Origin of the sequence: Psychroserpens sp. (assembly GCF_047633235.1) — a bacterium.
Classification (GTDB): Bacteria; Bacteroidota; Bacteroidia; order Flavobacteriales; family Flavobacteriaceae; genus Psychroserpens.
The window spans coordinates 1-57671 of the sequence record NZ_JBLIET010000022.1 but is presented as its reverse complement, the minus strand read 5'-3'; the positions used below and the strand labels follow the sequence as shown (position 1 = coordinate 57671).

Genomic DNA, 57671 nt, shown 5'->3' with positions numbered 1-57671 from the left:
ACCAAATTTAATGCGTAAGGAGTTTGCATATGAGCGTTGGGGAGATTGGGATGTGGACTTATTTGAGAAGATTGAAGCATCATTACTCAGTAAAACTAGAGATTTTCATCATAAAATGATTGGTTATGATAAGTCTCCAAGTGCAGTTTCAAAAGCTAAGGACAATATAAAGAATGCTCATTTAGATGAATTTATCACTATAAAGCACGAGGATTTCTTTAAAACACAAAAAGCAGGTGAGAATAAATTACATATGGTTTTTAATCCACCTTATGGTGAGCGTTTAGATATCAATATGGAGGAGTTTTATAAAAATATTGGCGATACCTTAAAACAAGGATACCCAGGAACAGACTCTTGGTTTATTACTTCAAACCTCGAAGCTTTAAAACATGTTGGTTTGAGACCTTCTCGAAAAATTCATTTGGTGAATGCAAAATTAGAAGCGCGACTTTTGAAATATGTGATGTATGAAGGGAGTAAGAAGGGAAAGTACATGAATACTGATGAAGATTAAATACTGATAAAGTGTTTGTTCTGTTTTGTGGTATTCCTTCTTATTAGTGTCTCTGGTTTTGGACAAGAATTAAAATGTAAAACGTTTAAAACGGCGACTTGTATTATTCCGGGGGACTCTATAGTACCTTAGTCTACTTTGAAAAGAAGTAAAACCTCCCAAACAGAACGTATCTCTGCTAACGAATTCACTAATTATGTATTGACTTTGAGTACATCAACACCAGAGCACACTCTATCTGAAGTTGAAAAACTAATTAAAAAAGAAGGTGGTTTGAGAATTAGAATGCTAAGAACGGCTGTGGATACCCTGTTTTTTAGAGCTATGGCTAAAATAAATGGAATAGATCATTCTAGAGATGGTTATCAAATATTATTTATTCCTCTAAAAAGGTAATTGATTTAAGAACTTCTAAGCCTTCCTCTAAAGTGATATCATAGCAGTATAGTGCTATATCATAAACTTTCTTTATATCATCACGATGAATAACGGCATTGATTATTGTTTCCTTGTATTCTTTATCATAGCAAACAGAGTAAAAGCTTTCGTGATTATTTAAAAATGAAGTACCTACTTTTTTTAATTCTAGTCTCATATCTGAGCAACCTTGACTAGAAGAAAATTTTATGTCATTTAGGTATTTCTCTAACTGATCTTGGTAGTTAATTATTTCCATATTGATACCTACTGTATCATTGCCGGCATCATAATCTGTTTCATTTTCATCACCTTCGCTATCTACCTTAGTCTTTGTAATAAAAGTAAGTTTTCCATCTTTCCACACATTGGTATGTTGTGCATTTAATGTCATTTGAAAAGCAATAAGTAAAACTAGGGTAAAGATTGATTTCATGTCTTTTGTGTATGTAAAGTAGTGTTATTCTTTATCTCTTCTTTTAACAACAACTTTCTTGTCTTTCTTAAAAATAGGAACTAAATAAGAGATGGTATAACCAAAACCTAATCCAAAACGACCGCTATCATAAGTTCTATTGAAGCCAGGAACATACAAGTTTTCAAAACCAACAGGTTGATCTTGTGTTACCATTGCTTTAATTTGAATATTTAGACCTGCATATAGATTTGTAAATAATTCTGCCTTAAGACCTATAATTAATTCTGCCCAAATTGCAGATAGTCCACTAAACTCTTGTGGTGTTTGCTCCGTAAACTGATTAGGCCAATATTGGTCTGGATTATAAACTGTAAATTGATTTTGAGTTTGACTAAAGGTACTCACGCCAACTCTAATACCAGTGTAAACCATGTTTTGCATGTCTAACCAATTTGTATACGTGTTGTAGTCAATACCTGCTTTAAAGTAGCTTCCGTTTGCAGTGACGTCTAAAAAATCTGTCGCTATTCTGCGTTCTTCTGTACCTAACTCACCAGCAATGTATAGTTTCTTGGTCAATCTGTAATCACCATTAATTTCAAAACCAGTATACTCCTTATCGATAAAAGAACGGGCTATTTTACCAATGTCACCACCTAATCGGAGTCCGTATTTTTGTTTGTAAACTAACGTGTCTGCTGGTTTTTCAGTATCACCTATTTGTGCGTGAGATGCTAATGAAAATAGCATCACTATTATCAAATTAATGATAAATAATAATCTGTGCTGCGTTTTCATTTTCTACGGTTTGATTAATTATGTCAAAACTTGTTATCCAAGGGTCGGCATCTAATGCTCTAGTTATTCCGTCAGGATCATCTAAATTAAAGATGCTTTTATAGCCACAAGCTCTGGAGACGTAAATAAATTCTGGTGTGTATTTTATAGTTATAATGTCTATGTTATGATCATTTGTCTCATCCGAGTTATCAGCAAAATCAGCATTTTTTATTAATTGAAATCGTGTAGTAGTTCCTTCCCCATCAATACCATCTTCTTGAAAACGTAAAGGTAAGTTAATAGAGTCTGTAGTCGTTCTGGTGACTATTGGAGTTTCGGAGTTTGGAACGTTCATATCGTTAAGTCCGTCAACCTCCAATTGTCTAACTTGTTTAAGATTCTCAGGGATATTAACATCATAAAATCTAATGATTAAATGAGGCGTTGTAGGCGTAGCCTCAGCACAAATATCATCGCGCTCGCAACTCCATGTTATGATGGCAATGAGCGCAATACAACTACATAAACTTATGATTCGTTTCACAATTACTATTTTAATTATCTTTTTTCTAGGAGTACAACATTCTCGACATGATGCGTTTGTGGGAACATATCAACAGCCTGAGTTTTTGTGATTTTATAAACATCTTTCATCAAAGCTAAATCCCTTGCTTGCGTTGCACTATTACAACTTACATAAACTATTTTTTCTGGCGCAATATTTAATATTTGATTAACAACATCCTTGTGCATCCCATCGCGAGGAGGATCTGTAATAATAACATCTGGTTGTCCGTTTTGTTTAATAAAGGCATCATTAAACACATTTTTCATGTCTCCAACAAAAAAGTTAACGTTTTCAATACCATTTAATTGCGCATTTTCTTTAGCTGCAATAATGGCATCTGGCACAGCTTCAACACCCACAACATATTTAGCTTGTTTGGCAACAAATTGAGCTATGGTTCCTGTACCTGTGTATAAATCATAAACGAGTTCATCACCTTTTAAATTGGCAAAATCTCTTGTGATTTTATACAATTCATAAGCTTGATGAGAATTGGTTTGGTAAAATGATTTAGCATTGATTTTAAATCGTAAGCCTTCCATTTCCTCAAAAATGTGATCTTCACCATTATAAAGAATGACATCTTGATCGTAAATCGTATCGTTCGCTTTTCCGTTTATGACATATTGTAAGGATGTGATCTGCGGAAATTTATCTGCTAGAAAATTGAGCAGTAATTCACGTTTTGGCTTATCTTCTTTAAAAAATTGAATCATTACCATCAAATCACCAGTGGTAGATGTACGAAGCATCATCGTGCGCAATAGACCGGTTTGGTTTCTCGTATTGAAAAATTCTAAATCATTTTCTACTGCAAAATCTTTTACAGCGTTTCTAATGGCATTAGATGGATCTGCTTGTAACCAACATTTATTGATGTCTAGAATCTTGTCCCACATTCCGGGAATATGAAAACCTAAAGCATTTCTATCTCCTAAGTCCTCTTCAGATTGTATTTCGTCTACAGTTAACCAACGACTATCGCTAAATGAGAACTCCATTTTGTTACGATAGAAATACTGTTCTGCAGCAGCAAGAATAGGCGTAACCTCAGGTAATTCTAAATGGCCAAGACGTACTAAATTATTAGTCACTTCTTTTTGCTTGTATTCTAGCTGATATTTGTAATCCATATCCTGCCACTTACAACCACCACAAACACCAAAGTGTTCACATTTAGGTGTTGTTCTTTTATCAGACAGTTTATGGAATTTTATAGCTTTACCTTCAAAATAAGATGTGCGCTTTTTAAAAGTTTGGACGTCCACAACATCTCCAGGAACTGCATTTGGTAAAAAAATAACCCGGCCATCTGGCGCTTTACCAATCGTTTTTCCTTTTGCACCTGCATCTATCACTTCGATATTCTCGAAAATCTGTCGTTTGTTTTTACTTCTTGCCATGGTACAAAAATAATAATCGAAACACATAAAATATAGGTAAATAGAATTATCTTGAAAAAACTTCAAAAATAAATGAACCTTTCAGTTATTTCTGCGTCTTTAATATGTAACCTAGTCAAAATATAATGCAAAAAGAAGATGATATTCTAGTTTTAGAGTTTCAGTTAGGAAACAAAAAAGCACTAGCTAGTTTAGTTAAAAAGTGGCATCTTATATTCTGTAAAAAAGCATATTGGTTGGTTAAGGATGCCGATGTAGCTAAAGATATTGCTCAAGAATCATGGCAGGTTATTATAGATAAGATTGAAACGCTTAACGATGTGAGTCGTTTTGGTAGTTGGGCACTGCGAATAGTATATTCAAAGTCGTTAGATCATCTGAGAATACGAAGTAAAGAGCGCTTAAGAGTTTCTAATACAGTTGAACAGCAAATAGGTATCGTAGAGACTTATAAAGAAAACAACACGTTAAAAGAGGTGCTCTTAAAAGCAGTAAAACAATTGCCAGGCCAACAACAAGTCGTTGTGAGACTTTTTTATACTCAATCGTATTCATTAAAAGAAATTAGTGAGACACTTAGTATTTCTGTAGGTACTACAAAATCAAGGCTTTATAACGCGAGAGAAAAACTGAAATTAATATTAAAATACCATAATTATGAAACCTAAAATGGAAGACATAGATAAATTAATCAAAGACACCTTAACAGAGGAGGAAACGAAATTTTACGATTCATTAGAAGGGCAAAACATATTTGGGATGGTTCGTGGTTTGTATCGAGGTAAAAATTGGTGGTTTACCTTAATTATGCACATCATGAATATTATTGCTTTTGGACTGGCTATTTATTGTTTGGTAAAAACGTTTGATGAGGAGAATGCAAACAATCTGTTGTTATGGATTGCTGGTTTCTTCTTTTGCTTCATTGTAATGAGTATGTTGAAACTATATTCTTGGATGGCAATGGATAGAAATGCTATTTTGAGAGAAATGAAACGTTTAGAGCTACAAATTTCGTCGTTGTCAGGGAAAATTTCAGAATAAGATTTTATTTCGTTGCATAAAATTCTTAATTTGCCAGTCCTAGGGATGATTTCTCTCCCACGCTGCTTTTTCATGACTTTGAAAGAATAAAGGTACAGAAGGAATGGTTATTTTAAATACCCAGTAGTTTGGGTATTAACTTTAAATTATTTTTAAAATGGCTGTTTTAGACCAATTAACTTCGCAACAAGCGATAGATTTAGAAAACAAGTATGGTGCACACAATTACCATCCTTTACCAGTAGTATTGAGTAGAGGAGAAGGTGTGTATGTTTGGGATGTAGAAGGCAAGAAATATTATGATTTTCTGTCTGCTTATTCTGCAGTAAACCAAGGGCATTGTCATCCTAAAATTGTTGATGCTATGACTGCGCAGGCAAAAACGCTTAGTTTGACATCAAGAGCGTTCTATAATGACATGCTAGGGAAATATGAGAAATACGCATCTGAGTATTTTAATTTCGATAAGTTATTACCAATGAATACAGGTGCAGAAGCAGTTGAAACTGCTTTGAAGATTTGTAGAAAATGGGCTTATGAGGTCAAAGGTATTGCAGAGAATGAAGCACAAATAGTGGTATGTGAGAATAATTTCCATGGAAGAACTACAACCATCATCTCTTTTAGTAATGATGATGTTGCTAGAAAAAACTTTGGCCCTTATACGAAAGGATTTATAAAAATAGAATACGATAATCTAAAGGCATTAGAAGATGTTTTAGAAAGTAATACCAATATCGCTGGATTCTTGGTAGAACCAATTCAAGGAGAAGCAGGAGTGTATGTTCCGTCGGAAGGTTACTTAGCAAAAGCAAAAGCGTTGTGCGTAAAGCATAATGTGCTGTTTATAGCAGATGAAGTACAAACAGGAATCGCAAGAACAGGTCGTTTATTAGCAACCTGCGGAAATTGCAGCTGTATAGATAAAAATTGCTCTGGTACTCCAGAAGTAAAAGCAGATATTTTAATTTTAGGTAAAGCTTTATCTGGAGGCGCTTATCCAGTATCTGCTGTTTTAGCAAATGATCCAATTATGAATGTTATTGGGCCAGGAAATCACGGCAGTACTTTTGGTGGTAATCCCATAGCCGCTGCAGTAGCAATGGCTGCACTTGAAGTGGTTAGAGATGAGGATTTAGCAGAAAATGCATTTCAATTGGGAGTACTTTTCCGAAGTGAACTGAATACTTATATCGAAACGAGTCCTATTGTAAAACTCGTGAGAGGAAAAGGTTTGTTAAACGCTATTGTTATTAATGATGATGAAGACAGTGATACCGCATGGAATATTTGCATGGCTCTTAAAGAAAACGGGCTTTTAGCAAAGCCAACTCACGGTAATATCATTCGTTTTGCGCCACCTTTGGTGATGACTAAAGCGCAATTATTAGATTGTGTGTCTATTATTGTTAAGACGTTAAAGCAGTTTGAAGCTTAAAATTTTTAAAGAAAGTACATTGTATAAAAAAACCTCAATATTTCTATTGAGGTTTTTTGTTATTATAAAATATCAGGATACTATTGCCCCATCATCTCTTTCATTTTTTCTTGCATTAACTCTTGGTCTTGCATAGCTTCCCATCCAAAAGTCGTAACCGCCCAAATGGTTGCTAGTAGATAAAGTACACTTAACACTAAGCCAATGATTGCCAGTATTTTTCCGATTTTGACATTTTGAAATCCTGTATACATGTCAGGGTTAGCTGCATAAATCGCTGTAGCTTTTTGTGCGAGTACGATAGTAATTATTCCTAGTACAATCCCTATTACGCCATAGCAGCAACAGGTGACTATTGATAAGATTCCTAATACTAAAATTAAGGTTGAATTTTTTAATTGTTCTTGGGTTTGATTGTGTTCCATGTTATGGTGTTTAGTTGATAAAGGTTTTATAAATAAAATTGCCAAGTATGAGTGAGGCATTTATAAGTGCCAAAATAATAATTATTTTGTAACCATACTTGAAATTTCTGAAGTAATTTAAAAAGATAACACCAACTAAGGCTATTAAGCTATAAATAGCAGGATACATTTGAAACGCAGCAATAAAGTCACCATTTAAGAGTAATGCTATTGACCTTTGCATACCACAGCCCATGCAATCTAACCCAAAGAGTTGTTTATTTAAGCAAGGCAACATATAGTCTTCTGGAGACATCATATTTAATCAGATAAGGTGCTGTAAAAGTAGCAAAAAAAATCATTTGTGATTAGTTTTTGATCACAACCTTCTTAGAAATAGATTGATTACTAGCCACTGTTATATTAGCAACATAAACACCTTCACTTAGTGATTGTGTAGAAAAACTGTAATCATTTTGAGCCCCTAGATTTTTAGCATTGATTACTATTTTTCCTGATATATCAAAAAGAGTCACAGATTTAATATCTAAACCGTTTGGATTTAAAACAGTTAATTCTGAGTTTTTAGTATTCTGGAAGACCATAAAATCTTCATCTGTAATGTCTGCAACATCTAAATTTTCAGCATTTTGGAAGGTGATTTCGAAGCGGTCTGTGTAGTTTCCTGCATCTAAGTTGATGCTATAGTTTTGTTGTCTTAGATCAACATAGATGTCGTTTTCAAGATCATGGATATAGATGGGTTGAGAGGTGTCAAAATTTTGGATATCAAAGATTCCAAATGTTATTGGTTGTTGATGTTTAACTTTTACAACTAAAGGAATTGTTAATTCTATATCAAAACTATGAGCTTGAATGACATAATCTTCGTTTTCTAAAGTCCAATGTATATCTGTTTCAAAAACACTAGGACTTTTTCCTTCCATGCCGTAATCAAATCCATCGGTCGCATTGTCATGAAAATTTGCTAATATTTCTCTAGAGTATAAATCATTAAAGCTTGCTGCAAATCTAAATCGTTTATAATCTGATGATACCAAAAAATGCCCATTCTCATCATATTGACTTGGAACCGAGTTATTGTCATTTGTATTGTCATCACTAGTTCTAAAAAACTCACTATCTGAAGAGGACTCTTTATAAAAGTCACGGTGTGAATTTTTTACATATATGGAACTATTTGCAGCTCCCTCTACCATAAATCCTTGTCCAATTGGGATGTAACGTTTTGCAACTTTTATTCCATTTGTTGGAGTACCAGGAGGTGAATTTACAGTACCATCAGCAAAATAGAATAAATAAGGTGCTGGAACAAAAGATTCAGTAACATTATCTGAACCATCAGGTTCTGTGCAGGTATAAGTAGCATAGCCACCGACATAATCTTCAATATAATGAGAGTTAGAATTAGGTGCCTGCTCCCAATAATACAGAGCACCAGTCATTGATGCTACAAAGGGACTTGCTTCATCAATATTTGTATTTTGACTATCCCATAAGAAGTCTGCTGCATCTAAAGCTGATGGGTATGGATTACCAATTAATGTAAATTGGTTAGCAGCTATACTATTAGTTATCGTACCGCTATTAGGTTTTCCTCTAAAGTCATATTGCTGACTACTTGCGCCTGGAGCTAGTGTAGAACCCATACCTTTCATTGTAAATCCAAGTCCAGGAGCTATCGCTGTTGTTTCGTCGAGACCATTCCATTCACCATATTCGTCAGAAACTACAAATTTATATAGCCATCTATTTGAAATTGTTAAAGGGGAAGCTGTACCATTATAGTCTGATGTAAAATTAGCATTATTACTATCTGTCAATCCCATTGATTCGTCTATAAGTCCAACTCTAGCGGACTCATTCCCTGGAGTAGCCGTGTTATTTCCTACAGGAGAGCACCAATAATTGTAAGCCCATTGATTCGTATTGCCAGTTTGTTGCACACTTAATTGACCAACACCAGAATTCGTTGAAGCAGTATTGCCTTGGATTATCTGTGCTTCGTTACGCAAATAAATTTTACTATCTGCTTCGTTAAGATTTATGGCTCCTGTAACAAATAAAGGAGCCACATCAGGTCCTTCAATAAAACCATCACCATCTACGAAAATAAATGAGCTATTCGTTACTGTTAATTGTGCAGAGGCACTGAGACTTGATACAATACAAATTAAAAAGAGTATGTGTTTAATCATGTTGTTCCAATATTAATACGTTAGTGGTTAAGGATGACAAAATGTAGCTTCGGGGAAACTATATTTATTCTAAGAAATAAAGATAGGTAATTATCTGATTTTTAAAACATCAACAGGTTGTAAGGTGATTATTCTCGATGAAAATCATATTGATTTTAAAAACACATTGACTTTTGAAATAGTTTATCAATTTTCGAAAAACAAATATTTTAATTTTGACTTTCAATTAGCGTGTTAAGCTTTGCTTCTAAAAGCAATAGTTTAGCTTCTAGAGCTTGAGTTTTTGAATTTTGAATATTTATTATTGCTTGTTGCTCTTGAATACCTTTAGTTAAGATTGGAATAATTCTAGTATAATCAACAGCAACGAAACTTTCATTATTGTTTTCTACCTTTTGATTCGCTTTAAATTCAACAGACGCTTTCGTATTAAAGTTTTTTATTCTAGTGATTTCTGGTAGAATTTCTCTGACTTCTTGAGCTATAAAACCATATTCCATTTCTTCATTTAGCCCCATGGTTGGATATTTCTCTAAATCAAAGAAATATGTAACAGGATTTAATTCATCAATAATCGTTAAGGCATTATTAATTTGAGAGATATCTTTTTTTGTTCTTTGATCAGACATAGTACCAAAGAAGCCAGTATATCCTAAATCATTATAAAATTGGCCTCCCCATCCTGTATCAGGCCCACCACTGTTATAGCGAGAACCTAGAACTCCAGTTCCTTGATATTCATTACTTGTACCAAAAACTCCAACCGAGGCAGTATTTCCACCACCACCATAGATGGCTAACCCCAAAATACCAAAGGGAGTATATGCATTTCCTGAATAAGAAGTTATTCCTTCTAATCCATTATACGGGTTAGTTGCTGAGAGGTTGTAGGCAGATATTGGAACGCCATCTATCCCTGAGTTTGTAGATTGGATTAAAGGAGTCGCTCCAATATTACCTGTGTTGACAACTTCAAATGTATATGCCGGAGTCGTTGTCCCAATACCCACTTGTGCGTTTACTAAGCTGAAATTTACTATTATAAGTATTACAATAAGTCTTTTAAGGTTGATTGTCATATTCTTAGGTTAATTATTAAAATAAAAACTAAGTGGTGAAGATATCTTAGATTATTGAATTTTATAAGTAAATTCGATGTATCGTAATTTAATCATGTTAACATTCATTTATGTCTAAAAAAATCAGTTATTTTTTAATCGCAATTGGTGGACTAGTAGCTATTTATGCTCAAGCAAAAGCTGAGCAAAACCAATTAATCCTAATTTCTGGAATAGTAATTCTAATGCTAGGGGTGTACAATATCTCTAGAAATATTCCTAGTAAGAACGATCAAGACGACGAACCTCAAAATACTATAGAATGACTTTGAAAGTTGGTGACTCAGTTTCCGTTTTAGATGAAGCTATTAACGGTGTTATTTTAAAGATTTCTGGTGAGACGGTTACTATTGAAACAGAGGACGGTTTTGATATGGAATTTTTGTCTTCTGAAGTCATAAAAACCAAGTCCTTGTCTTCACAATTATTTGCAGATATGGATGTCAATACTGTCATTAACGAGAAAGAAACCGCGCATAAGCGCAAATCAGTTAAAGTAAAACCAAAAGATAGAGCGCTTCCTGCTATGGAAGTCGATTTGCATATTCATCAAATCACAACGTCTAATAAACATATGAGTAATTATGATATGTTGAATCTCCAATTAGATACTGCACGACATAAATTGGAGTTTGCTATTCAAAAACGCATTCAAAAAGTGGTATTTATCCATGGTGTAGGCGAAGGCGTTCTAAAATCTGAATTAGATTATCTATTTGGGCGTTATGATAATGTAAAATACTACGCTGCAGACTATCAAAAATATGGTTTAGGTGCGACTGAGGTTTATATTTATCAAAATGTAAATTCTTAATTGAATATAGGCTCACCTGGTCTTGTGCCTGTTGCAGTCAATTCTCCAAAACTAAAAGCTTGTTGAGTTAAATTTGGCAGTTGGATATTTTGTATGTCTATTGTAATTGTAAACTCTTGCTGGATTACATGCTCTTTAAACTCTGTGGCAGGTACGCTAGTATTTACGTTAAAATTTAAATAATCTGCACCAACATTAGGCTCTGAAACATCATTTTGTGGATTGTTATCTTGAGTAACATTTTCTTCATCTCTAGTTAGTACTGTGTCACCATCATCGTCATTATCTAAGTAATTTGGCACGCCATCATTGTCTGTGTCTAACGCGTTAGCAAAACCATCTATAGCTGTGTAATTGACCTCTTCTAAAACGGTGTAAACATTGTCACCATCATCGTCTACATCAAGATAATTAGGTATTCCATCTAAATCGGTATCATCATCGTCTAAATTACCATTTCCATTGAGGTCTTCAAATTCTGCAGGAATTCCGTCATTATCATCTTCAATTAAAACAGTTGTTAAGTCAGCTTGACCTGAAGTACTTTCAGCATCACTTGTTATATTTAAATCGGCAGGAGGAACGTCATTACAAAACACATTGTCGGGTATACTAGAATAGGTTCTATAATTAAAGGAATTTGTACTTGCACTAAACATAAATGTCTCTGTGAATATATTGTTAACATCTACGGCTAACATTTGTTCAAAAGTTCTATTGCTAATTTGAATTGATAACGTTTCTGGAGGACTGTCTTTTTCTTTAAAAAAAACTAAGCTACCGCAAGTTTCTAAGGCAACATCATCAAACTCTAAACTGACCTCAAAAATATCACCATCATCACAAGACAAAGCAATTAACCCAATTAAACAGATATATAGTAATTTACGCATCACAGTATTTTTAAAGCAAAAATAGAAGATTTATGAGTTTAAAGGTTGGGATTAACAAATAATTTTGAAAGGTCCATTTGATAGTTTTTAAAACGTCTATAATGTTGCATCTTTGCAATAAGTTTATACACCCTATGAAAACAGTTTATTTTGATAATGCTGCTACGACATCCATTCGTGATCACGTGATTGATAAAATGAGTGAGGTGATGAAATATAATTTCGGTAATCCTTCATCAACACATAGTTACGGTAGGCAATCTAAATCTTTAATTGAATTATCTAGAAAACGTATTGCGTCGTATTTTAATGTCACTGCTGCAGAAATAGTCTTTACCTCAGGAGGTACAGAAGCAGATAACCTAGTGCTTAGGAGCGCCGTAAGAGATTTAGAAGTCACAGAAATAATTACTTCAAAAATTGAACACCATGCCATTTTGCATGCTATAGATCAACTCAAAAAAGAGTATGCTATCGATGTGACGTATTTAGATTTAGATGATTATGGTGATATTGATTTGTTACAATTAGAAACACTATTACAAAAGGACACAAAACAACTCGTAACGTTGATGCACATTAACAACGAGATTGGTAATATTTTAGACCTTAAAAAGGTTGCCGAATTATGTAAAGCAAATAATGCTCTTTTTCATAGTGATACCGTTCAATCTGTGGGCCACTATAAATTAGACTTACAAGAAATACCTATTGATTATTTAGCAGCTAGTGCACATAAATTTCATGGACCAAAAGGTGTAGGTTTTGCTTTTCTTCGGAAAAATAGCGGATTGAGAGCTTCAATCTTTGGAGGAGAGCAGGAGCGAGGCTTGCGCGCAGGAACTGAGTCTATCCACAATATTGTTGGTATGGACGAAGCATTAGCAATCTCATACAGCAATTTAGATGCCGAAAGAAGCCACGTTAAAACCATCAAGTCTTATTTTATAGAACAATTACAATCTATATTTTCTGATATTAGTTTTAATGGTCAATCTGGAGACCTTGAGAAAAGCACCTATACATTAGTGAATGTTTGCATACCAATTGCTGCTGAGAAAGCAGGTATGCTCCAATTTCAGTTAGATTTAAAAGGGATTGCCTGTTCTAAAGGAAGTGCCTGTCAAAGTGGGAGTTCTCAAAATTCACACGTCCTTACTGAGATTTTGGATGACTCTCATTTAAATAGACCATCGGTACGTTTTTCGTTTAGTAGTTTTAATACTAAAGAAGAGGTTGATTATGTGATTGAGGTTTTAAAGGAGTTTGTGGAAAAGTAATAAGTCTTATAAATCATTTATTTCTTTTGCCATTTCAATGACTGTTTTTCCGCTAGACTCACCTAAAATTGAAATGTAATTACCATTGAGGTTGTTTACAATCACAAAACTGTGACATCCATAATGATACTCAAAAAATAATTTTTCTATAAATTGATTTTTGTCTAGTCGCCAGTTTATGTATTTCGCTCTATGAAATTTAATAGTTTCATCCTTTTTATGAATCCAAAACATATTGTAATTAAAGAATGTTTTTAGTTCTTTTAGATATCTTCTGTGATAGATGTTGTAGGCAATGCCAATAGACTTGTAATTACCATTATTACAGTCATCACGACCAGGGTGATATTGGATAATACTAAATTTTGGTTTAGAGCTGCTATTGGCTTCATTGAGATTAGAAAACATATTTTTCATTTGTAAAGCACTTAGTTTTCCAATAGTCTTTCGCTTTTTTAAAAGTGCAATGAAGCAAGTGTCTTTTTCGAAAGCTAGTGCCATAAAACGGTCGTCAAGACCCTTATATCTTGACGATTTATTCAAATACTCTTCCTTTTTTATTTGATCTCCATTGCCATCGTAATAATATACAGGTTTAGGACTCGTTTGGCCAAAACCATAAAAGCTTACAGATAGAAAGAGACAAACTAATACTATTTTCATCTATAATCGTGCACTCAACCTCACATTAAAAACACGAGGCGTTAGAAAATTAGGAATCGCAAATTGACGTTTACTATACACATCACGAACCCACGTATTTGTAATTGTGTTTTGTGCATCAAACATATTGAAAATCTCTATTCCTAAAGATAATTCTTTGAACTTTTGTTTCCACTTAGAGGTGTAAATTTTGTTCTGATCAACCAGTACATATGAGATTCCTAAATCGGCACGTCTATAATCTCGCAGTCGTGTTTGAAAATTATAAGGGTCTGCATAACTAGGTGAGCCACCAGGAACACCAGTATTATAAACCAAGTTTAAATACATTTTAAGTTCTGGGATGTTAGGCACATAATCTTGAAATAGGATTCCGAATTTTAAACGTTGATCTGTTGGTCTTGCAATAAACCCGCGATCCTCAATGTTTTCTTCGGTTTTTAAATATCCAAAACTAAACCAGCTTTCAGTACCAGGAACAAATTCTCCATTGAGTCTTAAATCCAGTCCATAAGCGTAGGCAGTCGCGTTATTTTTTGCTCGGTATCGAATCCTCACATTTTCTAATGTATACGGATTTACATCTGTTATGTTTTTATAGTATGCTTCGGAAACGAGCTTAAATGGACGATCCCATATTTTGAAACTATAGTCGTTACCAACGACTAAATGAAACGACTTTTGCGCTTTTACGTCTGGTTGTACAGTTCCTGAAGAATCACGTAATTCTCGATAAAAAGGAGGTTGATAATACACACCACCTGCAACTCTAAATAACATATCTTTCTCCCAATCTGGTTTTATAGCAAATTGTGCTCTAGGACTAAAAACCGTTTGCGTCGACGAGGAGACACCATTTTGATTAGGGATAGCACTATTTACAGTCCAGTTATGAATTCTCACACCAGCATTATAAAACACTTCGTTATTGCCAAGCATGGTGCGTTTGCTCCATTGTGCATAGGCCTGTAATCTATCAATTTTCACGGCATTGGTAGCTCTTACATTTTGAAAAGCGACTAATGGACCTTCAAAAGGCTCATAGGGTTGGTTATTTGAAATATCAAAAATAGGAGGTCTAACAGAAAATCCTGCACTATCAATAACTTCCCATTCTACTTGGCGATCTCGTATATCTTCATGCGTGTATTTTACAGACCACTCTAATGTTGTTTCGTCATCAATGGTGTAATCTCCTTTATGCTCTATATTAAAAATTAGCGCATCCAAATCATTACGGGCATGTGTGAGTTGTGAACCGATACCTTCTGAAAATTCTACGTCACCCAAATTCTCATCACCAATATTACTATTTACTTCTCCTAGTCTATAGCGGGCTAAAATGTCAAAATATTCTTCTTCGGTCGTATGGTAAGCAGACGCAATTAATTTAAGCGTCAAGTCATCTGTTGCAAAATAATTCGCTTTAAAGGCACCAAAATTAGTGAGGTATTGATCTTGCTCTTGTCCGTCATAGTTCACCAAAAGAGCAACAGGCTCGTCGAGAGTTCCAAAGTTAGTCTGACGATTCTTGGGTGTAAAGGTGTATTTGTTGAGTGAGATATTTCCGAGGAAATTAAGATGAAACTTATCACTAAACTTATACGTTAAATACGTTTGAACATCTGCAAAAATAGGTCTCACATTAGTTTCGGTTTCCAGAGAATTAATCAGTAAACTATTGTCTCTGTAACGCAATCCTATAATCCCTGAGAATTTAGAATCTTTACTCACTGCTTCGGCAGCAATGCTACCACCAAGTAAACTGGCATCTGCACGAATCCCAAACCCGGTAGGGTTGCGATATGTGATATCTAAAACAGAAGAGAGTTTGTCTCCATATTTGGCTTGAAACCCACCAGCTGAGAAATCTACATTTTGTACTAAATCTGTATTTACAAAACTCAAACCTTCTTGCTGTCCAGAACGGATTAAAAATGGTCTATAAATCTCAATTTCGTTGACATATACCAGATTTTCATCAAAATTTCCCCCACGAACAGAGTACTGTGTACTCAACTCATTAGAGATGTTAACACCAGGAAGTGTCTTTAATAAATTCTCAACACCAGGATTTGCGCCTTTAACGGTTCTAATAACTTCGGGTGAAATCGTAACAACACCATCTACTTTTTGTCGTGTATTCGTATGTATAACAACGGTTGCGATTTGCTCAATATTAATGCTCATCACAGGGTTGAATTCTATCTCTTGTCCGTTTTTTAAATTGAACTTCGCTTCAACACGTTTATGTCCAATATGTGTAAAAATGATGGTGATGTCTTTGTCTACTGGGATTTTTAGAATAAAGAATCCGTTTTCATTAGTTGTTGTACCATCGCTACCAGCTTTGATATTTACGCCATAAATAGGTGTTTTAGTATCGTTAAGTATGACGCCTCTAATGGTTGCAGTTTGCGACATTCCGAAGAAAGAAAAGCCAAGAAAGGCAATGAGTAGTGAGATATGTAGCTTCAAAAGGTTGTATTTTTATTTTCTAAAAAAGATAGATTCAAATGTAGTACTATTTCCTACATTATCTGTGACAATTATTTTTAGGTTGTTTTCGGTTGTGGTATTGATATGATCATCAAAATCATAAGTCAATGTATCTTCTTTGTAATCGTACTCCATTAAAATCCATTCCCCATTTATGGTTGCTCTGTAATTACTGATTCCAGATAAATCATCGTCTATACTAACCTTCAACTCGTTCAATTTACTTAACCACTTCCCATCTTGAAAATTAACAGGTTTGATGGTTGGGTTAACAGAATCTCGCGCTAAAGTAAAAGTTCCAAGAGATTTAGTTCTTGCGGATAGTAAATCACCTAATCGTTTTGTGCTTATATAACCTGGTCGTTGGTAATAACCGTATAAATTAGCTATAAATAATTTGTCTTTGTCAGCAACACTATAATTTTTAATATCAAATGTGATGGTGTAGCTTTTCATTAAAGGAATCGTATTTTTATGGAGTTTTAGAGTGTCATTTAAAACACTGAAGTTAATATGAAAGTCATCATAAAATGTATTCGTTGGAAAATAAACAGAGACATTGCTCTGCTCTAATTCATTAACCTGATTGGCTATTATATAGGTGTTAGGTTTGAGCTCAGGGGCTTCAAGAATTTCCTTAGCGGGTTGTCCTTTTACAGGAATGGATAACCAAGATTCATTACCACTAAAGTCTCTTAGTCTTACTTTGTACACTGTATTTGTGCTGTCTTCTACTGTAATATAACCATTAGCATTTACGTCTTTGAGCATGCTCAATGTATTACCAGATTGCACAAATAATTTCTGGATTCTAGAGTTTTCCTCTTTGTACACTTCGTAATCTATAAACCGATTAATATGTTTAGATTCAGCAAAACTAAAGCGTTTAAAATCCATTTCAAAGGTTTTGTTACCATTGTAAAAACCTTGTATGTTACTCAGTCCGTTTTTATTATATGCTAAATCTTGTTGATCATAAGTCACCACTCCAAAACCAATATCTCCATAGGCTTGAATAGGCTCTGTCGTATAATCTCCTTTTTCATTTGGAATGAGACGCAGCTCTTTTCTTTTTTTAATATTATTAATGTGTGCATTTCTGTCTCTAGGGTACGCATAAACTGCTGATAAAACAGGAGGCTTAGTATCTTTTATATCCATTCCAAAGAGCATTGGATTTATAGGACGCTCTTCATTATCTCGAATTTCAAAGTGTAGATGTGGTCCTCCAGAACTTCCGCTGTTTCCAGAAAAAGCAACAATTTCATCTGCAGTGATTAACAATTCATCAGGCGAAGGGAAAACTTCTACTTCATAGCTTTCTTTGTCATATTGACATTCTTTGATATATTTTTGGATGCGAGGTGAAAATTTACTCAAATGTGCGTACACACTAACATAACCGTTGGGATGGGTAATGTATAGGGCTTTTCCATAGCCATAATGTGATACTTTTATTCTACTCACATAACCTTCTGCTACTCCATAGACATTTAAACCTGTGCGTTGTTGTGTTTTTATATCTATTCCAGAATGAAAATGATTTGATCTAAGTTCGGCAAAAGTGCCAGAAAGAACTAACGTAACATCTAAAGGACTCCTAAAATAGTCTTTAGGATAAGGGGATTGTGAAAATCCTATATTAAACCAGAATAGTAGAAGTATGGTGTATTTCATAAATAAATTTCGTTGCATGCTAAAGTATCAATTTCAAAATAATCCTCAAAAGGATATTGTGATAAATCACTTAGATTCCAATTATACAGCATTATAACTAATTTAATGGAATTAAATTTCAAAATTTATCATAAAACAATTGCGATTATTCATGCAGTATGTTAACTTTGTTACATTAGTATTGAAATTTGTAAATGAGTAAAATTGAAGATGTTGTCGATTCTTTAGAGAATAAAATTAGCAAGGTTTTGCATAAGCTTGAAGTTTTAAAGCAAACAAATGCGAATATTTCTCAGGAGTTAGCATTACAACAACAAAAAAGTATTCAACAACAGGAAGAATTAAGTTCTTGGGTTGAAAAACATGAAGCTCTTAAAATTGCAAATTCATTACTTGGCAGTGACGAGAATAATCGAGAAACAAAGCTCAAAATAAATACATTAATTAGAGACATTGATCATTGTATTGCTCAACTATCTGAATAATAAACGTTAATGGCAGAACAGCTTAAAATAAAACTATCTATAGCAAATAGGGTATATCCTTTAACCATAACACCTGATCAAGAAGAAGGTTTACGTAAAGCAGCTAAAAAGATAGAAGCCATGATAAGTCAATTTGAGCAAAATTATTCTGTGAGAGATAAACAAGATGTTTTAGCAATGTGTGCTTTACAGTTTGCGTCTCAAGTAGAACAGAAAACAATAGATAAGGCCAGTGTTAGTGAAGACGTTGAAGAAAAGCTTAATGCTTTAGATCAATTACTTCAAAAACACTTAAGTGCTTAGTGTTCTTTTAAATAAAATAATAGGTTACTGCCTACATTAGTGATATTTTTTGATAAACTCAACGTTAATTCTTTAAAAAGGGTGAGTTTAAGTTGTAAAATCGCGCTGCCAGGAGTTGAATTTATTCAATTTCAAAGCAGATTTTTGATCAGCTTGTTAGCCCTAAACTTGTTTTTAAGGAGTTTATACAAAACCAGAACTAGTGTAGGCTTTTTTTTGTGCTACAATCTTAGGATTGTATATCCCAATGTGATATTGGGAACTTTTGATAATATCAAAAATTTTAAAACTAACTAAACATGGATACGAATATAATTTTAATGATTGTTGGAGGAGTGGTTCTCGGCCTAGTAATAGGATATGTGATTGCTAAATCATTAGAGAAGAGCAATGCATCAAAACTTATAAATGGTGCTCAAAAAGAAGCTGAGTCAATTTTAAAACAAGCGAAAAACGATGGCGAGATTATAAAAAAAGACAAGATGCTTCAGGCAAAAGAGAAGTTTTTAGAACTTAAATCTGAGCATGAGAAAGTTATTTTATCTCGTGATAAGAAAATTGCAGAATCCGAAAAAAGAACGAGAGATAAAGAATCTCAAGTCTCTAGTGAATTAGCTCAGAGTAAGAAATCTAATCAATCTTTAGACGATAAATTAAAGGATTATAATTTTCGTTTAGAATTTTTAGAAAAGAAAAAAGACGAAGTTGAAAAAGCTCATAAAAGCCAAATTAGACAGTTAGAAGTTATTTCTGGATTATCTGCTGAAGATGCAAAATCACAATTGGTAGAGTCTTTAAAGGGTGAGGCGAAAACAGATGCCATGAGCTATATCCAGCATACTATGGAAGAGGCTAAATTAACGGCTCAACAAGATGCCAAGAAAATTATAATTAACACGATACAACGCATAGGAACAGAAGAAGCCATTGATAATTGTGTGTCTGTTTTTAATATTGAATCAGATGATGTAAAAGGTCGAATTATTGGACGTGAAGGTCGTAATATTCGTGCTATTGAAGCGGCAACCGGAGTTGAGATTATAGTTGATGATACACCAGAAGCAATTATATTGTCTTGTTTTGATTCTGTAAGACGTGAAATTGCACGTTTATCTTTACACAAGTTAGTTACAGACGGAAGAATACATCCTGCACGTATTGAAGAAATCGTTCAAAAAACTCAAAAACAAATTGAGCAAGAAATTGTAGAGGTCGGAAAGCGTACAGTAATTGATTTAGGAATTCACGGTCTACATCCTGAATTGATTAAAATGATTGGACGTATGAAATATCGTTCGTCTTATGGTCAAAATTTACTACAACACTCGCGTGAAGTTGCTAAACTATGCGGAGTTATGGCAGCAGAATTAGGATTAAATCCTAAATTAGCAAAACGAGCAGGTCTACTGCATGATATAGGAAAAGTACCATCATCTGAAGCAGATATGGAAACGCCTCACGCAATCCTTGGGATGCAATGGGCAGAAAAACATGGAGAAAAGCCAGAAGTTTGTAATGCTATTGGAGCTCACCACGATGAAATTGAAATGACAACATTGTTAGCTCCAATTGTTCAAGTTTGTGATGCTATTTCGGGAGCTAGACCAGGAGCAAGACGGCAAGTATTAGACTCGTATATCCAACGTCTCAAAGATCTTGAAGAAGTGGCCTTTGGATTTAGTGGTGTAAATAAAGCTTATGCTATCCAAGCGGGACGTGAATTGCGTGTGATGGTTGAAAGTGAAAAAGTGACTGATGAGCAAGCGGCTAATTTATCGTTTGAGATTTCGCAAAAGATCCAAACAGATATGACATATCCTGGACAAGTAAAAGTTACGGTAATAAGAGAAACAAGAGCGGTTAATATTGCGAAATAATTTCCGAGGGAAATAATATTATAAGTATAAGAGCACTCTAACTAGAGTGCTTTTTGTTTTTTAAAGGTGAGCATAAAAGTAGAGCCTTCATCTAATGTGCTTTCTACTCCAATTGTTCCGCCTAGAGCTTCCATTTGTGTTTTAGTGATATATAAGCCTACACCTCTAGAATCCTCTCTTTTTGTACTATGAAACGTTTGATATATTTCAAAAAGTTGTCCTTTGTATTTATGGGTATCAATACCTATTCCATTATCTTCAATTAGAATTTTAAGTTCATTTTCAGAATGAACAGACTGTAAAATGATTTTAGAATCGCGATTATTAGATTTGTATTTAATTCCATTTGAAATCAAATTATAAAGAATACTTTCTAAATAGGATCTATTTACATTTATAAAATCATTTTTGATTATAGAATTACAAATAGCAATTTCGTTATGAGCGATGTCCATTTCTAGACTATTAATGACCTTTTCTGCACAATCAAAAATATTAACGCTTTCATTGAGATCCTTAGCGTTTGATTTAGTTTTTATACTGATGATATCATCCAAATCTACAATTGTTGTTGTAAGTGCTCCAGAAATCGTTTTTAAATGATGCAGAAGTTCTTCTTTTTCTTCTTCGGAATTGGCGTCATCAAGAAACTCAAGAATATTTTTGAAGTTACCAATATGAGTTTTCAAGTTATGAGAAACGATGTGAGTGAAATTATGTAATCTTTCATTTTGACTTGTTATGAGCTCAAGATAAAGTTCAGCCTGTACTTCTTTCTTTTTTCTGTAAGTAATATCAGTATGTGTGCCAATGATACGCGTTGGTTTTCCTTTTGCATTGCGCTCAACTATTTTGCCTTTATCAAGAATCCACTTATAATTACCATCTTGACATAAAATGCGATGTTCATTTCTATACACATCTGATAATCCATTGATATGTGTTTTGAAATCTTTAAAATAAGTTTCAGAATCCTCTGGATGTACTCTGCGATTCCATTCGGTTGGAGAGTTTGTTATTTCATGCTCCTCATACCCTAGAATTTTTTTGGACTCTTTAGAATAAAAAGCTTCATCTTCAAGGACATCATAATCCCAGAGGCCAACATTAGTGTTTTCTAAGCCTATTTGCCATCGCTTATCATTAATAGGTTCTTTTTTCTCAATATTATTTTGAGTACTGGACTTTTTTCTTCTCAAGAACATTTCATAGCATTTTTTATTGAGACACTACTTTTTGAAAAGTAGCACTTTATCTCTGTTAAAGATATCACTTATTTTCTAGGATGATGCTTTAGAAGAACTTCTTTTAGATGCGACCTATCAATGTGCATATAAATTTCTGTCGTTGTAATACTTTCGTGTCCAAGCATGAGCTGTATGGCTCTTAAGTCGGCACCATTTTCTAAAAGATGAGTAGCAAAAGAATGTCTAAATGTGTGTGGAGAAATAACTTTATTTAAGTTAATAGCTTTAGCAAGATTTTTTATAATCGTAAAAATCATAGCGCGTGTTAATTGTTTACCTCTATTGTTGAGAAAAAGTGTGTCTTTGTGTTCTGGATGAATAGTAATATGAGTTCTAATTTCTGTCCAAATAATAATATATTTTTGGGTATTAAGACCGATGGGCACAAAGCGTTGTTTGTTGCCTTTACCAGTTACTTTTATGAAGCCTTCATCAAAAAAGAGATCAGAAACCTTCAAATTTGTCAATTCACTAACACGAAGACCACAACTGTATAATGTTTCTATTATGGCTCTATTTCGTTCTCCAATTCTAACACCGTTATATTCTTTTGTTAAATCAATAGCCTCTATAAGTTTATCAATATCTTTAATAGATAAGGTATCTGGTAATTTTCTACCAATTTTAGGCGATTCAATTTGATCTAAAGGATTTGTTTTACGATAATCTTCAAAAACTAAATAGTTAAAGAAACTACGCAATCCAGAAATTAAGCGCGATTGAGAACGAGAATTTAAATGTTTTGAAATATCGTATATGAATGCTTGTATATCCTCATAATCAATATCAATAGGGGAAGTAGAATAACTATTAGCCTCGAGATAATTGATTAGTTTCTCTACATCCAGTTCATAATTGACTACAGAGTTCGTTGATAAGCCTCGTTCTATTTTGAGGTAATACTTGTAATCTTGAAGTACGTTTTGCCATTTCATAATAAAAAAAAATCACCCAGTTATGGGTGATTTTAAGATAATACTTTTAATATTAATAATTGTCTGTCAATATGTTTATTAAATCAACAAGAGCCCAGATCCCTAGACCTCCAAAGGTTATAATAAATAAGATGTTCCATCCTATAGACCATCCTAAGTACCATCTATGTGCTGCGAATGGCCATAAGAAAGCCCATAATGCAACAGCAATCCATTTATCGTCACTAGCTTTTGCAGCTGGAGAATAGAATTCAACTGATGAAGAATCAACAGATACGTTATCTGTTGTTGAGATAGTTGTAGTCGTTACAACTGCAGCTCTTTTAACTGGAAAAGACGCGTAACTAAAAGAAATCGCACCGAAAAAGAATAGAAACGAAAGTAAAAATTTAAATTTCATATAATATTGGTTTAAGTTTGTTCAACAATAATAAGAAAAAAATATGATAAAAGGTAGTGTAAGAATCCTCTTTATTTTAATACTAGGTTTACAGCTAACGTCTGCACAAGAGTCTAGTGAATATATTGGAGCTATAAAACTTAATGACTCTGCTATTATCACCTATAAAGTTAAATTTAATATCAATTATGATCAAGTCGAAGGCTATTCAATAACAGATTTTGGTGGAGATCACGAAACTAAATCAAAATTGAAAGGAATTTATAATCCGTCTACACGAGAAATTTCTTTTAATGAATATGATATTGTGTATACGAAGTCTGATGTGATTCATGACGATTTTTGCTTTGTACATTTTGAGCCCACGTATTTTAAACCAGGTAAAACCAAATATTTTAAAGGTGATTTTAAAGGTGAATTTTCTGATGGTGAAGAATGTATTAGCGGAGAGTTGTTTCTTAACGCTGCTGAGAATGTTGAAAAACGCATGGAAAAGATGTCAAAAAAAATCAATAAATCTGATCAAGTGGCTGATAGTATAAAACAAAAGGCTAAAGATTTAAAGCTTTTAGAGAAGCTCAATATGAATATTTTGAAAAAATCTCAGGTTACTAGTGTGTTTTCAAAGAATAAAACGGTGTCGCTTCTCATTTATGATGGCGGACAAGAGGATGGAGATATGATTTCAATAAAATTAAATGGGGATTTTATATTACGACGACATACTATTTCTAAGGAGGTTAAAACTGTTGAAGTGCCTCTCACATCAAAAAAGACTATTATAGAGGTTATAGCAGATGGTGTTGGCACGATGTCAACAAATACAGCAGTCATAGAAATTCATGATGGAGTTAATAAAATAAGGGCCATGACTAATCTTGAAAAAAATCAATCTACTCAAATACACGTACTTCAAAAAAGACAATAATACTTTTAACTGTTAATAACTTCTGTTTTTAAAATACCACAAATCAGAAGGTTATGATGTTTTGTTTGTAAAATTGTTAATAACATCTGTAAAAATGGTGGTGGTCTAAAAAAATGTATTTTCTTTGCATTTTTCAATTATAAACGAACTGAATTGGTATAAATAATACATTAAGGTTTTACTAATGGTTTTTAAAATAAGGGCTATAAATAGCTCTACAACGATTAGTATTAATACTAGTTTATCTGTTAAGTCGTTTGATAATATCGTTAAAATACTTAAAGTTATGTTATTTTTCTTGCGTAATAGCAAAAATCAGTATATGTTTGCCGACCAATTTAAAATAACAAAATTACTTAAAACTAATTATTATGAAAAAATTATTATTTATGACTGCGATTGCAGTGTTCGGTTTATCAAATGTAAATGCACAAGATGAAAACACTATAGGTGGTTTCGAAAAAGGTGATGTTTATGTATCAGGTTCTGTTGGATTTAGCAATACTAAAGTAGCAGATTTCAAATCTAATAACTTTAATTTCTCCCCATCAGTAGGGTATTTTATTTCTGAAAATATTGCTTTAGAGTTAAACTTATTGATAGGATCGGGAGAAAATTTTAACGAAGATAAAACGACTGCATTTGGTGCTGGATTAGGTGCAACTTATTTCTTTACACCTAGCGATCAGTTTTCTTTTACTCTAGGAGCGGGAGCTACTTATGTGAACGATAAATTTGAGCCTAATGGTGGTGGAGAATCGAAATCCAATACTTTTGCTTTTGCAATTGCTCCAGGTGTGAACTATTTCGTATCTGATGCTATCGCATTAAGAGCATCAATCGGTGCATTATCTTATGCTAGTTCTAAAGAAGATGTTGACGGAGCCGAAGCTGTTAATACTTTCGGGTTGAATTTAAATTTATCTGACATCAACTTTGGTGTGACTTATAAATTCTAAATACAGAATTTATCATTACATATTAAAGTCGAAGCGTAATGCTTCGGCTTTTTTTTATGCAATAATTTTATATTATCTCACCTCACTAAATCTTTATTTCGTTTTATGTGAGTAAAATCTTATGTTTGTGTCCTTAACAAAAACACAAATTTAATTATGCAAAAATTACTTATAATTGTTCTATTCACTTCGCTTGGCATGTTTAACCTAAATGCACAATCAGATAAAGGTGATATAGAATTTGGTATTGGTCTTGGTTTCAATTACTCAAATGTCGTTGTGGGATCTAATGCAGAAGATGCAACAGATTCTAAAAGTGGCTTAAACGTAGCAGCTGTAGGAGAATACTTCTTCTCAGACCGTTGGGGAATTAAAGCTAAATTAATTTATGACCAAAAGGGATGGGGAAATGGATTTTTTGATGGCGATAACGGATCTTTCACAACAGATTTTAACGTGAACTACTTAACAATCCCAGTGATGGCAAACTGGCATTTTGGAGCAAATAGAAGTTGGTATCTTAATTTTGGTCCTTATGTAGGGATCTTATTAAATGCAGAAACAGGAACAAGAGCAATTGACGTTAAAGACGCTATAAGCTCTACCGATTTTGGAATTGCGTATGGTATTGGCTATAAATTTGATGTAACAGACACTACAAAGCTATATGTCGAATGGGATGCACAAGCTGGTGTTACAGATATTTTTGAAGTTAGTGATTCTAGTACTTCTGTGAGAAATGGAAGAGGAAGTTTTAATATTGGCGTATTATTGAATCTTTAATTTTTATCTAATTAGAAAAACCAAACCGAAGCCTAACTGCTTCGGTTTTTTTATGCTCAAATTTTAATACCTTTACTCTATGAAGCAGCTCATTATTATAAACGGTCCAAACCTTAATCTTCTAGGTCAGCGTGAGACTAATATCTACGGAAATTTAACGTTCACAGAATTTTTTGATCAAACTGTTAAGAAATTTCCAAATGTGACACTAGAACATTTCCATTCTAATATTGAAGGTGAGTTGATTGATAAAATTCAAGAGGTTGGCTTTAACTATGATGGTATTATACTCAATGCAGCAGCCTACACGCATACCTCTATTGGCATTGGTGATGCGGTTAAGGCAATTACGACTCCTGTGGTAGAAGTGCACATATCCAATACATTTTCTCGAGAAGAGTTTAGGCATAAATCCTATATTTCTCCTAATGCTAAAGGTGTCATTTTAGGATTTGGATTACAGAGTTATGAATTGGCAATCCAAAGTTTTTTGGATGAGTAATATATAATGTAGAAAAACATTACTTTTTTATTATGAAATACACAACCACACTATGTAGTCTTTTTTTATTTTTTTCTATTCTGAAAAGTAACGCACAATCTAATGTCGACTTCGGAATTAAAGGCGGTCTAAATCTCACCTTTTTTAAAATCCAAGAAGCACAATTTGGAGACAATATAGAAACCGAAGCTGGTTTTTATGGAGGCATTTTTGCAGATATTGAAATTGATGAAACCGTTTCACTTCAACCAGAATTATTATACATTCAATTAAATGACTTTAGGTTTATCAATGCGCCAATCTATGCCAAGTTTCATTTATCTGATAAATTGAGTTTTATGGCTGGTCCAAGTCTTAATTATTTTTTCGACTTCTTTACAAATAAATTTAAAGTAAGAGGAGATATTGCCACAGCATATAATATCACTGAGTCTATCGACATTCACATGAAATTTGTTATGGGCTTCAATGAGGTTGCTCCAAATGGATTATTTTTTGGAGCAGGCTATACATTTTAAAAAAAATGCGACTTGAAAATTAATTCAAATCGCAAATTATATCATTCTGATTTTTAATATTTTAGCTTCAAATTCTAAAGATGTATTACTTCGCCATAAGCGTCTGCAACAGCTTCCATAACCGCTTCACTCATGGTTGGGTGAGGGTGAATAGTTTTTAATACTTCATGACCTGTAGTCTCTAGTTTACGTCCTAAAACAGCTTCAGCAATCATGTCTGTAACACCAGCACCAATCATGTGACAACCTAGCCATTCACCATATTTAGCATCAAAGATTACTTTTACAAATCCGTCTTTTGCACCACTAGCACTTGCTTTTCCTGAGGCTGAGAACGGGAATTTACCAACTTTAATATCGATGCCTTGCTCTTTTGCTTGTTTTTCAGTCAGGCCAACACTTGCAATTTCTGGAGAACAATAGGTGCAGCCTGGTACATTTCCGTAGTCAAGCGCTTCAACATGCTGTCCTGCAATTTTTTCTACGCATAAAATACCTTCAGCAGATGCAACATGAGCTAATGCTTGACCAGGAGTTACATCACCAATAGCGTAATAACCAGGGATATTTGTTTGGTAGTAATCGTTTACTAATATTTTATCTCTATCAACAGCAATACCTACATCTTCCAATCCAATGTTTTCAATATTAGATTTGATACCAACAGCAGATAATACGATGTCGGCTTCTAAAATTTCTTCACCTTTTTTAGTCTTTATTGTTGCTTTAACGCCTTTTCCAGAAGTATCTACATGTGTTACTTCTGAGGACGTCATTACTTTAATTCCACTTTTCTTAAACGAACGCTCTAATTGCTTAGAGATATCTTCATCTTCAACAGGAACAATATTTGGTAAATATTCTACGACAGTAACATCTGTTCCCATCGAGTTATAGAAATAGGCAAACTCAACACCAATTGCTCCAGAACCAACAATAATCATTGTTTTAGGTTGTTTCTCTAAGGTCATTGCTTTTCTATATCCAATTACCTTTTTACCGTCCTGCGGTAAATTAGGCAACTCACGAGAGCGAGATCCTGTTGCGATAATAATGTGGTCTGCACTATAAACTGTTCCGTCTACTTCAACTTTTTTACCTGTTTTCAGTGTTCCGAAGCCATTAATAACATCAATTTTGTTCTTCTTCATCAAAAACTGAACACCTTTACTCATGCCATCTGCAACACCACGACTACGTTTCACTACTGCGCCAAAATCATGACTTGCATCTTTTACATTAAGCCCATAATCCTCAGCATGTTTTAAATATTCAAAAACTTGAGCAGATTTAAGTAATGCTTTAGTGGGAATACAACCCCAATTTAAGCAAACACCTCCTAAGCTTTCTTTTTCTATAATAGCAGTTTTTAAGCCCAGTTGTGAAGCTCTAATTGCTGTTACGTAGCCTCCAGGGCCACTACCAAGTACTATAATATCATATTTACTCATGAGTCTATTTTTGTCATCTAATTAAGGTTACGAAGTTACAAAACCAAAGTTTAAAATGATAATAACTAAAACACAAATTGTGAAAACTAAATTATGAGATTCGAAGTGTATTTTTATAATTGTAGTTACCCTAAATTATTTGAGTTATTGTTTTATATAAATCAACTTGTTTTGTCCATCGTTTATAATGAGTTGCGCCTCGTTAACCATCTCTATTTCTAATATATAAGGTCTAGTATAGTAGTAATTGTTGTCTTCTAATTGTTTAATAAAACCTATAGTGTTATCTTTATAATATTTAAGCTTTTCATTAGTAACAAGTTCATAAATCAAAAGCGAATTATCTGAAACTTTCCAAAAACTTGATTCTTTGAAATCAAGTTTAAAGTATGTCTTTGAAATTCTGATATCTAGACGTTCACTAACGTTCTTCTCAAATTTGGCTTCAACAGCATAAAAACTGGTGGATGATGTACTCAAGGTATCCAAACCTATTTCTATCATTTTTATTTCATTTTTAAATCGCCAGTGCCCATAAAAATTTGAGCGCTCTAAGTTTTGTGAACTTATGAGTACCGGTATTATCACTAAAAGCACAACTAATTTAAACTTTAAAAGCACATGTATTCGTTCTTATGTCCTAAGGGTTGCAACTAAATTTGATATTAGTTTAGTTATAATTCATACGCAACTTTATTGTTATTTAATAGGCACGAATTTTAAAGCCACACCATTAATACAATGACGCTTACCAGTTGTTTTTCTTGGACCATCGTTAAAAACGTGTCCAAGATGACCTCCACAAGTTGCACAGTGTTCTTCATCTCTACTATACCCTAATTTAGTGTCTGAGCCATAAGCCACATTGCCTTCAATTTCTCTATCAAAACTTGGCCATCCAGTGCCCGAATCAAATTTATGTTCACTTTTAAATAATGGCGTTTCACAAGCAGCACAATGAAATGTACCTTCACGTTTTTCATTATTCAATTCACTAGAAAAAGGACGTTCGGTTCCTTCTTGTCTTAAAACATAGTAGGCTTCGCTTGATAATTCTTTTTTCCATTCGGCTTCAGTTTTAGACACTGGAAATGCGTTTTGCGTATTGCTTTCCTTTTTTTGTGCTGAAGAGTTACAGCTAAAAAACATGGTAATTGTGAGTAATATTATTATCTTTTTCATAATGTAAAAATAAGGATTTTTAATTATTTTTTAGTCGTGTGTGAAATTAAAGGCTTACAAAAAAGTTAAAAATATGTTGATGGATTTCAATTCTTTTTGAGAATTTATTTATTACTTCAAAAAGATATTTAGTTCTCAGTAAAATTGGTATTACTTTTACTTTACATGTGTCAAAAATATAATGTTTTGGGTCAAACACAAAACAATCATTTTGTAAATTAGCTTACACATAAAAAATTATTAACCATGAATATTAAAAAGAACATTGTAACTTTAGGAATGATAGTATTATTTCTGTCTTGTGCTACCAACCCTTTTACAGGAAATAAAACGTTAGCATTAGTGCCTAACTCACAGTTGTTTCCCACTGCGTTTGCTCAATATGATCAATTTTTAACAGAAAATAATGTTATTACAGGTACATCAGATTCTGAAATGATAAAACGAGTAGGGCAGAGAATCGCAGTTGCAGCTGAGCGCTGGTTGAATGCCAACGGTCATCAAGGGTATTTAGATGATTATAAATGGGAATACAACCTTGTCAATGATAAGAATGTAAATGCTTGGTGTATGCCAGGTGGCAAAATAGTTTTTTATACTGGGATTTTACCGATTGCACAAAATGAATCAGGAATAGCGGCCATTATGGGACATGAAGTTGCTCATGCTCTTGCAAATCATGGTCAGCAACGTATGAGTGCGGGTATGTTACAACAAGTTGGTGCAGTTGCTGGAAATATAGCGATTAAGGATGAGCAATCTCGTAACTTATTCAACCAAGCCTATGGTGTAGGTAGTCAAGTAGGTGTCATGCTACCATTTAGCAGAAGTCATGAAACACAATCTGATGAGATTGGTCTTTATTTAATGGCTATTGCAGGTTATAATCCGAGTGAGGCTGCAGAATTATGGAAACGTATGAAAGCTAATAGTGGTGGAGAAGCACCACCAGAATTTATGAGTACTCATCCTTCAAATGACACACGAATTAAAAATCTTGAACAGTGGGCTCCTAAAGCGGTAGCTGAAGCTAAAAAATTTGGAGTAGACTCTTTTAGACCTTTAGGTAACTTTTAATTGTAAAGATTAAAATTTATAGTACTTTCGAAGCTGTCCAAATAAAGGGCAGCTTTTTTTATTGAATTCTTATTTAAATAGTAGAATTCAATATGTCTAATCGAGATTGTCATCTCTTTCTGTGAGACAAAGGTTAATTGATAATGATAAATTTTTAATATGAGTCAACTAAAGAAAGGTAGTAGGAAGCTTCTAAATGCTTGGGCATTTTATGATTGGGCAAATTCGGTATATACATTAACAATCGCATCTTCGATATTTCCCATATTCTATTCGGCTCTTTTTGCAGATCAATTACAAAAAAATATTCCAGCATTTGGGATGGTTTTTAAAAGTACAGCCCTAATTACATACGTTACAGCATTTACTTTTTTGGTGGTAACTTTTACTTCTCCAATATTATCTGGTATTGCAGATTATGTTGGTAATAAGAAGAATTTTATGAAATTCTTTTGTTACGTTGGAAGCGCAGGTTGTATAGGGTTATATTGGTTTAGTTTAGAGAATATTCATTTGAGCTTATTGTTCTATTTTATGGGTCTCATTGGATATTGGGGGAGTTTGGTGTTTTACAATTCTTATTTGCCAGATATTGCGTATCCAGAGCAACAAGATCGCATTAGTGCCAAAGGTTTTTCGATGGGTTATTTAGGTAGTGTTCTTTTATTACTTCTTAATTTAGCGATGGTAATGAAACCAAATTGGTTCGGATTTGACATCAGTATTTCTGATAACCTTAGACAAACAGGAACAGAAGTTCAAATTCTAGAAGCATTAAAAGTAGCAAAAGACAACGCGTCCATCGAAGCCATGAGAGTTGCTTTTATAACCGTTGGTTTATGGTGGATTATTTTCAGTCAATATTCATTTTATATTTTACCAAAAGGGATTTCTAAAGGTCGTAAAGTAACGACATCAATTGTGTTCAATGGACTAAAAGAATTAAAACTCGTTTGGTTAGATCTCAAACAAAATTTACGCCTAAAACGTTATTTATTAGCTTTTTTTGTATTTAGTATGGCAGTGCAAACCATCATGCTAGTCGCTGTTTATTTTGGTGAAGAGGAGATCGCTTGGGGCGATTCAAATGCTAAGACACAAGGCCTAATACTGAGTATTCTTGTAATACAATTGGTTGCAATCCTTGGGGCATTCTTAACATCTCGTGCGTCTTCTATCTTCGGAAATATTAAAACTTTGATTATAGTGAATTTCATATGGATGGGGCTTTGTTTTTACGCTTATTTCATGGAAACACCAGTTCAGTTTTATATTGCAGCCTCTTTTGTTGGACTAGTAATGGGAGGCATACAATCACTGGCGCGTTCTACATACTCTAAATTCCTTCCAGAGACAGAAGATACAACGTCCTATTTTAGCTTTTTCGATGTTGCCGAGAAAATTGGAATTGTTATAGGTATGGTCATTTTTGCAACTATTGATCAGATTACGGGGAGCATGCGTAATGCTATTCTGTTTCTATTTGTTTTCTTTTTAATAGGGATTGTTTTATTATTTAGAGTTCCAGAGGAAAATAAATAAATGAGAATATTTATCACAAATAAACTCTAAATCAAATTTATCTTGCCTTATTATTTTTTGCATCACATTCAATTATGATAGTGATTCTTTTTATGGATATTGACCCAAGCAACTGCAATTTAAGAACTATTTAGGGATCTGTAATTGAAGATTATAGTAACGCTAATGCCAACACTCATTTAAGCATTTATGGACGCAGTACTTATCAAGACACTATATCTACAGAATTCTCAAATAAAATTAAAATATCTATATTATAAATTAGTCGCAGATTAGAGCCTAATCAGTTAGCAGTCATCGTTGCATATTCAGGTGATGGAGTAATACCAGTATCTCATTAGTGAATTTTTTATTTTAATAATGGTGGTTACACGCCGACGTTTGAAAATGTTTTTTTTTACAATTACCCAATTTGGACCAGTGAATCAACTCTTTAGAGGAACTTCTGACTATTCTTTGGAGGGGACGATTTTGATTAAATACTAGAAATTAACGTAATAAAACAGACATTTGAATTAATAAAGGGTAGTTTTTTATTTATAACTAGCCTATAAAAATTGTACTTAACGCATTAAAATTAATTAGTATGTTTGTAGAAACCTTATATCCTATGAAAATTAAATTTATCCGCAGTCTGTTTGTAATCATTGCAATTATGTCATTTCAATCTTGTGAAAATGAATCTTTGGATTCTGATTTTACTGAAAATGCCAATGATGGTACGGATGGACAGGGTACTAATAATGGAGGAACTGATAGTGATGTAGGTGAGTCTTCTGGAGATTATTGGCCAAGAGCTATCGGAAATATATGGAACTTTAGTGATACGTTTTATGGTGATACAACCTATAATATGATTTCTACGGAAACTATCGATGACAATCTGTACTATAAATTTGATCAATTAATGAATCAAGAATCTTGGTTGAGAAAAACTGGAGACAGCTATTATATCAGAGCAGCGGTTCAAAGTTTTCCAATTGAAGGTTATGAGGTGGCGACAACTTATTTAACAATCAAGATGTTAAAAGATAGTGCTCAAATAGGAGAAACTTGGACAAATAATGTGAACTATACAATAACGTATGTCCCTATTACTGACGGATTACCAGAAATACCTGCAATTAACATAGATGCAGTTTATGATTTAGAGATGATGGGTAGAGACCTCACGAGAACTGTTGGAGATGTTACTTTTGAAAATGTATTGCATGTGGAGTTAAATTTAAGTTCTGGCCAAGTATCATCTACCGTGGATTACTATTATGCAAAGGATGTTGGTCTTATTGAATTTGTTGGTGATCAAAGCTCTGGTGCTTTATTAAGTTATACGTTAAATTAGAAGTTTTTATTTCTTAATAATAATATTAAGTTTGTAGAAATATATTCAATATGAAACTAAGTACGCAAATTTTATTATACACTTTATTACTCTCATTCCTGTCTTGTGAAGATGAACCTATAGAAGGTGATTTCTTAACAGGAGGATTAACGTGTGAACTAGCACTAGCAAATACTGCACAAGCAGCATTAAATTTTTTGTCCGTTAATGATGATAATTACACACAATTGTGTACCGCTTACCGTAATGCTTTACAGGCACAAATTCAGGCCTGTGGTGATTCAGACGCAAGTTTGCAAATTGTAATTAATGGGTTGGGAGATTGCACAAATAATAATCAAGAAGCAACCGCTGTTGAAGGTACTTGGTTATTAACTGCTTGGTTAGGAGAGGAACCTATAGATTTAAACAATGATGGTACAGCGAGTGATAATTTTTTAGATGAAATGGATTGTTATGAAAATGAAACCATTGTGTTCGATATAGATGGTACAGCTGTTTCAATGAGCACTTCTTATGCTTCCTTTATTTTTGATATTGAAGTGGGTACAACAGATCAATTAACATATACAATTGAGTGCGAATTTGAAGATGAAAATACAAATATGACTTGGTCTCAAATTGGTAATTCTGTTACAATAGATGATGGAACTAATGTATCGGATTTTATATTAAATGGGAATCAACTTTCAGTATTTATTCCTGAAGGGTTTTTTGCATTTAGCTCAGATTTCACTGCAACGACTACTCAAGATTTGACATTCGTTTACACAAAACAATAAAGGATTTAAATAATAAAAAAGCCACTAACTTGATTGATAGTGGCTTTTTTATTATTCTAATTTGGTTTAATTCTCTATACTTCCAGATCCTGTTACTTTGCTATCCTCTTTTACTGGATTCCCTCGATAGTCGATATCTCCAGAGCCCACTACTCTCGCTTTTAGTTGTCCTATACACAAAACCTCTGCGTCTCCAGATCCTGTAACAGATACATCTGTATTTGTTGATTTTAGATCAAATCCATGAAAATCGCCAGAACCTGTTACACCAGCTCTTAAATCTTTTGTAGTCCCTATTAAAGTTAAATCTCCGGAACCATCAACTTTGCCAGTAGCAGAGTTAGTTTGAATAGTCAAAACAATATCTCCAGAACCAGATAGTGACACGTCTAAATTATCTGAAATTATGTAATCTTCATTCCATAAATCTCCAGATCCAGATAGAGATACAGTATCAATAGCTTTAAAAGGAATCGTGATTTTTATTGTTTTGTTTCTACTTGGATCTAGATTCTTACCTTTTTCAGTTTTTATAATTAATTTCCCACCCTTAACTTCGGTAACAATATATTCTAATAGATTAGATTCTCCTTCGATGGTGATTTTTCCCTCTGCTCCAGCGACTAATACGTAATCAAAACTGCCTGCGCAATGTACAGCATCATAATCGGATGTGGTTCTTGTTACTGTCGCTGTATTGCCATTTCCTTTAATTTTATTTCCTCCCCATTGTGCTTGTAAAAGTGTAAAGCTTAATAAGGCTGCAATTAATACTATTGATTTTTTCATGATGATATTTTGTTTAAGTACTCGTTTTAGTTTCTTTTAAAAGTAACACTTCCATATTCAGATTTTATTTTAATAAGGTTCGGACTGTTGGAATCTCCATAATAACCTTGGTAATATTTATCTGTTGATTCTATACGTTTTTTAGTAAACTCAAAGTCATCTGTATCACGCAAAGAGGCGTAATCTAAATCAATATCAAATCTAAATTTATAAGTAGAGTCGTATCCAATTGTTATTCCATTAAAATTAGAATCAATTTCAATGTTGCCAGCATTAGCTGTCATTTCTCCAATTTTTATAGAACCGTAATCTGCTTTTAGATTGACATTTTTGTAAATTTTACCTAACCTAACGGTCAAGTAATCTCCGTTACCAGTAACATTATTCGCATTATTGATTTTTATAGAACCATAATCACAGTTATAGGTTATGTTTTCTGCGATTTCAACTTCAGACTTTGTGTAATCAGCATTAATGGATAGCTTTTTTGCTTTTCCGACTGTGTAACCACTGTAATCTGCATTGATCTCTCCTCCATTTATATATTCAAAATACGAATTGTTGGTATAATCAAATGTGATAGAATTGTTATCTGCCATTAATTCTTTGGTCGTAATTTTTCCATAGTCACAGTTAATAACTGCGCGACCTTCTAGTTTGTCTAAATCAATATTTCCGTAGTCATTATTTAAATCTACACTGTTGGTAATTGGCATTTTTATAATGTAATTGATTTCCATATTAACCTTATTGTTGTTTCCCCAATTCCACCAAGAATTAGATTTACTTTTAGTAAACAATGTTTTTGCAGAAACCATTGCATTAGATCTAGAAAACTCAATATCAATATCATTAAGTTTTTGTCTTACTTTTTCTAAATCGTTACCATTAGTTGTAATTCTAACCTCAAACGTAATTGTAGAGCCTTCATACGTTGTAATATTAATATTTCCATAACTATTGTCGACTTTTAAGACCGCATTAGCACTCACATTAAACTCCTTTTTTATCGTTTTCTCTTTGGTATGTTCTCCATTCCATTTCTCGTGTTCTGTGGCAAATACAAGCGTTGGTACTAAGATAAAAGCGAATAGTAATTTATATAGTATTGTTGTTTTCATTTTGGTATAGTTTAAAATTTTTGACATCTTCAATATGTTCTAATACGGTTTGTAATATATCTATGCGGTTTTGAAAATTTGCAATCATAGCGTAAATAACACGCTTGTCGTTTCCACTTTCGTTTAAATCTATTTTAAGAGATTGATATTCGTTTTCTAAAACTTTAAGTGCTTTCATAGTATTATTAACCATCTCTTCTGTCTCTGGAGAGCGCTGCGCTTCTAGGGATGTAACTTCTTGAGCTATAGCAGTAATGAAAAAGGATTGTGTTTGAGACAGCTCTGGAGATACACTTGCTAAATCCGTACGAGTATTGTCTTGTTGCTGCTGCATTATAGTAAAAACACTAAAACAAAGCAGTACAGATGCAGCAACAGCTAGAAATGGCTTCCAGTAATTATTTTCTTTAGGTGCGCTTTTTATAACAGTTTTGTTTTGCTGCTTTAGCTTCTCTAAAAACCGACGCTCATGACCCTTATTTGGCCTGTCAACATCAAAGTTTCTTTCGAGGTCATAGAATAGTTTTTTAATGTTATCTTTTTCTTTCATGGCGTGCTTTTATAAACTTTAGGCATCTTTAATATTGAATCAGCGGCTCTAATTTTTTTCGTAGGCTATCTTTTGCTCTTGAGATCATGGTGCGACAATTTGCAGCCGAAATATCCATAATTTCACAAATCTCTTCATAATCATAACCTTCGATTAAGTGGAGCGTTAAGCATGTTTGATAATTACCTTTAAGCTTTTTAATGCTCTCCAAAACCTGATTAGCTTTAATGTTTTTAATTTCATAATCTTCTGGGATACCAGAAGTCTCTTCAACTTTGTACAACACATCGTTAAGAGCAATTTCTTGATATTTATTATTCTTTTTATAATGATAAATACTGTTATTGATTACGATTCGTTTTAACCATGATCCAAAAGTTTTAATTTCTTTAAGACTATCTAATTTTGTGAAGGCTGTTAAAAATGAATCCTGCATGATGTCCTCAGCCTCAAAACTGTCTTTAACAATTCTAAAGGAGGTGTTGTACATGGCTTTGTAATATCTATTATAAACCTCCATTTGTGCGTGTTGGTTTCCAGATTTACAAAGCTGTAATAACTGTTCTATATTTTGATTGGTTAGTGTCAAAAAACAAATGCTTTAATATAGAGATAAGGTGAGTGATCGTTTGTTACACTTTTAGTGAAAAAAGTTTTTATTCTTCGGAAGCGTAATGGCATAACTATTGGAATTAGGTAAAGGTATGTAATTACATTTACCTGCTAAGTATTTGATTTTCAGTATAAAATGTGATTATAGAAATTAATATAAATCTAGAGTTCTGTCGTTTTAATGACAGAATGACTAAAAACATAATATGGCTAAGTCTAAATTTTTAAAGCTTGACAGTTTGTCATTTCAGGATTTTGATGAGAATTCAGAATTAATCCCGTTAATGACTCCTGAAGATGAAGAAGAAATAAATAATGAAGTGCTACCAGAAACCTTACCTATTTTATCATTGCGTAATACGGTGTTGTTTCCCGGTGTAGTAATTCCAATTACTGCAGGACGCGATAAATCTATTAAACTCATTAATGATGCGAATAAAGGAAGCAAAGTTATTGGTGTTGTATCTCAAAAAGATGAAGTTGTAGAAGATCCAACGGCAAAAGATATTTTTAAAACAGGAACAGTTGCGCGTATCTTAAAAGTGCTTAAGATGCCAGATGGTAATACCACTGTTATTATTCAAGGTAAAAAGCGTTTTGAAATACAAGAAGTTATGTCTGAGGAGCCCTATATGACTGCAACTATTAAAGATGTACAAGAGGCTAAACCAGCCATAGATAATAAAGAGTTTTCAGCGATTATAGATTCTATAAAAGACTTATCACTTCAAATTATTAAGGACAGTCCAAATATTCCGTCAGAAGCATCATTTGCAATTAAGAATATAGAAAGCAATTCGTTTTTGGTAAACTTTGTATCTTCTAATATGAATCTTTCCGTAGAGGAAAAACAAGAGTTATTAGAAATTAATGATTTAAAGGAACGTGCATTAGCAACCTTAAAATACATGAATATTGAAGTTCAAAAATTAGAGCTTAAAAACGATATTCAATCAAAGGTTCAAAGTGATATGAACCAGCAACAACGTGAGTATTTCCTACATCAGCAAATGAAAACCATCCAAGAGGAATTGGGAGGTGGTGTGTCTTCGGGAGAAGAAATTGAAGACATGCGTATTCGTGCTAAAAAGAAAAAATGGGACAACCCAGTTAAAGAACATTTTGAAAAGGAATTGGCAAAAATGCGACGCATGAATCCGCAAGTAGCCGAGTATTCTATACAACGTAATTATTTGGATTTATTTTTAGACTTACCGTGGAATAAGTTTTCAAAAGACAAGTTTGATTTAAAACGCGCTATGAAAATTTTAGATCGTGACCATTATGGTTTAGACGATGTGAAGAAGCGTATTATAGAATATCTAGCAGTTCTAAAATTGCGTAATGATATGAAATCTCCAATATTATGTTTGTATGGACCTCCTGGAGTTGGTAAAACCTCATTAGGAAAATCAATAGCAGAGGCTTTAGGAAGGGAATATGTGCGTATGTCCCTTGGTGGTTTACGTGATGAGGCAGAAATTCGTGGTCATCGCAAAACGTATATAGGAGCAATGCCAGGGAGAATTATTCAAAGCTTGAAAAAAGCAGGAACTTCAAACCCAGTATTTGTGCTTGATGAAATTGATAAATTATCAAATTCTCATCAAGGAGATCCATCATCTGCTTTATTAGAAGTTTTAGATCCAGAACAAAACAGTGAGTTTCACGATAATTTCTTAGAAATGGGATTTGATTTATCTAAAGTGATGTTTATTGCGACAGCTAACAGTTTGAATAATATCCAGCCAGCCTTACTAGATCGTATGGAAATGATTAATGTAACGGGGTATACGATAGAAGAAAAAGTTGAAATTGGTAAGCGTCATTTATTGCCGAAGCAATTAAAAGAGCACGGATTGACAGATAAACATCTTAAAGTAGCTAAGCCACAATTAGAAAAAGTGGTTGAAGGTTATACAAGAGAATCTGGAGTTCGTGGTCTTGAAAAGCAAATTGCAAAATTAGTACGTCATGCTGCTAAGAGTATAGCCATGGAAGAGGATTACAACCTTAAAGTAACAAATGGGGATATTATTGAAGTTTTGGGCGTACCAAGACTAGAACGGGATAAATACGAGAATAATAATGTTGCTGGTGTTGTTACAGGATTAGCATGGACTAGAGTAGGAGGTGATATTTTATTTATAGAATCTATCTTATCTAAAGGAAAAGGTAATCTAACAATTACAGGGAACTTAGGTAAAGTGATGAAAGAATCTGCTACCATTGCTATGGAATACATTAAGGCAAATGCAGATGAATTTGGAATAGACCCTGAAGTTTTTAGTAAATATAATGTACATATACATGTACCTGAGGGAGCTACGCCAAAAGATGGACCAAGTGCAGGTGTAACTATGTTAACAAGTTTAGTATCTTTGTTTACACAACGTAAAATAAAAAAGAGCTTAGCAATGACTGGAGAAATTACACTAAGAGGTAAAGTGTTACCAGTAGGAGGTATAAAAGAAAAAATATTGGCTGCTAAACGCGCAAGAATTAAAGAGATTTTACTTTGTGAAGATAACAAACGAGATATTGATGAAATAAATCCAGAATATTTAAAAGGGTTGACGTTTCATTATGTGAAAGACATGAGTGATGTCTTGAAGCTCGCGTTAACCGATCAAAAAGTTAAAAATGCTAAAATACTTTAAAATAATAACTTCAGTTTTACTGGTGACAGCTTCAAGTTTTGGAGCTGTTGCCCAGGCTGAAAAATACAAGGAAGTTCTTTTAGATGGTAAACCAGCACAGCTCAATTTAATTACTGGTGTCATAACATTTAATGATGGCGTGGTTGCCAAATCACAAACTGCTAAAAAAATTAAAGATTCAGTTATATCTAGCAATACCATTATCAATAAAAACCGGATCCCGTCTCAATTAAAACGGTCCATTACTACCACAGGCTTAGAAAAAAAATCTACTCAAAGCACTAACGATAATACAACGAAAACAAATCTAATTACTTCGGATACGATTACTACTTTATTTCAAAAAAACATCTCCAATAGTAAATCACAAATTGAATCTCTTACAGATATGGTGTACGATATTTCTCTATCAAAAGAAGAGTCTAAAATAAATACATCAAACTTTCATTTAGTTAAAAAAGGGGAAACACTCTACGCAATTTCTAAACAATATAACACGACATTAGAAGCTTTAAAAAAAGCTAATAATTTAGAAACTACACTAATTAAAACTGGACAAAATATACGAGTTAGCGGCTTTGATTCGTCAGATTTTGAATATAGTTCAGTATGGACAGTTTCAAAAGGAGATACCTTATATAATATCGCCAAACGAAATAACACTACTGTAGGGGCGATAAAGTCTCTAAATGGCTTAGCAAGTAATCTTATAAAAATTGGACAAAAGCTTCAATTAAAATAGAAATTTTTCTTTTCAAAAAATAAAACAGACATACATTCGTTTTAAGATAGATTTATTTACTTTGCAAACTTATATGCTAACTAGAATTTCCACGATTATTTGTTTGTTTATGACCGCTTCCATCTACGCTCAAGTAGGAGGTGAGTCGACGTACCAATTTCTTAATCTCATGTCATCTCCGCGTCAAGCAGCACTTGGAGGTAAAACTATTACCAATTATGATAATGACGTAACAGGAGGTTTATTTAACCCTGCATCTATTAATGCTGAAATGGATAACCAACTATCTCTCAACTATTCCAGTTATTTAGGCGGAATTAGTTATGGTACAGCTGCATATGCTTACACTTGGGATAGACATGTGCAAACGTTGCATATCGGGATGACTTATGTTAATTACGGAAGTTTTGATGGTTACGACCTCAATGGTGTTTCTACTGGAACATTTACAGGTAATGAAGCTGCATTATCTGCTGGTTATGCATATCAAATTCCGTTTAGTGATTTCTATTTAGGTGCAAATTTGAAATTAATTACATCAAAATTAGAACAGTATAACTCTATTGGTATAGCGACAGACCTTGGAGCAATGTATATCAATGAGCGTTTAGATTTTCATGCAGCATTAGTTATTAGAAATCTTGGAACACAACTCATAACGTATGCTGGTTTAAATGAGCGATTACCTTTAGAAGTATCACTAGGACTGTCGCAAACTTTGGAAAACATGCCATTACGTTGGCATTTAACGTTTGAAAATTTACAGACCTGGCCAATTGGGTTTTCTAATCCTTCACGAGCAACAACAGATTTAGATGGTAATCAAACTCAAGAAAAAGTAGGTTTTTTAAATGAAGTATTGAGACATACTATTATAGGAGCAGAGCTATTTCCAGAACGAGGCTTCAATATTAGATTGGGTTATAACTTTAGAAGAGCAGAAGAATTGCGTATTGTAGATCAACGAAATTTTTCAGGATTATCCTTTGGTGTCGGTATAAAACTAAATAAAATGAGATTTAATTTTGCTCATGCACGATATACAGGAGCAGGTAATGCTAACTTCTTCGGAATTCAAATCGATTTGAGATAATGACAAAAATTACCATAGCCATAGACGGGTTTTCATCAACAGGAAAAAGTACAGTTGCTAAACAATTGGCTAAGGCTTTAGGGTATGTATATGTAGATTCTGGTGCGATGTACAGAGCAGTGGCATTGTACGCAATGCAAAATGGTTGTATTGATAGTGCTTATTTTGATAAGGAAAGTCTCATTGCTCAGCTCGATCAAATTAGTATCAGTTTTAAGTTCAATGAAAACTTAGGCTTTGCTGAAGTTTATCTAAATGGTAAAAATATAGAGACACAGATTAGAACTTTAGAAGTTTCTCAATTTGTGAGTCAGGTGGCAACCGTTTCAGAAGTGAGAGAACTGTTGGTTAAACAGCAGCAAACCTTTGGTAAAGATAAAGGTGTTGTCATGGATGGTCGTGATATAGGTACAGTTGTATTTCCAGATGCAGAGTTGAAGTTATTTATGACAGCTTCCGCAGAAAAAAGAGCACAGCGTCGTTATGATGAGCTCATAGAACGAGGTGATGATGTAAGTTATGACGAGGTTTTGAAAAATGTTCAATCCCGAGACCATATAGATTCTACCCGAGAAGACTCTCCCCTAACTATGGCTGAGGGCTCTATAAAGCTTGATAACTCTAATATGACCTTAGAAGAACAATTTGAGTTTGTTTTAAAACATTCTGAAGAAAAAATACGAGACGTTAAAGCATAAAAAAAAATTAAGTTCTAAAGAATTACAGCCTACGTATTTGGTATAATTAATTCTTGATTTGATGGATTACATCAGGATTCTTTAAAATATCAGAGTTAGCTGCAAAGATCTTTTGATATTTAGAAGCATATCCATAATAGTGTTTCGCAATTTCCCCTAAAGTCTCACCACTTTTAACAGTGCACCTTGCGTAGACAGACGTATTTGTTATTTTAATATCTGCCATTATATCAACACCTGCTTTTTTAATGGCATCCCAAAGCAAGTCCTTTTCATATTGTGTTTTAGCAGTTCCCCAAATTTTCAACTTTCCATCTTCAACTTTGACATCACCGTCTTTCATATGTAATGTTTGTCCTAGGTCTAATACATCTTGATATTTTGATTTTACCATAATATATGTTTTTAATTAAATGTGAATACCAAATAATCTATCAGGTATATTTACCAATATCATTGATTTTTTAACATTATTAAAATCTGAAATTCAATAGATTAGACAATCATGTAAATATTTTGTTTTGTAGTAAATAAAATGTATTTTTGCACTCCTTTTTGGCGAACTATTAGAAAGACAAAGGGAACAAACAAAAATAACAATAACGCTTCTGTGTGTTATCGCTTGATTCTTTCAAAGCATACAGAATACAAATTTTAATTCAGCAAATGTCTGAAAAAGAAACAAAAAAAGTCGAAGTAGAAACTACTGAAGCTACAACAACAGAAACTACTGAAACTACAACTGTTGAAACTCCAATAGTTGAGGAGACAAAAGTAAACCCAGAACAATTCTTAGCAGATTTTAATTGGCACAATTACGAAGAAGGAATTGATCCTGTCGATGAAAAGCAATTAGAAGAGTTTGAAAAACTAGTATCAGAGAATTTCGTTGACACATTAGATGACGAAGTTGTTGAAGGTACAGTTATTCATTTATCAGATCGTGATGCTATTATTGATATCAATGCAAAATCTGAAGGTGTAATTTCTCTTAATGAGTTTCGTTACAACCCAGATTTAAAAGTTGGTGACAAAGTAGAAGTATTAATTGATGTGCGTGAAGATGCAACTGGTCAATTAGTATTATCTCACAGAAAAGCACGTGTAATTAAAGCATGGGAACGTGTTAATAATGCGCATGACACTGGTGAAATCGTTAATGGTTTTGTGAAATGCAGAACTAAAGGTGGTATGATCGTTGACGTATTTGGTATTGAAGCATTCTTACCAGGCTCACAAATTGATGTGAAACCAATTAGGGATTACGACCAGTATGTAAATAAAACAATGGAATTTAAAGTTGTGAAAATCAACCACGAATTCAAAAACATTGTAGTATCTCATAAAGCTCTTATTGAAGCTGATATTGAGGAACAGAAAAAAGAAATCATTGGTCAATTAGAAAAAGGTCAAGTACTAGAAGGTATCGTTAAGAATATTACGTCTTACGGTGTGTTTATTGATCTTGGAGGAGTTGATGGATTAGTTCATATCACAGATTTATCTTGGTCTAGAATTAATCATCCAAATGAAATCGTAGAATTAGACCAAAAATTAAACGTGGTAATCTTAGACTTCGATGAAGATAAGTCTAGAATCCAATTAGGTCTTAAGCAATTAAGCAAGCATCCTTGGGAAGCTTTAGGTGACACTGTTAAAGTTGGTGACCAAGTAAAAGGTAAGGTTGTTGTTATTGCAGATTACGGTGCATTCGTAGAAGTAGAAGAAGGTGTAGAAGGATTAGTTCACGTAAGTGAAATGTCTTGGTCAACACATTTACGTTCTGCTCAAGACTTTGTAAAAGTTGGAGACGAAATAGATGCAGTAATCTTAACACTTGATAGAGAAGATCGTAAGATGTCTCTTGGTATTAAGCAATTATCGCAAGATCCATGGACAGATATTACAACGAAGTATCCTGTAGGTTCTAAGCACTCAGGTATCGTACGTAACTTTACAAACTTTGGTGTTTTTGTTGAATTAGAAGAAGGTATTGATGGGTTGATTTATATCTCAGATCTATCTTGGACTAAGAAAATCAAGCATCCAAGTGAGTTTACTAACGTAGGTGATACTTTAGATGTTGTTGTATTAGAATTAGATGTTGAAGGACGTAAATTATCTTTAGGTCACAAACAAACAACAGAGAACCCTTGGGATAAGTATGAAACTGAGTTCGCTCTAGGAACAACTCATACTGCAGAAATTGGAGAAATCGTTGATAAAGGAGCTACAATTGACTTTAACGAGGATATCGTTGCTTTTATACCACAACGTCACTTAGAAAAAGAAGACGGAACTAAGCTTAAGAAAGGTGAGTCTGCAGAGTTTAAAATTATTGAATTCAATAAGGAATTTAAACGTGTAGTGGCTTCTCATACTGCTATCTTCAAAGAAGAAGAAATGGCAAATGTAAAAGCAGCTGTTAAGAAGCAAGTGTCTCAAGCAGCAGAATCGAAACCAACTTTAGGTGATGCTAATGAAGCTTTACAAGCACTTAAAGATAAATTAGATGGGAAAAAATAATCTCGTGCTCGTGAAAACGGGAATCTAGTTTTTAATACTGAAAAGAGCCTTTCATTTATGATTGGCTCTTTTTTTTGTTTTAATATTTGGAATAATGAGAATAGTAGAATAGGCACTATTAAAATTATATTAATTATAATTGGATTTGTGTTTTATAAAGTGGTTTATATTTTGAATATTGTCTGTTTACACACTTTATCATTAATATTATTGTGTCTATTCGTTTTTATGACTAGAAACAATTCTTTAACAATCTAAAAGACCTTTTAACTTCAACATTTTTAACTTAACTTTGTTGAACAAATAGGTTTGGAAAATTATATGAGTCAAAAAGTGTTACTTAATGCTAAAGAGCTAAACATCATTCTTCATCGATTGGCTTGCCAACTTATTGAAAATCATAACGACTTTTCTAATACTGTTCTTATAGGGTTACAACCTAGAGGGAAATTTCTTGCGAATCGTCTTGCTGAAATGTTAAAGACCAATTACAAGATTAAAAACATAAAATTGGGTCATCTAGATATTACTTTTTATAGAGATGATTTTAGACGCGGAGAAAAAATATTAGAAGCCAATACGACAGAAATAGACTTTATTGTTGAAGATAAGAATATTGTGTTTATTGATGATGTCTTGTATACAGGTCGAAGTATTAGAGCCGCATTGACCGCTATACAATCATTTGGAAGACCTAATGAAATTGAGTTACTCACGCTAATTGATAGGCGATTTAGCAGACATTTACCAATACAACCTAATTATAGAGGTCGTCAAGTAGATGCCATTAATGAAGAAAAAGTAAAAGTAAACTGGGTTGAAAATGATGGAGAAGATTCGGTTTATTTAATTAATAGTTAATACTTATGAGCGAACTAAGTGTCAATCACTTATTAGGAATTAAATATCTAAATATAAAAGATATTCAATTAATTTTTGAAACTGCAGATCATTTCAAAGAAGTGATTAATAGACCCATTAAAAAAGTGCCTTCGCTTAGGGACATTACAATTGCTAACTTGTTTTTTGAGAATTCTACACGTACAAAATTGTCTTTTGAACTAGCAGAAAAACGTCTTTCGGCAGATGTTATTAATTTTTCGGCATCGCAATCTTCGGTCAAAAAAGGAGAAACACTTATAGATACCGTTAATAATATTCTATCTATGAAAGTAGATATGGTAGTTATGCGTCACCCTAATCCTGGAGCTGGTGTATTTTTATCTAAACATGTTAATGCAAGCATCATAAATGCAGGAGATGGTGCCCACGAGCATCCAACGCAAGCGTTATTAGATAGTTATTCTATTAGAGAACGTCTTGGCGATGTTAAAGGAAAAAATGTAGTAATTGTGGGAGATATTCTGCATAGTAGAGTCGCTTTGTCAAATATTTATGCACTGCAATTACAAGGTGCAAATGTGATGGTTTGCGGACCAAAAACATTGCTTCCAAAGTATATAAAAGAACTAGGAGTAAAAGTAGAAACTAATTTACGAAAAGCATTAAATTGGTGCGATGTTGCCAATATGTTACGCGTTCAAAATGAACGAATGGATATTAGTTATTTTCCATCAACTAGAGAATACACACAACAATTTGGCGTTAATAAAGCACTTTTAAATTCTCTAGATAAAGAAATTACCATTATGCACCCTGGCCCAATTAATCGAGGTGTTGAGATTACAAGTGATGTTGCAGATTCTGACCAAGCTATTATTTTAGACCAAGTTCAAAATGGTGTAGCGGTTAGAATGGCAGTCATATATTTATTAGCATCTAAAATAAAACATTAAAATCATGTTTATAGACCAAGACGGTAATACGACCATAATCACGCAAGAAAAAACGTCAATAGTAGAACTTGTTAAAAAAATTGATATCCTTTATGATCGTTTTAAAAATAACAATATTATTGTGAACATCACAAAACTGGATGATGTTAAGTTGGCAGATATTGTTGAGTTTCTGCAGTTATCAAATAAACACAGAAAAGCAAAACACTCTTTCGTAATTGTCTCAAATAGTGCAAATCTCGATGAAATGCCAGATGAAATCATTGTTGTGCCATCAACTAAAGAGGCCTTTGATGTTATTGAAATGGAGATTATGGAGCGTGATTTGGGTATATAAACGTGTTGAGATGTTGAGCCGTTATTCGTTAAGTTATTTTAACGGTAAAACTATTAATTTGACAGTTACAAATGAAAGATGTTACATTGTCTAAAGAGCGGTTTTTAAACGCGATAACTTTCTCAATTCTATTAGTGCTAATAGTTTTTGTTTTGGTTGTTGCAGACCATGCTGTCGCGTACCCTGTATACAAGAGTATTGTAAATTACATGTCTTTTTTCTCATTGGTTACACTGATTACTATGTCTAGGCGAGTATCTATTGTAAATGGAGAAATTGTTAAGGGAATTCATGTATTTGTTTTTGTATTTAAAAAGGAACGATTTCCTCTTGCAGAAATTGATGATGTAATGTTAAATCAGAACGATGATCTTTACTATGAAATTGTAGCCAAAAGCAAAAAGCATTCAGATTTTATTATCTCAAAATTCCCTAATAAAAACCCTGCTCGAAAACAATTGGAATTAATTAAAAGACAAATTGAAATAGAATAATCCATATCATTTGAAACTAACCATACTAGGTTGCTATAGTGCAACCCCTAAAATAAATACAAATCCTACTGCTCAGGTTCTTGAGATTAAAAACCATACGTTTTTAATAGATTGTGGGGAAGGTACTCAGGTTGAGTTGAGAAGAAATAAGATTAAGTTTAGTCGAGTAAAACATATTTTTATTTCGCATTTACATGGTGATCATTGTTTTGGATTAGCCGGTTTAATTTCAACATTTAATTTGTTAACTCGTGAAGCAGATTTACATATCTATGCGCCAAAGGGGTTGAAGGAAGTGATAACAATGCAAATGAAATTATCTAATTCTTGGACCAATTATCAATTGATTTTTCATGAGTTGACCTCTACATCTTCAGAGTTAATTTACGAAGATGATAAGGTTGAAGTACACACAATACCTTTAGATCATCGCATCTATACTAATGGATTTCTATTCAAAGAAAAGCTAGGTGAGCGTAAGCTAGATATGAATGCGATATTAAATGCAAATATTGATATGGCTTATTACCGAAAATTGAAACAAGGAGGAGATGTGCCAGACAATCGAGGTAAAATGATTGAAAATTCAATATTAACTAAAGACCCAAAACCATCTAAAAGCTATGCATTTTGCAGTGATACTGCTTATAGCGAGTCTATTATTCCTATAATAAAAGAGGTAGATGTGTTGTATCATGAATCCACTTTTATTGAAAAAAATGAGGCTTTGGCAAAACCTACTAAACATTCAACAGCTAAACAGGCCGCTAGAATTGCAGAAAAAGCGAATGTTGGCAAGTTGATTTTAGGACACTACTCTACGAGATATGATGGATTAAATGAATTTAAAGCCGAAGCCGAAGTTATTTTTCCTAATGTTGAATTATCGAGAGATGGTAAAACGTTTGAGTTTTAGTCTTCTAAATATTTAGTTTAAATTTTGATTTGTTATATGTACTTAGAAACTTTTTTTTTAAATATCGAAGTGATGTCTTTTTAACATTGAATTCCCTTTTTTAATTCATCTAATTCCATCATCCATTCTATAGCTTCATTTAAACTCCGACATCTCTTGAGGCTGTTCTTAAAAAAGTGCTTTTCTAAGGAAGAATTAAGATAGCCAAAGTCACTATACGAAACTACTGCACTAGCTACTAAAAAGTCATATTCATTACTAAATTCACGCCATAATTGCGGTTCGATAGAGTAAGGGTTGAAGCGATTAGCAATATATCCAATTTTTATATTTCTTTTAATGTGTTCAGAAAAATGGGCTACTATCTCTCCCGCTATTATATGGTCTACATGGATGCCTTCGTTTAACTCTGATATGACAAATTGTTTGGTAATATAAAAATTCCCAAAGGGAAACTCAATTTTTTTATATTCTAAAAGTTTAGAATATTTACTGCTTTCAAATTTCATGGGAGGCGATTATTGCTTAAATTTATAAGAAATAAATGACGCAAAGAAAGAAAAATAATACTAAATCGTTTAAAAATATCTAATGAATACAGACTTAGGCAATTATAGAAAATCATACGAAAAACAAGAATTACTTGAAAATAGTGTGAGTGATAACCCAATGGAGTTATTCCAAAAGTGGTTTCATGAAGTAGATGAACATTTTGATGTTGGAGAAACCAATGCCATGACTATAAGTACTATTGGTGGTGATGGTTATCCTAAGAGTAGAGTGGTGTTGTTAAAGAAATACACTTTTGAAGGCTTCATCTTTTATACTAATTATGACAGTGAAAAGGGTAGGGCAATTATAAACAACCCAAATGTATGTCTTTCTTTTTTTTGGCCTGCTGCAGAACGACAAATCATAATAAAAGGGAAAGCTGAAAAAATCGCAGAAAATATTAGTGATGGTTATTTTGAATCTAGACCTCGAGGAAGTCAGCTTGGTGCTTTAGTTTCTCATCAAAGTGAAGTGATAGAGAGTCGCGAAATTCTTGAAGAGCGACTTAAAAACTTAGAAATTGAATTCGAAGGACAAGAAATAAAACGCCCTAATTTTTGGGGAGGTTTTGTAGTAAAACCTATAGAAATTGAATTTTGGCAAGGACGACCTAATCGATTACACGATAGACTACGTTATAAACTGGATGAAGATTTCAATTGGAAATTGGATCGTTTGTCTCCATAACCTACTTTATTCTTTTACGTTTATTGAAAAATGTCAATGTTTGTAAGATTAATCTTTATTAATAATGCATTTCATCGATAAGATGTACTTATAAACGTGTAAAACAACAATAATGTATATATTTACGATATAAAATACAATTATTTATTACTGCCCTGTTCTAAATGATTGGTTTTATAGGAAATTAGTTTAGAACCCCAATTCTAAATTACCAAATCTAAATAACCTACATTATGAAACCTACTAAGTTTATACCTATAATGGTATTAATTGCAATGTTATCGTTTTCTTGTTCTTCAGAAGACTTTCCAAGTGAGACAATTGACAGCATGTCATTACCAGTGCCTCCAGCAGCAAAAAATATAGAGATTGAAATTTTAGAACTAATCAATGCCCACAGAATAAACGTTGGTTTAGAAGCTTTAAATAACCACGAGATAATCAAGGCTGTAGCATTCACACACACAGGTTATATGGTTGAAGCGAATAATGTGTCTCATGATAATTTTTACCAACGTAAAAACAGTTTAATGGACAATACTAACGCATCTAAAGTTTCAGAGAATGTTGCTTATGCTTATAGTTCTGCTCAATCTGTTGTAAACGCTTGGTTAAATAGTGAAGGACATAAACATAATATAGAAGGGGATTATACAGACTTTGATATTTCCGCAGAACAAAATGCAGAAGGAAAATGGTATTTTACTAACATTTTTATTAAAAGATAAATTTTTAAAAACTGATTAATAGCGAATCATTGTTTTGAAGCCACCAGTAGAGAAGTCTAGTTGTGGCTTTTTTTATGGATTAAACTTAATCATTGTTTAATCCAATGTAGTCTTATATTATCTATGTTCTTCTATTGTATTAATTCTGCAAAAATTATAGAATCGAATTACTTAATATCTAAATTTTATTTGTGGGTGACTAGCGTTATTCATGACTTAGTTTACGAGTAAAAAAAACAGAAGTTTACCGACGTATTATTAGTTATGAAAACTAATAATCTGTTCTATTATTTATGTAACATACTGAATTATAACTTCTTTTCATTAGCGATAATCTCACTATCATTTCATGCTTTGATATACACATATATTTAAAGTAACCACAAGAATATTGGGTTTCCATATACTAAATACATGTTTTTCAAGTGTAACAAAACATTCAATTTTTTTCAAGAGCTATAAGACAAATGATTGAATATTATATATCAATACTATTTAACGCTATTCAATCTATTTATTTAATAGATCAAACCATTACAAAAAAAAAGGCTCGATTAACGAGCCTTTTTTCTAGCAAATTTAGATTAGATAATAATCTTATTCTTTTAAAATATAGAAGTAAGACCGTCTGTTTAATTGGTGTTCTTCTTGGGTGCACTTAACACCATTTGCACATTTATTAAGTAATTGAGATTCTCCATAGCCTATAGCAGTTTCTATTCTATTTTTTATAATACCTCTAGATATGATATATTCCATTGTAGATTTAGCTCTTCTATCTGATAACTTTAAATTGTAATTATCACGACCACGACTATCTGTGTGAGATTCAATCTTAATTACCATTTTTGGATGCGCTCTCATGACGTCTACAATATTTTCTAGTTCATATTGAGCATCTGTTCTGATATCTGATTTATCAAAATCAAAGAAAATAGGATTAATTACAATTTGACTATTGTTTATTAAAGAGTCTAAGTCTAAATCAGCATTATTTATTTTCTCATGTTGATTTTCTGTCGTAATTTTCTTTTGGATGTCTTTAAAATCATCTTTACTACCTGTTACTGTATAGTACTTGTTGCAATCCACAGTAAACTCATAGCTTCCGTCGGTACCAGTTTTAACTTCAGAAATAACTTTACCAACTTCATTGATTAACTTAACTACGACTTCTGATAAAATGTTATTATCGTTTTTATTTCTAGTAATTCCTTGAATAACTTGAGTACAAATAGACGCATCAAATCCATAAATATCATCACTACCTTCGCCATTAGGTCTGTTCGATGAAAAATAGCCTGTGAGTTCATTTTCTACTTGGGAGTCATTCTTGAAGTATGCAAAGTCATCGAAACCACTATTATATGGTGCGCCTAAATTTTCTGGTGTAGCGGTATCGTCTTTAATTATATTAGACTTAAAAATATCTAAGAAACCAAGATTTAGATGACCATCAGAAGAAAAATAAAATGTACTATCCTTCGCTACAAATGGAAACATCTCACGACCTTCTGTATTAATTTTTTCTCCTAGATTTCTCGGTTGCGAATAGGTGTTTGTATCTTCTATATCTACGACATAGATATCTGTATTACCAATACCTCCTTCGCGATCTGATACAAAATATAACTGTTTGTTATTTGGGCTCAATGTTGGGTGACCCGTTGAGAATACCTCATCATTAAAAGGTAATTCAACAATATTTGTCCATTGCTCACCAACTAGTGAGGCTTTGTATAATTTAAGATGTGTCGTTCCTTTTTTGTCATAATCTACTTTTTTGTTACCTCTACCAACATTATCTCTTGTAAAATACATGGTATTTCCGTTATTGGTAATGGCTACCGAAGCTTCATGGAAGTCTGTATTTACTTCTTCAGCAGTAATAAAATCAGGAGTACCAAAAATTACAGTGTCTTGCTTTTTATCAATCTCTACTTGATAAATATCCAAAAAGGGTTCTTGATTCCAGCTATATAATTTCTTGTCATCTATATTTCTTGATGATGCGAAATATAATTGTCCATTATGAACGAATGATCCAAAATCTGAATATTTAGAATTAAAAGGTAAATTTTGAATTTTTACGTTATTGCTCCTGTCAGAATTTGTTAGCTCGCTATATTTAGCAATGTTCTCAGGATTATAATCTTTTATTCGTGTATCGTTGTTTTGAATCGCCATGAATTTTTCCATCCAAGAATCGGCTTCTTCATAGTTACCTAAACTTCTTAAAGACTGTATCTGTTTATAGATATATTCTGGATTGATATTCTTTTCATCGTATTTTAGAGCTTTAGCATACCAAAAGGCAGCTTTTTCAGATTTAGAATTGTTGTAATAACAATCTCCTAAACGAGATAAAACGTGAAGACTTGTATCTCCTTTTTTTAGAACTTCTTCATAAAGTTCTGTTGCTTTGAGATATCCGTAGTTGCTAAAAAATTTATCAGCAAGTTTTTCTTGGGCAATCAAAACGCTACTACTCAGAGCAAATATTAAGATTAAAAACTTTGATTTCATGTGTTTTTATTTATTGTATTTCAACAGTCATATGGAACATCCAAATAGTCGTTTTTTACTTTTGATTAAGTGTAAATGAAAGATGTTTCATGATGATAGGTTTTTTAAAAGTATCTAGGTGATTTAATACGCTTGCTTTTAAAGACTTCGAACATTAACAGTATTTCATGAGTACCACTGGTGTACGGTCTCAAATCAGATAATGGGTACTCATACGCATAGCCAATTCGCAGCTGCTTTGATACTTGAAAATCTGCAATGGCGCCTAAAGCAGCCGCACGTTCGTTAATTCTATAAGATGCTCCAGCCCAAAATTTTTCATAGAATAAAAAATTTGCTGTAAGATCAAAAGATAGCGGGGCACCATTAGTAGTTTTCAAAAGTGCTGCAGGTTTGAACTTTGTGTTTTCACTTAAGTCAAACACGTAGCCACCAGTGACATAATAACTAATTCTTTCTAATGCTTGAAACTCTGCATCACCTGTGTAGTCGGTATTTAAAATACGCGGTGCAGAAAGGCCTAAATACCATTTTTCACTATGCCAGTAAACTCCAGTTCCAATATTTGGTTTCCAGCGATCTTCAAATCCAAAAATCACAGGATCATTAGTTTGAGATTGCTGAAAGTCTGAATCTAAACTATAACTAGTAAAACCGGCTTTCATGCCAAAGGCAAGCTTACTTTTACCTCCAGTAGGAATGGTATATGAAAAATCTGCATATAAGTAAGAAAAATTTTGGAATCCAAGTTTATCATTAATAAATGAAAACCCTAATCCAATTCTTTCATTTCGCAGTGGTGCGTGAATAGAAAGTGTTTGAGTTTGTGGACCTCCTTCAAGACCAACCCATTGACTTCTATGTAAACCAACAACACTTAATGTTTCTCTACTTCCTGCGTATGCAGGATTTATTGAAATAGTGTTATACATATACTGAGTAAACTGCGGAAGTTGCTGCGCAACTCCCATCCAACTACTGAATAGTATAAATGCTATGATGTTAAACTTTACTAATTTCATATAGGTTAAGATTTATTTTGTTGAAACGTAGATTGGTCCTGTAACAGGTCTTAATCCACTATTCCTTATATTCAATATGTAATAATAGGTACCTGTTGGAACAAATTCTGAATTTCCTACAGAAGCACTAGATGCTGCACCATTCCAGTCATTTTGATAATTTGGATTGTCGTATATTTTTGCTCCCCAGCGATTAAATATTTGTAATTCATAAACGAAGCCACAGTCTTCTGTTCCTGTTATTGCAAAGGTGTCATTAACGCCATCAAAGTTCGCCGTAACCGCTGTAGATATAACTAGATCATCTTGACCACATGGTAATACAATACACTCATCATTTAAATTAATAGTTACCGTAGCTTCTCCTGGACATGAACCAGCATATGTATATGTGAATTCATATGCAACTAATTGATCATTTGTATAATCACCATTAGTGTCTAATAACGAGTTAGGATTAAAGAAGCTTCCATCAATTGTAGCGTTTCCTGTAGTTACAGTCCAAACACCGTCGGGATCATAATCTCCTATTAGTAAATTAAATAAGTCGAAATCAAAATCTTCACCAATACATAAATCTTCATCTTCAACTGGTATATCGGTTGCAACAACTACATTAATAGTTTGAGTGAAAACAGTTTCATTTCCGCATTCGTCTGAAACAAACCAATCTCTAATTATTGCATAATCGGTTACTGTACCATCAGAAGTTGATATTTCATTAAATTCGACTGTAATATTTGTAGAACAAGCATCTTCAAATACAAGATCCGGAATTGCAGGAATAGCACTACAAGCTATATTTATTTCATTTTCTAAAACACCAACCAAAGTTGGAGCTGTCGAATCAATAATAGTTATGGTTTGCGTTAATATTGTTGTATTATCACATTCATCTGTTAGTATCCAAGTTCTTGCTATCGAAGAATTATTAGGACAATCACCTTCTGTAATAGTATCTGTAAATGTCGCTTCTAGTTCTGTAGAACAATTATCATCTTCGTCAGTTACATCACCAGTAATCGATACATCAGTTGCATCTTGAGTGCATTCTATGGTAATACTTTCAGGCACTGTAAATGTTGGTGCAGTGGTATCTTGGATTATAATTGTCTGTACAAATGCTGTTGCATTCTCGCAGTCATCGATTACTGTCCAAACTCTTGTAACAATTGATTCGTTTGCACAATTACCTTCCGCAATGGAATCTACATAGTTGGCATCTAGTTCCGCAGAACAGTTATCAGCCTCATCAGTAACATCACCAGTTAGGGTCACATCTGTTAAATCTGCATCACATTCAAGTGTTACATCTGCAGGAACGGTAAATGTTGGAGCAGTAGTATCTTGAACCGTAATTGTTTGTACTAGAGTTGTTGTATTATCACACGCGTCAGTTAATGACCACGTTCTTGTGATTACAGATGCGTTTTCACAATCACCATCAGCAACAGCATCCGTAAATACAGCTTCAATCTCTGTTGAACAGTTATCAGCTTCATTAGTAACATCACCAGTTAAGGACAGATCAGTTAAATCTGCATCACATTCAAGTGTTACATCTGCAGGAACGGTAAATGTTGGAGCAGTAGTATCTTGAATCGTAATTGTTTGTACTAGAGTTGTTGTATTATCACAATCGTCAGTTAATGACCAAGTTCTTGTAATTACAGATGCGTTTTCACAATCACCATTAGCAACAGCATCCGTAAATACAGCTTCAAGCTCTGTTGAGCAGTTATCAGCTTCATTAGTAACATCACCAGTTAAGGACAGATCAGTTAAATCTGCATCACATTCAAGTGTTACATCTGCAGGAATGGTAAATGTTGGAGCAGTGGTATCTTGAATCGTAATTGTTTGTACTAAAGTTGTTGTATTATCACACGCGTCGGTTAATGACCACGTTCTTGTGATTACAGATGCGTTTGCACAATCACCAGAACTTATAGCATCTGTAAATGTAGCTTCAAGCTCTGTTGAACAGTTATCAGCTTCATCAGTAACATCACCAGTTAAAGACAGATCAGTTAAATCTACATCACATTCAAGTGTTACATCTGCAGGAACGGTAAATATTGGAGCAGTAGTATCTTGAACCGTAATTGTTTGAACCAGAGTTGTTGTATTATCACAATCGTCAGTTAATGACCACGTTCTTGCGATTACAGATGCGTTTTCACAATCACCATTAGCAACAGCATCCGTAAATACAGCTTCAAGCTCTGTTGAACAGTTATCAGCTTCATCAGTAACATCACCAGTTAAAGACAGATCAGTTAAATCTACATCACATTCAAGTGTTACATCTGCAGGAACGGTAAATGTTGGAGCAGTAGTATCTTGAATCGTAATTGTTTGTACTAGAGTTGTTGTATTATCACAATCGTCAGTTAATGACCAAGTTCTTGTAATTACAGATGCGTTAGCACAATCACCATTAGCAATAGTATCCGTAAATATAGCTTCAAGATCTGTTGAACAGTTATCAGCTTCATCAGTAACATCACCAGTTAAGGACAGATCAGTTAAATCTACATCACATTCAAGTGTTACATCTGCAGGAACGGTAAATGTTGGAGCAGTGGTATCTTGAATCGTAATTGTTTGCACTAGAGTTGTTGTATTATCACAATCGTCGGTTAATGACCACGTTCTTGTGATTACAGATGCGTTTGCACAATCACCATCAGCAACAGCATCTGTAAATGTAGCTTCAAGATCTGTAGAACAGTTATCAGCTTCATCAGTAACATCACCAGTTAAAGACAGATCCGTTAAATCTACATCACATTCAAGTGTTACATCTGAAGGAACGGTAAATGTTGGAGCAGTGGTATCTTGAACCGTAATTGTTTGTACTAAAGTTGTTGTATTATCACAATCGTCAGTTAATGACCAAGTTCTTGTAATTACAGATGCGTTAGCACAATCACCATTAGCAACAGCATCCGTAAATACAGCTTCAAGCTCTGTTGAACAGTTATCAGCTTCATCAGTAACATCACCAGTTAAAGACAGATCCGTTAAATCTACATCACATTCAAGTGTTACATCTGCAGGAACGGTAAATGTTGGAGCAGTAGTATCTTGAATCGTAATTGTTTGCACTAGAGTTGTTGTATTATCACAATCGTCAGTTAATGACCAAGTTCTTGTGATTACAGATGCGTTAGCACAATCACCATCAGCAACAGCATCCGTAAATACAGCTTCAAGCTCTGTTGAACAGTTATCAGCTTCATCAGTAACATCACCAGTTAAAGACATATCAGTTAAATCTACATCACATTCAAGTGTTACATCTGCAGGAACGGTAAATGTTGGAGCAGTAGTATCTTGAATCGTAATTGTTTG

At 33.3% G+C, this 57671-nt stretch carries 59 protein-coding genes and 1 other RNA gene (1 of these 60 running past the window's edge); 33 read left to right on the top strand and 27 right to left on the bottom strand.

The features are described 5' to 3' along the window. Together ACJAZK_RS09045 and ACJAZK_RS09040 are read left to right on the top strand one after the other, a co-directional pair. A protein-coding gene (locus tag ACJAZK_RS09045; protein WP_415223658.1) for a THUMP domain-containing class I SAM-dependent RNA methyltransferase crosses the window boundary here: on the top strand, nt 1–517 show its end. The gene continues 653 nt to the left of window position 1, outside the view; 517 of the gene's 1170 nt are visible here — the last part of the coding sequence; its start codon lies off the left edge, out of view; its stop codon occupies nt 515–517. A gap of 138 nt (nt 518–655) precedes the next feature. Further along, nucleotides 656–913, top strand: a complete 258-nt coding sequence (locus ACJAZK_RS09040) for a hypothetical protein (protein ID WP_415223657.1) — start codon at nt 656–658, stop codon at nt 911–913. Here the strand turns inward: ACJAZK_RS09040 and ACJAZK_RS09035 are convergent. The 4 genes from ACJAZK_RS09035 to rlmD are packed head-to-tail and all read right to left on the bottom strand — an operon-like array spanning nt 894 to nt 4103. Further along, entirely contained in the window at nt 894–1370 is a 477-nt protein-coding gene (locus ACJAZK_RS09035) for a hypothetical protein (RefSeq protein WP_415223656.1), read from the bottom strand. The two genes, ACJAZK_RS09040 and ACJAZK_RS09035, sit on opposite strands and share 20 nt — an antisense overlap. A 24-nt stretch (nt 1371–1394) precedes the next feature. Beyond that, complete coding sequence (locus ACJAZK_RS09030; protein WP_415223655.1) at nt 1395–2150, bottom strand: DUF6048 family protein; 756 nt, start codon at nt 2148–2150, stop codon at nt 1395–1397. Then, nucleotides 2116–2676 carry a DUF6452 family protein gene (locus ACJAZK_RS09025; protein WP_415223654.1) on the bottom strand — a complete coding sequence of 187 codons (561 nt, stop codon included), beginning with the start codon at nt 2674–2676 and terminating at the stop codon, nt 2116–2118. The genes ACJAZK_RS09030 and ACJAZK_RS09025 overlap by 35 nt, the downstream gene beginning before the upstream one ends. A gap of 14 nt (nt 2677–2690) precedes the next feature. After that, complete coding sequence (gene rlmD / locus ACJAZK_RS09020) at nt 2691–4103, bottom strand: 23S rRNA (uracil(1939)-C(5))-methyltransferase RlmD (RefSeq protein WP_415223653.1); 1413 nt, start codon at nt 4101–4103, stop codon at nt 2691–2693. A gap of 125 nt (nt 4104–4228) precedes the next feature. Between rlmD and ACJAZK_RS09015 the strand changes: the two genes are divergently transcribed. The 3 genes from ACJAZK_RS09015 to rocD all read left to right on the top strand — a co-directional run bounded on the left by ACJAZK_RS09015 (nt 4229) and on the right by rocD (nt 6585). Beyond that, nucleotides 4229–4771 carry an RNA polymerase sigma factor gene (locus ACJAZK_RS09015; protein WP_415223652.1) on the top strand — a complete coding sequence of 181 codons (543 nt, stop codon included), beginning with the start codon at nt 4229–4231 and terminating at the stop codon, nt 4769–4771. Beyond that, entirely contained in the window at nt 4761–5147 is a 387-nt protein-coding gene (locus tag ACJAZK_RS09010; protein ID WP_415223651.1) for a DUF6768 family protein, read from the top strand. The genes ACJAZK_RS09015 and ACJAZK_RS09010 overlap by 11 nt, the downstream gene beginning before the upstream one ends. 157 nt (nt 5148–5304) lie before the next feature. After that, complete coding sequence (gene rocD, locus ACJAZK_RS09005; RefSeq protein WP_415223650.1) at nt 5305–6585, top strand: ornithine--oxo-acid transaminase; 1281 nt, start codon at nt 5305–5307, stop codon at nt 6583–6585. Nucleotides 6586–6665: 80 nt separating this feature from the next. Here rocD and ACJAZK_RS09000 read toward each other — a convergent pair whose 3' ends face one another. From ACJAZK_RS09000 to ACJAZK_RS08985, 4 genes are all read right to left on the bottom strand, one after another. Then, on the bottom strand, nt 6666–7010 hold the full coding sequence (locus tag ACJAZK_RS09000; RefSeq protein WP_415223649.1) for a CCC motif membrane protein: 345 nt from the start codon (nt 7008–7010) through the stop codon (nt 6666–6668). A 10-nt stretch (nt 7011–7020) separates the two neighbouring features. After that, nucleotides 7021–7308, bottom strand: coding sequence for a DUF2752 domain-containing protein (locus ACJAZK_RS08995; RefSeq protein ID WP_415223648.1), 288 nt, complete (start codon nt 7306–7308; stop codon nt 7021–7023). 49 nt (nt 7309–7357) lie between these two features. After that, nucleotides 7358–9208: a T9SS type A sorting domain-containing protein gene (locus tag ACJAZK_RS08990; protein ID WP_415223647.1), complete on the bottom strand. Its 1851-nt coding sequence runs from the start codon at nt 9206–9208 to the stop codon at nt 7358–7360. Between the two features lie 209 nt (nt 9209–9417). Next, nucleotides 9418–10287 carry a tail fiber domain-containing protein gene (locus ACJAZK_RS08985; RefSeq protein WP_415223646.1) on the bottom strand — a complete coding sequence of 290 codons (870 nt, stop codon included), beginning with the start codon at nt 10285–10287 and terminating at the stop codon, nt 9418–9420. A 110-nt stretch (nt 10288–10397) separates the two neighbouring features. Here ACJAZK_RS08985 and ACJAZK_RS08980 point away from each other — a divergent pair, with 110 nt between their 5' ends. Together ACJAZK_RS08980 and ACJAZK_RS08975 are read left to right on the top strand one after the other, a co-directional pair. Beyond that, nucleotides 10398–10592 carry a hypothetical protein gene (locus tag ACJAZK_RS08980; protein ID WP_415223645.1) on the top strand — a complete coding sequence of 65 codons (195 nt, stop codon included), beginning with the start codon at nt 10398–10400 and terminating at the stop codon, nt 10590–10592. Further along, nucleotides 10589–11140: a Smr/MutS family protein gene (locus ACJAZK_RS08975; RefSeq protein ID WP_415223644.1), complete on the top strand. Its 552-nt coding sequence runs from the start codon at nt 10589–10591 to the stop codon at nt 11138–11140. The genes ACJAZK_RS08980 and ACJAZK_RS08975 overlap by 4 nt, the downstream gene beginning before the upstream one ends. Here the strand turns inward: ACJAZK_RS08975 and ACJAZK_RS08970 are convergent. Then, a complete protein-coding gene (locus ACJAZK_RS08970) occupies nt 11137–12033 on the bottom strand; it encodes a hypothetical protein (protein ID WP_415223643.1) in 897 nt (298 codons plus the stop codon). The genes ACJAZK_RS08975 and ACJAZK_RS08970 overlap by 4 nt on opposite strands. A 134-nt stretch (nt 12034–12167) precedes the next feature. Here ACJAZK_RS08970 and ACJAZK_RS08965 point away from each other — a divergent pair, with 134 nt between their 5' ends. Beyond that, the gene (locus tag ACJAZK_RS08965; RefSeq protein ID WP_415223642.1) at nt 12168–13313 is read left to right on the top strand and encodes a cysteine desulfurase family protein; all 1146 of its coding nucleotides are present in this window, start codon (nt 12168–12170) and stop codon (nt 13311–13313) included. Between the two features lie 6 nt (nt 13314–13319). Here ACJAZK_RS08965 and ACJAZK_RS08960 read toward each other — a convergent pair whose 3' ends face one another. The 3 genes from ACJAZK_RS08960 to ACJAZK_RS08950 form a co-directional block, all read right to left on the bottom strand. Then, nucleotides 13320–13976 (bottom strand): hypothetical protein, encoded by a 657-nt coding sequence (locus ACJAZK_RS08960; RefSeq protein WP_415223641.1) that lies wholly within the window; start codon nt 13974–13976, stop codon nt 13320–13322. Beyond that, the gene (locus ACJAZK_RS08955) at nt 13977–16400 is read right to left on the bottom strand and encodes a carboxypeptidase-like regulatory domain-containing protein (RefSeq protein WP_415223663.1); all 2424 of its coding nucleotides are present in this window, start codon (nt 16398–16400) and stop codon (nt 13977–13979) included. It abuts the gene before it with no gap. A 66-nt stretch (nt 16401–16466) separates the two neighbouring features. Next, the gene (locus ACJAZK_RS08950; protein WP_415223640.1) at nt 16467–18152 is read right to left on the bottom strand and encodes a peptidoglycan DD-metalloendopeptidase family protein; all 1686 of its coding nucleotides are present in this window, start codon (nt 18150–18152) and stop codon (nt 16467–16469) included. Between the two features lie 194 nt (nt 18153–18346). Here ACJAZK_RS08950 and ACJAZK_RS08945 point away from each other — a divergent pair, with 194 nt between their 5' ends. The 4 genes from ACJAZK_RS08945 (at nt 18347) to rny (ending at nt 20817) form a co-directional block, all read left to right on the top strand. Continuing rightward, entirely contained in the window at nt 18347–18637 is a 291-nt protein-coding gene (locus ACJAZK_RS08945) for a hypothetical protein (protein WP_415223639.1), read from the top strand. Between the two features lie 9 nt (nt 18638–18646). Further along, nucleotides 18647–18940, top strand: coding sequence for a cell division protein ZapA (locus tag ACJAZK_RS08940; protein ID WP_415223638.1), 294 nt, complete (start codon nt 18647–18649; stop codon nt 18938–18940). Nucleotides 18941–18996: 56 nt separating this feature from the next. Further along, a non-coding RNA gene (ssrS, locus tag ACJAZK_RS08935) (6S RNA) lies at nt 18997–19125 on the top strand. 114 nt (nt 19126–19239) lie between these two features. Continuing rightward, nucleotides 19240–20817: a ribonuclease Y gene (rny, locus tag ACJAZK_RS08930; RefSeq protein ID WP_415223637.1), complete on the top strand. Its 1578-nt coding sequence runs from the start codon at nt 19240–19242 to the stop codon at nt 20815–20817. A gap of 41 nt (nt 20818–20858) precedes the next feature. Here the strand turns inward: rny and ACJAZK_RS08925 are convergent, their stop codons facing one another. From ACJAZK_RS08925 to ACJAZK_RS08915, 3 genes are all read right to left on the bottom strand, one after another. Beyond that, nucleotides 20859–22022 (bottom strand): sensor histidine kinase, encoded by a 1164-nt coding sequence (locus ACJAZK_RS08925; protein ID WP_415223636.1) that lies wholly within the window; start codon nt 22020–22022, stop codon nt 20859–20861. Between the two features lie 68 nt (nt 22023–22090). Then, complete coding sequence (gene xerA / locus ACJAZK_RS08920; RefSeq protein WP_415223635.1) at nt 22091–22999, bottom strand: site-specific tyrosine recombinase/integron integrase; 909 nt, start codon at nt 22997–22999, stop codon at nt 22091–22093. A 52-nt stretch (nt 23000–23051) separates the two neighbouring features. Further along, nucleotides 23052–23399 (bottom strand): TM2 domain-containing protein, encoded by a 348-nt coding sequence (locus ACJAZK_RS08915; RefSeq protein ID WP_415223634.1) that lies wholly within the window; start codon nt 23397–23399, stop codon nt 23052–23054. Between the two features lie 43 nt (nt 23400–23442). Between ACJAZK_RS08915 and ACJAZK_RS08910 the strand changes: the two genes are divergently transcribed. The 5 genes from ACJAZK_RS08910 (at nt 23443) to ACJAZK_RS08890 (ending at nt 27089) form a co-directional block, all read left to right on the top strand. Then, complete coding sequence (locus tag ACJAZK_RS08910; protein ID WP_415223633.1) at nt 23443–24327, top strand: hypothetical protein; 885 nt, start codon at nt 23443–23445, stop codon at nt 24325–24327. 371 nt (nt 24328–24698) lie between these two features. Next, nucleotides 24699–25286, top strand: coding sequence for an outer membrane beta-barrel protein (locus ACJAZK_RS08905; protein WP_415223632.1), 588 nt, complete (start codon nt 24699–24701; stop codon nt 25284–25286). 156 nt (nt 25287–25442) lie between these two features. Continuing rightward, nucleotides 25443–26069, top strand: coding sequence for a porin family protein (locus tag ACJAZK_RS08900; protein WP_415223631.1), 627 nt, complete (start codon nt 25443–25445; stop codon nt 26067–26069). A 79-nt stretch (nt 26070–26148) separates the two neighbouring features. After that, nucleotides 26149–26571 (top strand): type II 3-dehydroquinate dehydratase, encoded by a 423-nt coding sequence (gene aroQ / locus ACJAZK_RS08895; RefSeq protein ID WP_415223630.1) that lies wholly within the window; start codon nt 26149–26151, stop codon nt 26569–26571. A 32-nt stretch (nt 26572–26603) separates the two neighbouring features. Then, entirely contained in the window at nt 26604–27089 is a 486-nt protein-coding gene (locus tag ACJAZK_RS08890; protein WP_415223629.1) for an outer membrane beta-barrel protein, read from the top strand. A gap of 74 nt (nt 27090–27163) precedes the next feature. On the opposite strand, the gene lpdA is transcribed toward ACJAZK_RS08890, so the two are convergent. The 3 genes from lpdA to msrB all read right to left on the bottom strand — a co-directional run bounded on the left by lpdA (nt 27164) and on the right by msrB (nt 29722). Beyond that, entirely contained in the window at nt 27164–28540 is a 1377-nt protein-coding gene (lpdA, locus tag ACJAZK_RS08885; protein ID WP_415223628.1) for a dihydrolipoyl dehydrogenase, read from the bottom strand. Between the two features lie 144 nt (nt 28541–28684). After that, on the bottom strand, nt 28685–29044 hold the full coding sequence (locus tag ACJAZK_RS08880; RefSeq protein WP_415223627.1) for a hypothetical protein: 360 nt from the start codon (nt 29042–29044) through the stop codon (nt 28685–28687). Between the two features lie 195 nt (nt 29045–29239). Continuing rightward, nucleotides 29240–29722, bottom strand: a complete 483-nt coding sequence (msrB, locus tag ACJAZK_RS08875; protein ID WP_415223626.1) for a peptide-methionine (R)-S-oxide reductase MsrB — start codon at nt 29720–29722, stop codon at nt 29240–29242. 246 nt (nt 29723–29968) lie between these two features. On the opposite strand from msrB, the gene ACJAZK_RS08870 reads away from it, so the two are divergent. From ACJAZK_RS08870 to ACJAZK_RS08855, 4 genes are all read left to right on the top strand, one after another. Then, the gene (locus ACJAZK_RS08870) at nt 29969–30799 is read left to right on the top strand and encodes a M48 family metallopeptidase (protein ID WP_415223625.1); all 831 of its coding nucleotides are present in this window, start codon (nt 29969–29971) and stop codon (nt 30797–30799) included. Between the two features lie 159 nt (nt 30800–30958). Continuing rightward, entirely contained in the window at nt 30959–32341 is a 1383-nt protein-coding gene (locus ACJAZK_RS08865) for an MFS transporter (RefSeq protein ID WP_415223624.1), read from the top strand. 610 nt (nt 32342–32951) lie between these two features. Next, nucleotides 32952–33683, top strand: coding sequence for a hypothetical protein (locus tag ACJAZK_RS08860; protein WP_415223623.1), 732 nt, complete (start codon nt 32952–32954; stop codon nt 33681–33683). Between the two features lie 50 nt (nt 33684–33733). Next, nucleotides 33734–34465: a hypothetical protein gene (locus tag ACJAZK_RS08855; protein ID WP_415223622.1), complete on the top strand. Its 732-nt coding sequence runs from the start codon at nt 33734–33736 to the stop codon at nt 34463–34465. A gap of 66 nt (nt 34466–34531) precedes the next feature. On the opposite strand, the gene ACJAZK_RS08850 is transcribed toward ACJAZK_RS08855, so the two are convergent. Genes ACJAZK_RS08850 through ACJAZK_RS08835 form a run of 4 tightly spaced genes read right to left on the bottom strand, consistent with a single transcriptional unit; the run spans nt 34532 to nt 37514 of the window. Further along, entirely contained in the window at nt 34532–35254 is a 723-nt protein-coding gene (locus ACJAZK_RS08850; protein ID WP_415223621.1) for a head GIN domain-containing protein, read from the bottom strand. Between the two features lie 26 nt (nt 35255–35280). Continuing rightward, nucleotides 35281–36375 carry a hypothetical protein gene (locus tag ACJAZK_RS08845; RefSeq protein ID WP_415223620.1) on the bottom strand — a complete coding sequence of 365 codons (1095 nt, stop codon included), beginning with the start codon at nt 36373–36375 and terminating at the stop codon, nt 35281–35283. After that, nucleotides 36353–36925 (bottom strand): hypothetical protein, encoded by a 573-nt coding sequence (locus tag ACJAZK_RS08840; RefSeq protein WP_415223619.1) that lies wholly within the window; start codon nt 36923–36925, stop codon nt 36353–36355. Before ACJAZK_RS08840 ends, ACJAZK_RS08845 begins: the two co-directional genes overlap by 23 nt. Before the next feature lie 28 nt (nt 36926–36953). Beyond that, nucleotides 36954–37514 carry an RNA polymerase sigma factor gene (locus ACJAZK_RS08835; RefSeq protein WP_415223618.1) on the bottom strand — a complete coding sequence of 187 codons (561 nt, stop codon included), beginning with the start codon at nt 37512–37514 and terminating at the stop codon, nt 36954–36956. Between the two features lie 229 nt (nt 37515–37743). On the opposite strand from ACJAZK_RS08835, the gene lon reads away from it, so the two are divergent. The 4 genes from lon (at nt 37744) to cmk (ending at nt 42730) form a co-directional block, all read left to right on the top strand. Next, entirely contained in the window at nt 37744–40197 is a 2454-nt protein-coding gene (gene lon / locus ACJAZK_RS08830; RefSeq protein ID WP_415223617.1) for an endopeptidase La, read from the top strand. Beyond that, entirely contained in the window at nt 40181–40939 is a 759-nt protein-coding gene (locus ACJAZK_RS08825; protein WP_415223616.1) for a LysM peptidoglycan-binding domain-containing protein, read from the top strand. Before lon ends, ACJAZK_RS08825 begins: the two co-directional genes overlap by 17 nt. Before the next feature lie 73 nt (nt 40940–41012). Beyond that, on the top strand, nt 41013–42032 hold the full coding sequence (porQ, locus tag ACJAZK_RS08820; protein WP_415223615.1) for a type IX secretion system protein PorQ: 1020 nt from the start codon (nt 41013–41015) through the stop codon (nt 42030–42032). After that, entirely contained in the window at nt 42032–42730 is a 699-nt protein-coding gene (gene cmk, locus ACJAZK_RS08815) for a (d)CMP kinase (RefSeq protein ID WP_415223614.1), read from the top strand. The genes porQ and cmk overlap by 1 nt, the downstream gene beginning before the upstream one ends. A gap of 46 nt (nt 42731–42776) precedes the next feature. Here the strand turns inward: cmk and ACJAZK_RS08810 are convergent, their stop codons facing one another. Continuing rightward, on the bottom strand, nt 42777–43124 hold the full coding sequence (locus ACJAZK_RS08810; protein ID WP_415223613.1) for a LysM peptidoglycan-binding domain-containing protein: 348 nt from the start codon (nt 43122–43124) through the stop codon (nt 42777–42779). Between the two features lie 272 nt (nt 43125–43396). Here ACJAZK_RS08810 and rpsA point away from each other — a divergent pair, with 272 nt between their 5' ends. The 6 genes from rpsA (at nt 43397) to ACJAZK_RS08780 (ending at nt 48799) form a co-directional block, all read left to right on the top strand. Beyond that, nucleotides 43397–45256, top strand: a complete 1860-nt coding sequence (gene rpsA, locus ACJAZK_RS08805; RefSeq protein WP_415223612.1) for a 30S ribosomal protein S1 — start codon at nt 43397–43399, stop codon at nt 45254–45256. A gap of 321 nt (nt 45257–45577) precedes the next feature. Beyond that, on the top strand, nt 45578–46117 hold the full coding sequence (pyrR, locus tag ACJAZK_RS08800; protein ID WP_415223611.1) for a bifunctional pyr operon transcriptional regulator/uracil phosphoribosyltransferase PyrR: 540 nt from the start codon (nt 45578–45580) through the stop codon (nt 46115–46117). Nucleotides 46118–46122: 5 nt separating this feature from the next. Next, nucleotides 46123–47052, top strand: coding sequence for an aspartate carbamoyltransferase catalytic subunit (locus tag ACJAZK_RS08795; protein ID WP_415223610.1), 930 nt, complete (start codon nt 46123–46125; stop codon nt 47050–47052). 4 nt (nt 47053–47056) lie between these two features. Further along, on the top strand, nt 47057–47389 hold the full coding sequence (locus ACJAZK_RS08790; RefSeq protein WP_415223609.1) for a ribonuclease Z: 333 nt from the start codon (nt 47057–47059) through the stop codon (nt 47387–47389). Between the two features lie 71 nt (nt 47390–47460). Further along, complete coding sequence (locus ACJAZK_RS08785) at nt 47461–47883, top strand: hypothetical protein (protein ID WP_415223608.1); 423 nt, start codon at nt 47461–47463, stop codon at nt 47881–47883. Nucleotides 47884–47893: 10 nt separating this feature from the next. Beyond that, nucleotides 47894–48799, top strand: a complete 906-nt coding sequence (locus ACJAZK_RS08780; protein WP_415223607.1) for a ribonuclease Z — start codon at nt 47894–47896, stop codon at nt 48797–48799. 80 nt (nt 48800–48879) lie between these two features. Here ACJAZK_RS08780 and ACJAZK_RS08775 read toward each other — a convergent pair whose 3' ends face one another. Beyond that, nucleotides 48880–49308: a hypothetical protein gene (locus ACJAZK_RS08775; RefSeq protein ID WP_415223606.1), complete on the bottom strand. Its 429-nt coding sequence runs from the start codon at nt 49306–49308 to the stop codon at nt 48880–48882. Nucleotides 49309–49390: 82 nt separating this feature from the next. Between ACJAZK_RS08775 and pdxH the strand changes: the two genes are divergently transcribed. Next, nucleotides 49391–50038, top strand: coding sequence for a pyridoxamine 5'-phosphate oxidase (pdxH, locus tag ACJAZK_RS08770; RefSeq protein ID WP_415223605.1), 648 nt, complete (start codon nt 49391–49393; stop codon nt 50036–50038). 233 nt (nt 50039–50271) lie between these two features. Beyond that, on the top strand, nt 50272–50766 hold the full coding sequence (locus tag ACJAZK_RS08765; protein ID WP_415223604.1) for a CAP domain-containing protein: 495 nt from the start codon (nt 50272–50274) through the stop codon (nt 50764–50766). Nucleotides 50767–51363: 597 nt separating this feature from the next. Here ACJAZK_RS08765 and ACJAZK_RS08760 read toward each other — a convergent pair. From ACJAZK_RS08760 to ACJAZK_RS08750, 3 genes are all read right to left on the bottom strand, one after another. Next, entirely contained in the window at nt 51364–53292 is a 1929-nt protein-coding gene (locus ACJAZK_RS08760) for an OmpA family protein (protein WP_415223603.1), read from the bottom strand. A gap of 104 nt (nt 53293–53396) precedes the next feature. Further along, nucleotides 53397–54314: a type IX secretion system membrane protein PorP/SprF gene (locus ACJAZK_RS08755; protein ID WP_415223602.1), complete on the bottom strand. Its 918-nt coding sequence runs from the start codon at nt 54312–54314 to the stop codon at nt 53397–53399. 12 nt (nt 54315–54326) lie between these two features. Next, a partial coding sequence (locus tag ACJAZK_RS08750) for a gliding motility-associated C-terminal domain-containing protein (protein WP_415223601.1) occupies nt 54327–57671 on the bottom strand: 3345 nt, incomplete at its 5' end.

Excerpts from the sequence above, each read along its gene's own strand:
- ACJAZK_RS09035 (WP_415223656.1), bottom strand. The coding sequence starts at position 1,370 with ATGAAATCAATCTTTACCCTAGTTTTACTTATTGCTTTTCAAATGACA.
- ACJAZK_RS09030 (WP_415223655.1), bottom strand. The coding sequence starts at position 2,150 with ATGAAAACGCAGCACAGATTATTATTTATCATTAATTTGATAATAGTG.
- rlmD (WP_415223653.1), bottom strand. The coding sequence starts at position 4,103 with ATGGCAAGAAGTAAAAACAAACGACAGATTTTCGAGAATATCGAAGTG.
- ACJAZK_RS09015 (WP_415223652.1), top strand. The coding sequence starts at position 4,229 with ATGCAAAAAGAAGATGATATTCTAGTTTTAGAGTTTCAGTTAGGAAAC.
- ACJAZK_RS09010 (WP_415223651.1), top strand. The coding sequence starts at position 4,761 with ATGAAACCTAAAATGGAAGACATAGATAAATTAATCAAAGACACCTTA.
- rocD (WP_415223650.1), top strand. The coding sequence starts at position 5,305 with ATGGCTGTTTTAGACCAATTAACTTCGCAACAAGCGATAGATTTAGAA.
- ACJAZK_RS09000 (WP_415223649.1), bottom strand. The coding sequence starts at position 7,010 with ATGGAACACAATCAAACCCAAGAACAATTAAAAAATTCAACCTTAATT.
- ACJAZK_RS08995 (WP_415223648.1), bottom strand. The coding sequence starts at position 7,308 with ATGATGTCTCCAGAAGACTATATGTTGCCTTGCTTAAATAAACAACTC.
- ACJAZK_RS08990 (WP_415223647.1), bottom strand. The coding sequence starts at position 9,208 with ATGATTAAACACATACTCTTTTTAATTTGTATTGTATCAAGTCTCAGT.
- ACJAZK_RS08985 (WP_415223646.1), bottom strand. The coding sequence starts at position 10,287 with ATGACAATCAACCTTAAAAGACTTATTGTAATACTTATAATAGTAAAT.
- ACJAZK_RS08980 (WP_415223645.1), top strand. The coding sequence starts at position 10,398 with ATGTCTAAAAAAATCAGTTATTTTTTAATCGCAATTGGTGGACTAGTA.
- ACJAZK_RS08975 (WP_415223644.1), top strand. The coding sequence starts at position 10,589 with ATGACTTTGAAAGTTGGTGACTCAGTTTCCGTTTTAGATGAAGCTATT.
- ACJAZK_RS08970 (WP_415223643.1), bottom strand. The coding sequence starts at position 12,033 with ATGCGTAAATTACTATATATCTGTTTAATTGGGTTAATTGCTTTGTCT.
- ACJAZK_RS08965 (WP_415223642.1), top strand. The coding sequence starts at position 12,168 with ATGAAAACAGTTTATTTTGATAATGCTGCTACGACATCCATTCGTGAT.
- ACJAZK_RS08960 (WP_415223641.1), bottom strand. The coding sequence starts at position 13,976 with ATGAAAATAGTATTAGTTTGTCTCTTTCTATCTGTAAGCTTTTATGGT.
- ACJAZK_RS08955 (WP_415223663.1), bottom strand. The coding sequence starts at position 16,400 with ATGTCGCAAACTGCAACCATTAGAGGCGTCATACTTAACGATACTAAA.
- ACJAZK_RS08950 (WP_415223640.1), bottom strand. The coding sequence starts at position 18,152 with ATGAAATACACCATACTTCTACTATTCTGGTTTAATATAGGATTTTCA.
- ACJAZK_RS08945 (WP_415223639.1), top strand. The coding sequence starts at position 18,347 with ATGAGTAAAATTGAAGATGTTGTCGATTCTTTAGAGAATAAAATTAGC.
- ACJAZK_RS08940 (WP_415223638.1), top strand. The coding sequence starts at position 18,647 with ATGGCAGAACAGCTTAAAATAAAACTATCTATAGCAAATAGGGTATAT.
- rny (WP_415223637.1), top strand. The coding sequence starts at position 19,240 with ATGGATACGAATATAATTTTAATGATTGTTGGAGGAGTGGTTCTCGGC.
- ACJAZK_RS08925 (WP_415223636.1), bottom strand. The coding sequence starts at position 22,022 with ATGTTCTTGAGAAGAAAAAAGTCCAGTACTCAAAATAATATTGAGAAA.
- xerA (WP_415223635.1), bottom strand. The coding sequence starts at position 22,999 with ATGAAATGGCAAAACGTACTTCAAGATTACAAGTATTACCTCAAAATA.
- ACJAZK_RS08915 (WP_415223634.1), bottom strand. The coding sequence starts at position 23,399 with ATGAAATTTAAATTTTTACTTTCGTTTCTATTCTTTTTCGGTGCGATT.
- ACJAZK_RS08910 (WP_415223633.1), top strand. The coding sequence starts at position 23,443 with ATGATAAAAGGTAGTGTAAGAATCCTCTTTATTTTAATACTAGGTTTA.
- ACJAZK_RS08905 (WP_415223632.1), top strand. The coding sequence starts at position 24,699 with ATGAAAAAATTATTATTTATGACTGCGATTGCAGTGTTCGGTTTATCA.
- ACJAZK_RS08900 (WP_415223631.1), top strand. The coding sequence starts at position 25,443 with ATGCAAAAATTACTTATAATTGTTCTATTCACTTCGCTTGGCATGTTT.
- aroQ (WP_415223630.1), top strand. The coding sequence starts at position 26,149 with ATGAAGCAGCTCATTATTATAAACGGTCCAAACCTTAATCTTCTAGGT.
- ACJAZK_RS08890 (WP_415223629.1), top strand. The coding sequence starts at position 26,604 with ATGAAATACACAACCACACTATGTAGTCTTTTTTTATTTTTTTCTATT.
- lpdA (WP_415223628.1), bottom strand. The coding sequence starts at position 28,540 with ATGAGTAAATATGATATTATAGTACTTGGTAGTGGCCCTGGAGGCTAC.
- ACJAZK_RS08880 (WP_415223627.1), bottom strand. The coding sequence starts at position 29,044 with ATGATAGAAATAGGTTTGGATACCTTGAGTACATCATCCACCAGTTTT.
- msrB (WP_415223626.1), bottom strand. The coding sequence starts at position 29,722 with ATGAAAAAGATAATAATATTACTCACAATTACCATGTTTTTTAGCTGT.
- ACJAZK_RS08870 (WP_415223625.1), top strand. The coding sequence starts at position 29,969 with ATGAATATTAAAAAGAACATTGTAACTTTAGGAATGATAGTATTATTT.
- ACJAZK_RS08865 (WP_415223624.1), top strand. The coding sequence starts at position 30,959 with ATGAGTCAACTAAAGAAAGGTAGTAGGAAGCTTCTAAATGCTTGGGCA.
- ACJAZK_RS08860 (WP_415223623.1), top strand. The coding sequence starts at position 32,952 with ATGAAAATTAAATTTATCCGCAGTCTGTTTGTAATCATTGCAATTATG.
- ACJAZK_RS08855 (WP_415223622.1), top strand. The coding sequence starts at position 33,734 with ATGAAACTAAGTACGCAAATTTTATTATACACTTTATTACTCTCATTC.
- ACJAZK_RS08850 (WP_415223621.1), bottom strand. The coding sequence starts at position 35,254 with ATGAAAAAATCAATAGTATTAATTGCAGCCTTATTAAGCTTTACACTT.
- ACJAZK_RS08845 (WP_415223620.1), bottom strand. The coding sequence starts at position 36,375 with ATGAAAACAACAATACTATATAAATTACTATTCGCTTTTATCTTAGTA.
- ACJAZK_RS08840 (WP_415223619.1), bottom strand. The coding sequence starts at position 36,925 with ATGAAAGAAAAAGATAACATTAAAAAACTATTCTATGACCTCGAAAGA.
- lon (WP_415223617.1), top strand. The coding sequence starts at position 37,744 with ATGGCTAAGTCTAAATTTTTAAAGCTTGACAGTTTGTCATTTCAGGAT.
- ACJAZK_RS08825 (WP_415223616.1), top strand. The coding sequence starts at position 40,181 with ATGCTAAAATACTTTAAAATAATAACTTCAGTTTTACTGGTGACAGCT.
- porQ (WP_415223615.1), top strand. The coding sequence starts at position 41,013 with ATGCTAACTAGAATTTCCACGATTATTTGTTTGTTTATGACCGCTTCC.
- cmk (WP_415223614.1), top strand. The coding sequence starts at position 42,032 with ATGACAAAAATTACCATAGCCATAGACGGGTTTTCATCAACAGGAAAA.
- ACJAZK_RS08810 (WP_415223613.1), bottom strand. The coding sequence starts at position 43,124 with ATGGTAAAATCAAAATATCAAGATGTATTAGACCTAGGACAAACATTA.
- rpsA (WP_415223612.1), top strand. The coding sequence starts at position 43,397 with ATGTCTGAAAAAGAAACAAAAAAAGTCGAAGTAGAAACTACTGAAGCT.
- pyrR (WP_415223611.1), top strand. The coding sequence starts at position 45,578 with ATGAGTCAAAAAGTGTTACTTAATGCTAAAGAGCTAAACATCATTCTT.
- ACJAZK_RS08795 (WP_415223610.1), top strand. The coding sequence starts at position 46,123 with ATGAGCGAACTAAGTGTCAATCACTTATTAGGAATTAAATATCTAAAT.
- ACJAZK_RS08790 (WP_415223609.1), top strand. The coding sequence starts at position 47,057 with ATGTTTATAGACCAAGACGGTAATACGACCATAATCACGCAAGAAAAA.
- ACJAZK_RS08785 (WP_415223608.1), top strand. The coding sequence starts at position 47,461 with ATGAAAGATGTTACATTGTCTAAAGAGCGGTTTTTAAACGCGATAACT.
- ACJAZK_RS08775 (WP_415223606.1), bottom strand. The coding sequence starts at position 49,308 with ATGAAATTTGAAAGCAGTAAATATTCTAAACTTTTAGAATATAAAAAA.
- pdxH (WP_415223605.1), top strand. The coding sequence starts at position 49,391 with ATGAATACAGACTTAGGCAATTATAGAAAATCATACGAAAAACAAGAA.
- ACJAZK_RS08765 (WP_415223604.1), top strand. The coding sequence starts at position 50,272 with ATGAAACCTACTAAGTTTATACCTATAATGGTATTAATTGCAATGTTA.
- ACJAZK_RS08760 (WP_415223603.1), bottom strand. The coding sequence starts at position 53,292 with ATGAAATCAAAGTTTTTAATCTTAATATTTGCTCTGAGTAGTAGCGTT.
- ACJAZK_RS08755 (WP_415223602.1), bottom strand. The coding sequence starts at position 54,314 with ATGAAATTAGTAAAGTTTAACATCATAGCATTTATACTATTCAGTAGT.